Below are 55717 nucleotides of genomic sequence, written 5' to 3'. Positions count from 1 at the left end.
CCTCGCGGCCGTGCAGGCCCAAGGCGCCTCGGTCGGCGTCCAGGAGATCGCCGATCTGGCCGGTGTCCCACGCTCGGTGCTGTATCGCCTGTTCAAAGACCGTCAAGACCTCGATGAGCAGCTGCGCACCCGCATCATCGACGACCTGATGGCGGTACTCGCCCCCACCCTGAACCCCGAGGGCACCGTCACCGAGGCGATCGCGCGTTCTGTCGACGCCTACGTGGGCTGGATCGCGACCAATCCGCGCCTGCACTATTTCCTCGGCGCCGGGTCCGGCGCCAGTAAGGATCACAACTCGCCGATCGTGTCCGGGACGAAGATCGCCATCGCGGGGACCGTGCGCGAGGTGTTCGAGAGCGCGCTGCGGGCACAGTCGGCACCGGTGGCGGTCGCCGAGCCGATGTCGTTCGGCCTGGTGAGCTTCGTCGACGGCAGTGTGAACCGGTGGCTGAGCCGGTCGATGCAGCCGATGGACGCCGCGGAACTGTCGTCCTACCTCCAGATCGCCATCTGGGCGATCATCGACGCCAGTCTGCGCGAGGTTGGCGTCACGCTCGATCCGCGCACGTCGATCGCCGAACTGACGGCGCAAAATTAGATGTAACACGCAGTAGCGTCAACCCTTGTGTGGTACCGCTGGTACCACTAAACTGGGTAGTGGAACCGCACCGAGGAGACACCGATGACGCTGTCCAGCTACCACGAGGTCCTGCAGAGCCTGTCCGAAGGCTCGGTGACCAAACACTTCGATCCCTATGTCGACATCGACTGGGACTCGCCCGAGTTCGCCGTGCACTCCGACGACCCGCGCTGGATCCTGCCCGACGTGGACCCGCTCGGCCGTCACCCCTGGTACAAAGCCCAGCCTGTCGAGAAGCGGATCGCGATGGGATTGTGGCGCCAAGCCTGCATCGCGAAGGTCGGCATCGACTTCGAACAGCTGCTCATCCGTGGGCTCATGCAGTACCTGCCGTCGGTGCCCAACGGTGATCCGGAATTCCGGTACATCACCCACGAGGCTGCCGAAGAGTGCAACCACACGATGATGTTCCAGGAGATGATCAATCGCATCGGCTACCGCGATGTGATCGGCATGGGCTCGGTCGATCGTAAGCTCACGTTGATCATCTGGCCCGCGGTGAAGTTCTTCCCCGGATTCTTCTTCGCCCTGGTGCTCGGTGGCGAGGAGCCGATCGATCACCTGCAGAAGGCGTTGCTGCGCAGCGGTACCGATCCACATCCGATGGTGCACCGGGTGATGGAGATCCACGTGGCCGAGGAGGCCCGGCACATCTCGTTCGCGCACGAATATCTTCGGATCAACGTGCCCACGATGAACTTCGTGTCGAAAACCGTGCTGTCCGTGGCCTTCCCGATCATCATGCGGGTGATGCTGGCGATGATCGCGACACCGCCGAAGGAGTTCGCCGAGAAGTTCGGGATTCCGGGCGAGGTGATACGAGACGCGTACTGGCGCAACGACCACTCGCGCCACATCAAGCGGGATGTGTTCACCGATGTCCGCGCGCTCGCGACCGACATCGGCCTGATGAATCCTGTCGCCAAGCGCGTGTGGCAGCTGCTCGGCATCGACGGACCGGTCTCGCGCTACCGCAGCGAGCCCGCGCGCAGGACCGCATGAGGGCCGAAAGCTGGTCCGCGCCCACGGCGGCCGTGCTCCCGGACAAGGACCCGTTCTTCGCGCCACGGCCCGGGTTCGAGACCCTTGCCGAGGGCACGATCCTGCGTTCGCGGCCGGTCGAGCTCGCCGCGTTCGGTGTGATCGGCATGAAGGTGCGGGCCTGGCAGCTGCTCTATCGCACGACCGATCTCAACGGCATGCCCGAGGCGTCCGTCACCACGGTGGTGACGCCGATGGGCGGTGTCGCGCCCGGTGCCCCACTGCTGTCGTTCCAGTGCGCGATCGACGCCATCTCGCCGCGGTCGTTTCCCTCCTACGCGTTGCAGCGCGGCTCTCGCGCCGTCGGCACCTTCGTGCACGTCGAACAGCTGTGCTTCGCCGACGCGCTGGCCAGAGGGTGGGCGATCTCCATTCCGGATCACGAAGGCATGCTCGGCGCGTGGGGAGCGCCGCGCGAACCGGGCTACCGCGCACTCGACGGCATCCGCGCGGCACTGGCCTTCGAGCCCGGCGGTCTCGACCCGCAGGCGCAGGTCGGGCTGTGGGGGTACTCGGGCGGCGGGCTGGCCACGGCTTGGGCCGCGGAGATGGCGCCGACCTACGCGCCGGAGCTCGACATCGCCGGCGCCGTGCTCGGCTCCCCGGTGGGCGATCTGGTCTCGACATTCCATCGGCTCAACGGCGGGCTGCACGCGGGCTTGCCGACCCTCGTCGTCGCCGCGCTGCGCCGGGTGTATCCGGCGTTCGAGGAACTCGTCGCCACCCATTTCAGCGACGAGGGCCGCGCGGTGCTCGACAAGGCCGCCGAGTCGACCACCGCCGCCGCGGTGCTGCGGTTGGCCCGCTACAACGTCGACCGGCACAGCGGCACCCCCATCGCCGAGTTGCTCGCCATGGAGGCGATGCTGGCCGTCTTCGCCGATCTCACACTGGGGGACCGGGCGCCCGCGGTGCCGCTGCTGGTGCTGCAAGCCGTGCACGACCAGATCATCGCGGTGGACGATATCGACGCGCTGGTGCGGCGCTACCGCGAGCAGGGCGCGCACGTGACCTACCTGCGCGACCGGGCGAGCGAGCACATCTCGCTGCTGCCGCTGTCGACGCCGCTGAGCCTGAACTGGCTCGACGACCGATTCAGGGGTGTCGCGGTGACACCGTCGCAGACCCGGACGGTGCGCAGCGTGCTCGCGCTGCCCGCGGGCCGTCGGGGGTTCGGCGCCCTCGCACGGGTCGTGCTGCGGGTCCTCTTCGGGCGGCCCATCACGGCCTCGTCCGCCGGTCACGGCAGGCAGCGCACGGCGAGCAAGGCTCGTCACGCAGCCTGAAGCTACAACTTACTCACTGGTAAGATAAGAAACTGTGGGTCTGCCGGTAGGCAGTAACTGGTGAGGTAAGGGGTTTACCGATGGGGATCGTTGCCGATCTGCCGCGCGCGGTGCGCAATGTGTGGTCGGTGTCGTTCGGCGGCGGACTCGAGTCCTACCGCCCCGCACCGTCGACGACGGTGTACGACGGCGCACACCGGCACCTGAAGCGCTACGACCGCACCACGCGGGCGACGGGCAATCCGGTGCTGCTGGTGCCGCCGCTCGCGGTGACCACCGCCTGCTTCGACCTGCGGCCGGGGCAGAGTCTGGTGCGCTTCCTGCTCGACCGGGGCAGGCAGCCCTACGTCATCGACTACGGCGAATTCGGGTACGCCGACCGCGATCTCGGCCTCGAGGACTGGACCGACGACATCCTGCCCGAGGCGATCGCGCGGGTCAGCGAGGAACACGACGGCCGTGGCGTCGACATCATCGGCTGGTCGCTGGGTGGTGTGCTCGCGCTGCTGACCGCGGCCGCCCACGCCGACCTGCCGATCGCCTCCATCACCTGCCTGGCCGCACCGATCGACCAGGCCCGCACCGCGTTCCTGATCCCGCTGCGCCTTCTCGCCAAGGTCACCGGTGGTCGCGAGATGGCCGTGGCGACCAAGGTGATGGGCGGCATCCCGCAGGAATTCGTGCGGCTCGGCTTCCGGATCCAGGCTTTCGACCGCGAGCTCGCCAAACCGATGTTCCTGGCCCGCAACGCCTTCGACACCGAAGCTTTGGCCAGGATGGAGGCCACCGACCGGTTCATGGCTACCATGCCCGGCTACCCGGGTCGCTCGTACTGGCAGATCTACCGCAGCCTGGTGCTGCGCAACGAACTCGCCGGCGGGTCGATCCGACTGCGATCGGATCTGGTGATCGAACTGTCGAAGGTCACCTGCCGGGTCTTGCTGGCGGGCAGCCCCAGCGACGTGGTGGTGCCCGCCGCCTCGGTGCGCCGCGGCCTCGATGTCCTGCCCAACGCCGCCGAGGTGGAGTTCGTGGAGGTGAGTGGCGGACACCTCGGACTGGTTTCCGCCGCCGACACCACCTGGCCCGCGATCGAGGAGTTCCTCAGCCGCTGACCCGCACACACCTGTGCCCGCAGAATTTCGGCCGCTCCACCAAACCGCGGGCAGGTGCAGTCCGAACCTCTCTTCATGCCTCACGTCCGCCGTGGGGTGACCCGCACTGATTCGATCAGTGCATCCGGTAGACGAGAGGTTCGCGCTAGTGAGAAGAACACGTCGATCGATCCGTACGGCCGCGGTAAATGCTGCGCTGGTGAGCGCGCTGGCCTCGGCCGCGCTGGTGCTGCCTGCGAGCGTCGCTGTCGCCTTACCCGAGACTGCCGGGGTGGTCTCGACAGTCGATATCGACAGCAGACGCCAGCTGGTGACCGTCTTCTCGCCCGCGATGGACAAGCCGATCCCGGTGCAGGTGATCCGGGCCGCCGATACCGAGAACCCGCGGCCGACGATGTATCTGCTCAACGGTTCCCAAGGCGGCCCGAATCAGAGTGGCTGGGACGCGCAGACCGACGCCGTGGATTTCCTGCGCGACAAGGACGTCAACGTCGTGACCCCGGTAGGCGGCGCCAGCTCCTACTACACCGACTGGGTGCGCGACGACGCGGTGCTCGGCCGCAACAAATGGCAGACGTTCCTCAACGAGGAGTTGCCGTCGGTGATCGAGGGGTTCCTCCGGGCCGACGGCAACCGCACCATAGTCGGTGTGTCGATGAGCGGTACCTCGGTGCTGAACCTGGCGATCGCCAAGCCCGGCTTCTGGAACAGCGTCGCCTCCTACAGTGGTTGCGCGCAGACCTCGGACCCCATCGGCCAGGAATTCGTCCGGATCACGGTCGAGAACTGGGGTGGCGGGCAGAGCATCGAGAACATGTGGGGCCCACGGAACGGCCCCTTGTGGCGAGCCAATGATCCGCTCGTCAACGCGGAAGGGCTGCGCGGCACCGAGGTCTATCTGAGTACCGGTACCGGGATCCCCGGCGCACCCCACGACACACCGGCTGACGCGCGTGTCCAGGACGGCAGGATTCCGCTCCCGGTCCAGATCGCCTTCGGCGGTCCCATCGAAGCAGCGGTGCACTTCTGCACCATCAACCTCGCGAACCGGCTGCGCGAGTTGAACATTGCGGTGACGCTGGACGAGCGGGCTGTCGGCACACACTCCTGGGGATACTGGGAGGACGACCTGCGCTCGTCGTGGCCGTTCCTGGCGCAGTCGGTGGGCAGCCGGACCAACTGAGCCGACGGCCTCACCGAGCCTGGCGAACTGTCCATAGCCCAGCGCGGCGACGGATCCCGGTGCCCATCGAACAGGTCATCGGGATCCGTTGCCGCCCGGGGTATCAGGCCTTCGTGGCCACTACCAGCACATTCTTGCCGAACAGTTTGCCGGTGACGGCCTGCAGGAGCTTGCTGAGCGGGAACACCACGCGGTCGTAGAGCTTCAGCGCTCGTGTGTTGATCGTGCCGTCGTCGCTGCCGGCGAACTTGTAGGCCAGGGTGGCGAAGAAGCCGATCGGGTCGCAGTAGCGCGACTCCACGATCTCCAGACCCGCGTTACGGAGAATGCGGTTGAGCTGAGTTCGGCGATAACGCCGGTAGTGCCCGACTTTGGTGTCCATCGAGGTGAACAGCATCTCGAGCGCGGGCACATAGATCACCAGCGTCCCGCCGGGCCGCAACAGCGAGGTCAGGTGTTCGGACGCTTCCTGGTCGTTCTTGATGTGCTCGAAAACGTTGAAAGAATAGATCAAACCGTACATTTCGGCTTCGGATGGCTCGGCCTCGCAGTCGACGACCTTGTAGCCTTTCGACAGCAGCAACTTCTGCAGCTCGGCGTCGGGTTCCAGACAATCCGGGATGATCTGCCGCTCGGCCAGCATATCGGCGTAGGTGCCCCGACCGGCACCGAAGTCCAGTATGCGCAGGTCCGGCGACGTGACATGTTTATCTACGCAGTCGATCAGAAATTTGTTGTAATTGACCGCTTCGGTCATCGCCTCCAGGTTGTCGCACCCGGTGTACGCGAATTCACTGCTGGTCACGCTTGATCCCCTCAATGCATCGATGGGCGGCAATGGCGGTCAGCGTAGTCCGACTACATTGCGGTGCCACGACATCGGGCAACATCGTCTGCGCGCCTCGGCCGGCGTCAGTGGAGGGTCTGCGGTGCGGCCGTGGCCAGAGAGGTCAGAGGGGGCTGAGAGGTAGCAGGTTCGGCGCACCCGGTGCGATGCTCGCGCCCGATGCGCCGAACCTCTGTCTGCGCCATCATGGTGAAGTCGTCAATCCGGCTGACCGAACCGGCGGCGATCGGTCATCCTGGTCAGCTCGACCGGCCCGGTCCAACCGCAGGGTGACTCGCACATGCCGGTCACCATCGCGGTGGTCGATCCGTCGCTGTAATAGACGGTGTGCGTGCTGGCCCGCGCCGGATAGCCGCACGAAGGGCACTTCCCGAAGTAGTCGAGCACCTCGCGAATTCCGGACGCCGAGACCGGCTTCGGCGTCCACGGCGGTGCTGCTGCGCGTTCGACTGAACTGTCTCGCATTTTCGGTTCTCTCATCGTCGCGATGACGATGGGTCTGTCGTCGCGTCAATCGGAGACAAGAGCCTTTCAGTAGTGCTTGGCTCCCGGCGTGCACGGGCTCGCCGAACCTGTCGATGTCGCCAGATCGCAGATGCCACCGGTGAGCATTTGAAACGGAGTGACGCCGAGCAGGACGATCAATCCGATGATGTCACCTTGCCCGGCCAGTACCGCGGCCGAGTTCGCCGCTGCCGAGCCCGAGTCTGCTGCCGATGAGCCGGTCTCGGCTACCGCCGTGCCCGCTGCGGCTGCGACGAGGCCTGCTACCGCGACCGAGGCTGCGGTGATACGAAGGGTGTTGCGCATTTCATGCTCCTTGCTGGGGAGTGGGAACTCCCGGGAAATGGGTTGGTGCAGAACTTCGCCGGCAGATCAGCGCGGAGGCTTGCTCATATCGCGGTTCATCGTCGGGAGTTCGATGCTGATCGGCAAGCGCAGTTCCGCCAGATAGATCAGCGCGGCTTTGCGCAGGAATTCGTCGAGGAGCCAGTAGGGATCCTGGAGCGGCGGGACCACGGTGAGCGCGCCCTCGCGCACGGCGATGAACGGACCCCACGCGACTTGCAGCAGGGGGTCCCAGACCGGTTCCCGCGGAATCGAGAGCCCGTCGGCGATCTTGTCGCCGAGCAGGAATCGAGTGAACGCGCCGAGTACCGGCTTGCTCAGAATCGACAGATCGATGTTGGCGCCCAGGCTGAGGAGCCGATCGGCCAGCTTGGCGCCTTCCGGCGTCGGCGCGATGATGGGGTCGAGGATCTGCGCCGCTTGGGAATTGGCGTCGGGCCATGACTTGGGGATGTATTCGTCACGTACGCCCAGCAGGTGCCCGGCGACCTGCCAGGAGTGCAGGAAAGCGTCCGATTCGTGTGCCGGGATCGGTACTTTCCAGGAATTGAGGTGCTTCATCACGGTCGTCGGCAGGCTGTGCCAGGTGACCATGATGTCGTTCTGGCTGATCGGCTTGTCCTCCTCCGCGGAGTGCACCCAGTGCGGGGACTGCGGCAACAGGTGACGCACCGCCGCGTGCACCAGCCGGGTTTTGACGCAGGTGACGATCATTTCCCCATCGGGGGCATAGGCATTGGCGCTACCGATGTCATAACCGAGTTTCGCGGTTTTGGTGATGCGATCTTTGAGATCGTGGCCGCCCTTGGAGTAATAGACCGCGCGCGCCTCTTTCGGGATGACGGTGCTCATCATGCCGCTGGCGAACCCGTAGAGGACACCGAGATACAGTCCGCGCTTCTTGTTGAACGCGATCGCGGTATCCAACTTGCCGGTGTCGGTCCACTGCGGCAGTCGGCGGGCGTACTCCATGAAGTCGCGCAACTCCGAGGGTAAGCCGGCAGGCAGCGCCTGACCGTTCTTGGTCCAGGTCCGCAACAGTTCGTTGACCTTGGGGACTTCGCCTCGGTCGACGAGTCCGGCGACGAGTTCGTCGGCTTCGGGATCCCATACCGTCAACGGGTCGACGCCGGAACCGGATCCGGCCACCGATCCTTCCGGCGACCACGTCCACGGATCTGCCCGTGCGATCGCACCCAATCCGATGGTGCCGACAACGCCGAGCACTCCGCCGGCTTTCAGCGCATTACGCCTATTGAGTCTATCCATGACATTACTCCTCATTGAGCACGTTCAGACTCCCAGGCCGCAGCGAGAACACTCGATTCGCTTCGCTGCATCAGCCTAGAATAGTCAGTAACTTAACAGGGAGTGGGCACTGTGTCCACGGAATCCGGATTGACGCCCGGCGTCCTTCGTGGTCGGGGAGCATGAAGCGGAGCCGAAGCATCGATAAGCGCCGTGACCTGCCTACTCTTCCTGGTTGCTTGGCATGCGCCGGTTCGGCAGTGGTCACCTCCTGCTGAGGTCCTCCAAGAGGGGATAGGCAGTAACTTAGGTGGACGGAGCGCTAGCGAGCTGGATCGCCGACTCTGGTCGATGGCTATCGACTCTCGTTTTCGCTGGCCGATTCAGAGGGTTAATATGCTGTATAGGGGCATGTACTGACGTATGACCGTGCCCTGGGGCGCGTCCCCGTGCGGGCGATCTACCGGAGAGCGGCGATCGAACGCGCGGCGCCTGCGACGGAAACTATCAGGAATGTGCATTAACATATCGGCAAAGATTCGACGATGCGCCGCGTATCCCGGATCTTGAGTGGGTCTCCCGTGTATGCGAGAATCATGGCTAACTTATTGGATCTGTCGCCGACCGTCGGCGACAGTGCGTGAGGAGTCAAAGATGTCCGCTGTCGTCGTCGACGTACGTCGACCACCGCCTGGCCGGAGAACGCGCGGCGGGGGACTGTCCTGCGCTGCCCTGCTCGCCGATGTGTTCGGGCAGCAGGCCGATCGTTGCCGCTCGATGATCGTGGCGTCGGCTGACACGGGATCGGCGCAGCGATGACCCATCGGCGTTGTGCCCTGATCACCGGCGGTTCGCGCGGGATCGGCGCGGAGGTCGCACGGCGTCTGGCCGAACTCGGCTACGACCTCACGCTCGCTGCCCGCGATGGAGCGGTGCTGGACAGCACCGCTGAAGAGCTGCGCACCGACCACGGTGTCGACGTAGTGACGGTGATCGCGAACATGAACGATCCCGAACAGCTGCTGCGCCTCGCCGACACGCACGCCGACCGGTTCGGTCGCCTGGACGTTCTGGTGCACTGCGCCGGCACCGGTACCGCCGGTCCGGTAGCGACGATGAGCGCCGCCGGCTACCACCGCATGTTCGACATCAACGTTCGTGGCCCCCTGACCCTTGTGCAGCACTGCCTGCCATTGCTGCGCGAGACGGCGAAGAACAACCCCGGCGCAGGTGCGAAAATCGTTGCGCTGGCCTCGATCACCGGTGTCGCGGGGGAGCCGGGCTTGGCCGCCTATGGGGCGTCGAAAGCCGCTCTGGTGTCGCTCTGCGAAACCATTTCGCTGGAGGAATCCGCGAACGGTGTCAGTGCGACAGCTATCTCACCCGGCTATGTCGATACCGATATGACCGCGTGGAAACGCGACGAACTCGACCGCGCGGCGATGCTGACGACCGGGGACATCGCTGAACTGGTGCTGGCCATCACTCGTCTGTCCGCTAACGCCGTCGTCCCCAATATCGTTGTCTCCCGGTCGGGAAACCGGCTGTGGCGAGCATGATCGACCGCCCATCGCCTGCTGAGCCGGTGGGAACGAGTACGGCTCGATGACCGCGATACGCGGCGAAGTGAGGAACGCGCACATCCTCACCCGCGCGGATCGCGGCGAAGCCCGTGCCCGTCGCCGCGAGGTCGTCATCCGCGCCGCGCGTGACGTCTTCGTCGACCATGGTTTCCACGGCGCCAGTATGGAAGAAATCAGCGTCAGGGCCCAGGTGAGCAAACCGGTGCTCTACAACCACTTCACGGGCAAAGTGGACCTGTATTCCACTGTGCTGCAACGGTATCTGGACCACATGGTCGATGGCCTGCGTGGTGCGCTCCGAACGACCGCCGGGTACGAGAACAAGGTGCGGCGCACGGTGTCGGCCTATTTCGACTTCGTCGACGAAGACGACGGTGCGGGATACACGCTCGTGTTCGACACGCCGGTTCCGAGTGAGCCGAGCGTCGAGGGTCGGGTTCGGATGGCGATGGCCGAATGTGCGGCACTGGTCGGTGCCGAACTCGACGCGGTGGGGATGGATCCCTACCGTGCCCGGGCTTGCGCGTTCGGTCTCGTCGGCGCCAGCCACCTGGCGGCCCGCTACTGGTTCGACGCCGGTCGCCCGATTCCCAAGATCGACGCGGTCGACACCACCGTTGCGCTGTTCTGGACAGGACTGTCCGGAACGGGCTAGTGCGAATACCGGCGGGGTCGACGAAGTCGCCGCGGCGGTGCGGGAAGCGTCCGAGGATCTGGACCCGATGCGACGTGTGTCTCCGCTCAGATCAGATTCTTGCCCTGGGATCTACGCTCACGCATGTCGTCCAGGTAGCGCTCGAAGGGCTGAGCTCGCCACGTGTCCGGCAGCACCTCGAGCAGTCGGCCGAGCGTGCGCATCACGATTTCGAACACTCGCTGCCTGCGCGGGCTCCATGGCAGGCCCAACTCGTCGCGGAACTGCTGTGGCAGAAACCCGGTGGTGAAGAAGCGATTCGCCCGACCGAACGCGACGCGCACGCTTCGACGCCATGCCGCCAATTCGACAACGTAGTTGAGCAAGTAGGTGCGGACTTCGTCGTCGAAGGACAGATCGCCGAGCATGGAGTCCCAGTACCGATCGAAGGCCGCGCGGTCGGCCGGCCACAGTTCGGCCGGCATCTGCAGGGTTGTCCCGAACCTGGCGGCATCGCAATACATCTCGTCGGCATCCTGCTCGTTCATTCCGCCGAAGAGCAGGTTCACCGTGTCCAGGACGCCTCGGTACAAGCAGGCGGCCACCCACAGTTGCAGCTGAGGGTCGAAGGCGTTGTACCGAACAGGGCTGTGCGGTCCCGAGCGCACCTGCCGGTGCGCGGTGCCCACCGCGGCACGGTAGGCCGCCTGATCTTCGTCGGTTCCGATCATCGCCACCGCGAGGTAGGTGAGCGTGGTTCGACCGCGCTTGGCCGGCCGCGTCGCGTAGCTGCCCGATTCGACAACACTTTCCACTACGCCGCGCCCGACCGGCGGCAGGCTCAGCTGCATGATCACGTTCGCCGGGCCGCCCAGCAACGCGCCGACACCGTTGAGGTAGCGGTGCCGGCGCGCGATGTCGTCGGAGACATCCCGCGGACGACCAGCCCTTGCTGAACGGGTCATGGCCGGCCTCCGAATCGAAAGGGTGAGAGATTCACGCGCTCATGTTCTCACCGAGGCCGGTCTTCCACAATGCTTTTCGGCGATTTCAGCGGTATTAAGTTACCAATGATTCCGGCACCGGCTACGATCGCCATCGGCTGTCGGCGCTGGGATTCCGATCGCTTGTCCCGAGTACCCGACCCCTTCGGAGGTGTCCATGCCAGTGATCCCGAGCATGCCTGCGGCCCTGGTCAGAACGATGGCTGACGGCTTGTCCGCCGTCGGGGTTCTGCGCAGAAGCGGCGCGATCGAGCTTCGGCATCCGGTGGAGCTGCTGCGTACTGCCAGGGATGCGACCGTGCTCGGTCCTGTGGCCACCGCGTTCGCGCACGCGGCTCGCCACAACGGCGCCGCGACGGCCATCGTCGACGAGCTGGGGCCGCTGACGTTCGCGGAGCTCGATCGCAGGTCGAACGCGGTGGCCAACGGCCTTGTCGCGCGGGGGATCGCGAGTGGCACGGTGCTGGCCGCGCTCTGCCGGGATCATCGGGGGATGGTCTTGTCGCTGCTCGCCGCGGGCAAACTGGGTGCGCGCATCGTGCTGCTCAACGCGGGAATGGCGGGCCTGCAGTTGGTGTCGGTGACCGAACGCGAAAACGTGGGTGCGATCCTGCTCGACGCCGAGTTCCTTCACCGCTTCGACGACCTTCCCAAGAAGTTACCGATGATTCTGACCATGGACGACGGCTGGGTGGACCACGGGCAGCCCACGCTGGACGATGTCCGAGCGGGCCGGCACACCCGACCGCCGGTGAGCCCCAAGCAGCCCGGCGGGATTGTGGTACTCACCAGCGGCACGACCGGAACACCGAAAGGTGCGCCGCGGGCCAAAGTGTCGCCCTTGCAATCGGCGCAGTTCCTCGACCGGATCCCCTTGCCGAAGGCGAGTACGACCGTGCTCGCGGCGCCGGCGTTCCACGGCACCGGTCTCTCTCAGCTGATTCTCGGTTGGGCGCTGGGAAGCACGATCGTCTTGCAGCAGCGCAAATTCGACCCGCGACGCACGCTGGCCGATATCGAACACCATCGGGCGGGCACGTTGGTGCTGGTACCAACGATGTTGCAGCGCATCGTCGATCTGGGCGAGTCCGTGCTGGCCGAATACGACACCTCCTCACTGAAGGTGATCTTCGCGGCCGGATCCGCCATCTCGCCCGACCTGAGCAGGCGTACGGCGCTGGCGTTCGGTGAGGTGCTCTACAACCTGTATGCCTCGACGGAGGTCGCGGTGGCAGCCGTCGCCACGCCCAGCGATATGCGGGAAGCGCCCGGCACCGTCGGCCGCCCACCCGTGGGCTGCCGGGTCGCGATCTACGATGACGACCGCCGCCGGGTCACCGAACCGGGTGTGGTCGGCACCATTTTCGTGGCCAGCGCACTGAGTTTCAGCGGCTACACCGACGGCACAGGCAAGGAGATCGTCGACGGAATGCAGTCCAGTGGCGATGTCGGCCATTTCGATGCGGCGGGAAGGCTGTTCATCGATGGTCGCGACGACGACATGATCATCTCCGGTGGGGAGAACGTCTTTCCGCTCGAGGTCGAAAACCTGCTCGTGGAACGACCGGACATCCTCGAGGCGGCGGTCGTGGGGGTAGACGATCGCGACTTCGGAAAACGCCTGCGCGCGTTCGTTGTGCCCGCACCCGGTGCTTCGTGCGACGCGCAACAGATAAAGGATCACGTCAAAGCGGCCCTCGCGCGACACAAGGTCCCGCGGGATGTGGTGTTCGTAGACGAGTTGCCACGCAATGCCACCGGCAAACTGCTTCGTCGCAAGCTCGAGAGCGTCGATCCGCGGTGAGGTCGGGGCGCGGCCTCTTCTGCGCGTGCGGTGTCGAGGTCACGCCGGGGTGGGTGGCTCCCGAGACGTGGCGATGTCACCGGCCAGCGGTATGACCGCGCTGATCACGTGGTCTGTCAGCTCTCGGTCGAGCCCGGCTGCGATGAGCGCGTCGGTGAGATGGCCTGCGACCAGGGTGAAGTGGACTGGGGTGATGCCGCGCCCTCGGTGAACGGTTCGCATGGATGCGCCGACGTACGGCACCGGTCCGCCGAGTAGTGCGGCGAAGAATTCGACCTGCCGACCCTTCATTCGGGTGAGGTTCGTGCCGGCGAAGAACGGCGACAACCGGTCATCGGCGAGGACGCGTCGGTAGAGGTCTTCGACGACCGTCTCCACGGCATGGCGGCCGCCGATCCGCTCGTAGGGCGGCAAGCCTTCCTCCGAGGTATCGGCATCGCTTTCGGACGCAGACATGCTGCGTCGATCCGGTTCGTCCATGGTGGGAGTCCTCGTTTTCGCAAACGTCACTGATGGGGTGGTCGGTGACAGTCGCCGGAGGCATCCGGCACGCCGATGAATTGACAGTAACTTATCCGCTTGAGAATCGACCTGTTTCGGGTTTGACGGAGTTCGCTCGGGGGTCTCGAACGACGGTCTTCCTGGTCGCCAATTGAATAATTGCAGTTCAGACGCCAGAACTGAGTTTGATTACCAGCCGTGGGTGCCCAGTAAGCTGTGTCCAGGGGTCTTATCCTCGGCAGATACCTGCTCATCTACGGCGGAATAGGCATTAACATAACCTTGTGTTGATGCCTTCGACGTGGGAGACTGCTTGCCAGCCATCGCTGCCGTGAGGCGACGTTGAACGCAGTGAGGAAGTCGAAGATGACTACCGACTATTCACCCAGAATCGATTCTGAGCGGCCCCGTGTGGCCACGGCGGAGTCCTCCATCAGAGTCCGGGCGCTCGCCGACGAGTTGGTCTCCCGAATGCTCGAGAGCATGGCTACGCGCGCCGGTGACGTCACCGGTGGTGCCCTGGCCGCTGTTGATGTTCTACCGGGCACTGCCCTGGCGACCGTTCCGCCCCGCGGACGCGGCGACACCGTTCGGCACCGCACCTCCGGGTCGCCGCGAGCTCGTGCCGAGGTTCCCAGCGAAGTGATCGATCAGGCGATCGGTCAGGGTTTCACAACGAGTTTGGAGCTGATCGCCTCGAGTGTGGTCGGCTCCGAAGAACAGAAGCTCTCGGTCGTGCGCCAACTGGCGACCGAAATGCTCGACAGCGTGACGGCGGCGATATCACTCGCGTACACCGACCATCTCGCGGCCGAGGTCGTCGAGGATCAACGGGTCAGGAACTCCTTGGCGGTCGCGTTGCTCGCCGGGCAGGATACGTCGACGGTGACGCGTTGCAGCGGTTTCGAGGTCGCCGAGAGCTATTCCGTGTTGGCGGTGCATTTTCCGTCCGGTAGTGACGGAACGTCCGACACATTTGTCACGCAGATGGACGTCCGGCGAATGCTTCGAAATATCCGGGCGGCCCTGGATCGCCACGGGTCGGTGCGCGCGTTGTCACGGCTCGATGTGCGCGGTGGCGTCATCCTCGTTCCGTCGGCTGAAACAAGGGACCTCGACACGTTGTTGACCGTGCTGTCCGCGGCGGCCGGAGTCGACATGACCGCGACCTGCGCGGAGGCGTCGCCGGCGAAGATTCCGGAAACTGTTGATCAGCTGTGCGACCTCTTGGATCTCGTGCAAAGAATTCAGCGCCCGCCCGGTCTGTTCCGTTTCGCTGATCTGGCAGTCGAATATCAGTTGACCAGGCCATCTGCTGTGCGCCGGCATATCGAAGCGATACTGAGCCCACTCGACGACAATCCGATTCTGATGGAAACCTTGTGCACGCACCTCGATAACAATCTGAACCGTCGCCGAACCGCGCGGCAGCTCAGCGTTCATATGAACACCATCGATTACCGGCTGAAAAGTATCCGCAAACTGACGGGCTTCGATCCTTCGTCGGCCGATGGACTCTGGTATCTGCAGTCGGCGCTGATCGTGCGTAAAGCGAGCTGTCAAGAGAAGTAGGTCGGCCGCGATGTCATCGTGCGGCGGATGATTTCGGAGGATCGGCACGGTATCGCCCGCAATGGGGCGGATCCCGGAACAGCGGCCGAGCGTGTGTACGTGGTTCCCGAGAACGAATCCGGCACCAATTGACGAAACGGCGGTGGTCACCTCGGCTCGGCTGCCGAGGAGACCACCGCCGGAACCCGCAACGGAGTCGGGATCTATCTCAGCTGGAGACCGCGGGTGTCAGGCCCGTCGAGCCGTGCAGTTTGCGGAGCTCGTGCTTGACGACCTTGCCGCCCGCATTGCGCGGCAGGGCGTCGACCACCACGAGGTCCTTCGGGTGCTTGTAGCGGGCGAGATGGGTGTTCAGGTGCGGTTCGAGGTCGGCGAGGCTGATCTCGCCGCCGTCCTCCACCGCCACGATCGCGACCGGGACCTCGCCCCATTTGTCGTCGACGCGGCCGATCACCGCTGCCTCTCTGATCAGTGGGTGCGCGAACAGTACGTTCTCCACCTCGGCGCAGTAGATGTTCTCGCCGCCGGAGATGATCATGTCCTTCTTGCGGTCGACGACATAGACGAAGCCTTCCTCGTCGAGGCGCACGAGATCACCGGAGTGGAACCAGCCGCCCGCGAACGCGTCGGCGGTCGCGCGCGGGTTGTTCCAGTACTCGCGCATCAAAGTCGGTCCGCGATAGACGATTTCGCCGATCTCGCCCTGGGCGACATCGTTCATCTCGTCGTCGACGACTCGGGTGGCGATGGTGGGGATCGGCTTGCCGACAGAGCCGAGCTTGCGGATCGCGTCCTCGCCGTCGAGGACACAGGTGATCGGCGACATCTCGGTCTGCCCGAAGACCGCCACGTTGAGCGCGTTCGGGAAGGTCTCCGCCATGGCACGCAGCACGGTGTCCGAGGCCGGGGCCGCACCCCAGCTGATCACCCGCAGCCGCAGATCGCGCTGTGCGACAGTCGGATCGGCGCACACCACCTGCCACTGGGCCGGCACCAGGAACACCGAGGTCGCGCGCTCGCTCTCCCAGGCATCGAGCACCTCGCCCGCGTCGAACGCCTTGAGCGGATGGATCACCGTCAACGCGCCGAGTACGAAACACGATGCAACACTGCCCAATCCGGCGATGTGGAACAGTGGCGACGCGCAGAAGGCGATGTCGTCGGCGCTGTAGCGCATGGCACGGATGCAGGTGAGCGCCTGCGAACTCATGTTCAGGTGGGTCAGGACCGCGCCCTTGGGGTTTCCGGTGGTGCCGGAGGTGTACATGATCAGGGCCGCGGTGTCCTCGGCGACATCGCGCGGCTCGTGCGGTTCGCCGGTCTCGGCGATGAGGTCCTCGTAGCCGAGAACACCGTCGCCGGTCGATGCGCCGACCACGATGTGCGTACTCAGATCCGGTGACTGGGCGCTCACCGCTGCGGCCAGAGGAGCAAGCACCGCGTCGGTGATGATCACCGAGGCGCCGCTGTCGGCGACCAGGAAGGCGATCTCGGGCGGAGTGAGCCGGAAGTTCACCGGCACCGCGATGGCGCCCAGAGTGTTGATCGCGAATACCGATTCGAGGTACTCGGTGTTGTTGAGCATCAGGATCATCACGCGGTCGCCGGGCTCGACGCCGCGCCGATCGAGCGCGTCGGACAACCGTCCCACTCGCCAGTGCAGTTCACCCCAGCTGGTGGTCTTGCCCAGGTACCGCACGGCGGGAGCATCCGGGATGGTGGTGGCATGGATCGCGATCTGGTTCATCCAGTGATTGCGGCGCGAGCGCAGGGGTTCTGTGGACATCGTCGTCTCCTCGAAGGCGCGGAAAGGGTTAGGCCGGTTCGGCGATCGGATGCACGGCGCCGGTGAAGTTCGGCGCGCGACGGGTCAGCATCGCGGTCATTCCCTCGAGGAAGTCCGCGGAGGTCAGCAGCTCGATCTGTCCGTCCTTCTCCCGCGCGAGCGCGGCGTCGAGTTCGGTCAGCGTCGCCGCGTTGATGGCAGCTTTCGTCAGTTGCAGCGCGCGGCGAGGACCCGCGACCAGTTGGGCGGCAACCGCCTCGATCTGATCGTCGAGTTCGGCGGCGGGTACGCACCGGGTGATCAAACCCGCCGCGGCGGCGTCGGCGGCGGGCAATCGGGCGCCGAGCAGCGCCATCTCCGCGGCCCTGGCACGACCCATGGCGGCGGCGACGACCGCGGTTGCTCCACCGTCGGGCATCAGGCCGATGGAGGTGAACGGCAGCAGCAGGTAGGCGCTGTCGGCTGCGTAGACGAGATCAGCGGCCAGCGCGATCGACGCGCCGACACCGGCGGCGGGCCCGTTGACCCGCGCGATCACGGGCAGCGGCGAGGCGATGATCGCGCGGATCAGCGCGTTGGCGGTGTCCATCACGACCTGCGGTGAGGCCTCGTTGCCGCCCGCGGCGGCCGCGGCGGCCAGGTCGGCGCCGGTGCAGAACGCTTTACCCGCGCCGGTCAGCACGATCACCCGAACGGACGGCCGAGTTGCGGCCGAGCTGATGAGATCGCCCAGCTCGGTCATCGCCTCGAGATCGATCGCGTTCAGCCGTGCTTGGCGGTCGATCGTCAGGCGCAGGACGCCGCCAACTTCTGTGACCAGAATGCTCTCGCTCATCGGGCCACCGTTTCGACGATGGACTTGGCCAGGCGTCCTGCGATGAGGGTCTCGGCCTCGCGCACGATCCGCGCCACCAGTTCCGCGCAGGTGGGAATGTCGTGGATCAAGCCCTGACACTGGCCGACACTCCAGATGCCGGCGTCGAGGTCGCCGTCCTCGTAGACCTTGCGGCCACGAGCGCCCGCGACGAGCTCGCGTACATCGTCGAACGTGCCGCCGCCGCGCTCGATCTCGACGACCTGGCGGCTGACGGCGTTATCGGCGACTCGGGCAGTGTTGTTCAAGGTCCGGAAGATCAGCTTGGTGTCGAGCTCGGTGTTGGCGACGATCTGTTCCTTGACCACGTGCGCGATGGGCGACTCGACCGTGCACAGGAACCTGGTGCCCATATTGACGCCGTCCGCACCGAGTGCCATCGCGGCGACCAATCCGCGAGCATCGGCGATGCCGCCGGAAGCGATCATCGGGATCTCGATCTCACGCGCGGCGGCGGGAATCAGGACCAAGCCCGGTGTGTCGTTCTCGCCGGGATGACCGGCGCATTCGAAGCCGTCGATACTCACCGCGTCGACGCCGACCTGCTGGGCCTTGAGCGCGTGCTTGACGCTGGTGCACTTGTGCAGCACCTTGATGCCCGCGTCTTTGAGGTAGGGCAGGTGGGTCGCCGGGTTGCCGCCGGCGATCTCGACGATCGGAACGCCGCCATCGATGATCGCCTGGCGGTACTCCGCGTAGGGCGGCGGAGTGATCGAAGGCAGGATCGTCAGATTCACGCCGAACGGTTTGTCGGTGAGATCCCTGGTCCGAGCGATTTCCTCGCGCAGTGCCTGCGGGGTGGGCTGGGTCAGTCCGGTGATGATGCCGAGACCGCCCGCTTCCGAGACCGCGGCCGCGAGCTCGGCGCGGCCGACCCACATCATCCCGCCCTGCACGATGGGGTGCTCGACACCGAATGCCTCGGTGAATCGGGTGCGCAGCATGGAGCCTCTCTCCGCTCGGGAGTTCTGCGCCGGTGGCAGGAAACCCGCGGGCTCTTTGCATCCGGCTAGAATCGTGATTAACTTATTGAGAATGGGTGTTAACTTAACCGAGCTGGAGCGTTCCTGTCAACGAAATCGGGCCAAGCGCGAAAACCGCTGGGCCCACCCTGGTCGATCCGGTGATCGGGTGCGCTGGACGGGTTGATCCGATTCCTTTCGAAAGAAGTCGTCGATGACTGAATCCCTTGTCGCAGGGGCTGTTGACAAGCAGTTTCTCGGAGACTCGCCCTCCTGTGGCCGGTGCGGTTCTCGGCCGCGGGCCGATCGAAGACGAGGCCGCCGTGCCCGAGCCGTCGCACGAGCTCGTGCAGCCGCGAGCGGCTGGGCGGCACTGGGTGCCAAGGGCGGGCAAGGCCGCACTGCGGCGATGGGCGAAACATCTGATCGTCAACATGGCTCCGTCGCGTCACCACGATGCGTTACCGGCAGCTGATCTTCAATCCACACCACGAAGCAAGGGAGAACCATTACCATGGGCGTCGAATTCAGCCCGGAACAGCAGGATTTCGCGGCAGCGGTCGCCGCGTTCGCCAAGCGTGAGGCGGGCACCCGGGAGAAGCGTGACGCGCTCACCCACCATGATGCCGAGCAACACAACGCGGGTGTCTACGGCAAGATGGCCGAACTGGGCTGGCTCGGCCTGACCGTGCCCGAGGAGTACGGCGGCTCCGACGCCACGATGGTCGACATGTGCATCCTGCTCGAGGAGAGCCTGCGCGGCATGTTGCCGATCGGTGCGATCGGGCCGACCCTCATCACCGGTGGTGCCTACGCCAAGTTCGGTACCGCGGCGCAAAAGGACGTGGTCTTGCGCGGCATCGTTCGTGGTGCGTCGCAGTCGATTTCGATGTCGGAACCGGAAGCGGGCTCCGACGTCGGCAACATCACCGCCAAGGCGGAGAAGACCAACGACGGCTGGCTGATCAACGGTCAGAAGACCTGGTGCTCCAACGCGCACATCTCGGAGAACATCCTGCTGGTCGTGCGCACCGATCGCAGTGGCGGCAAGCACGAGGGACTCACCATGTTCCATGTGCCCGCCAACACGCCGGGGCTCAAGATCAGCCCGATCGAGCTGATGGGCAACCAGAAGGAGACCAACGACCTGTACTTCACCGACTGCCTGCTCCCCGAGGACGCGGTGGTCGGCGAGGTGGGCAACGGCTGGCGTCAGCTGATGACCGGGCTGAACTTCGAACGGCTCATTCTGGCCGCGATGAGCCTCGGCGCTGCCGAGCGTGCCTTCGAGGACACGCTGCAGTTCATCAGTGAGCGCAAGCAGTTCGGCAGGCCGATCGGTTCCTTCCAAGCGCTACGGCACCGCATGGCCGACCTCGCGACCGAGATCGAATGCACCAAACTGCTGGTCTACAGCGTGGCCGCCGCGGTCGACGCCAACCCGACCAAGACCTTCGCGCGCGAAGCATCGATGGCCAAGCTCAAGGCCACTGAGACGTCCAAGCAGGTCGCACTGGCCGGGATGCAGATGATGGGCGGCTACGGCTACGCCCGGGAGTTCGACATGGAAAAGCACGTCCGTGGCGCCCTGGTCTCCACGATCTTCGGCGGGACGAGCGAGATCCAGCGCGACATCATCGGTAAGACGTTCGGTCTCTGACACGGAGGGGAAAGGGGCGTCCGACCGGTCACGGTCGGACGCCCCCTGTCGAGTCGCTCGCTGCCTACCGCGGCAGGGGCTGACCGAGCAGAATGGTCTCCAGTAAACGGATCACCTTCTCCTGCGGACTGATTCCATGGTCGCCGAAGGTGCGTCCGAGGTCGACCACGAGGCTGAAGGCCGCGTGCACGAGGATCCGGGCTTCGCCGATGGACAGGTCCGGCCTCGCTTCCACCACCAACTTCGCCCATTCGGTGATGATCAGCTGCTGTAGATGGCGCAGGGTCACCTGATCGGGTTGGTCTACATGGCTGAACTCGGCGTAGTAGACGAAGGTCAGCGCGCGCTCGGCGAACGAACCGGAGACATAGAGTTCGATCAGGGTGCCGAGTGCTTCGGCGGGAGTGTCCGCGGCGGCTGTCGCGGGCGCGATCGCTCCCGATACCCGGTCGGCGGCGCGCCGGAATGCGGCGACCAACAGGTCGCTCTTGCTGCGGTAGTAGCGGTACACCGCCGAGGCGGCCGACAGATCCGCGGCGGCGGCGATATCTTCCATGCTGACATTGGGATAGCCGCGCTCGTGGAACAGCTCGACGGCTTTGCCCAGCAGCAGATCATGCTTGAACGGCTGCGGTTGCTCGCCCCTCGAACCGGCGGTCTTCGTGCTGTCGAGTCCGCTGAGGTCAGCGTCGATCAACGTCCAGCTGGTCGCATGGAGCAGCCGGGCGAGGGCCTTGACCGGAACGGTGGCGTGGTGGTCGCCGATGCTGCTCACCACGGCAAAGATCGAGACCGCGCGAACCGCCCGGTCTCGACCGTCCAACTCGGGTCGTACCTCGCCGATCAGCTTGCGCAGCGTCGCGATAGCCGCGGCGAATTGATCGGTGAACTCCTGAAGATCGGCCGGCTCGAGATAACGGCGCTCCCAGCGAGCCAGCGCCACGGTCGGCCGATTGGCGATGGTCAACCCGATGATGGCGTCGAGCACATGGTCGACGCGCCGGCGCGGCTCCCAGTCGGCGGCCTCGGCGGGCAGCTCGACCGCGCCGACAGCTATCCCGGACAATCGCAGAAGTTCCTCCCGGAACAGTGCGTACTTGCTCGGAAAGTGCCGATACAGCGCGGTGGAACTGATATCGAGGCGCCGCGCGATGTCGTCCATGCTGACACCGTGGTATCCGTGCGCGCCGAAGGCGGCGGCCGATTCTGCCGCGATCTGGGCACGACGATTCTTCGGCCTGCGCCGGACTTGGCGAGTCGGCGCATCCGCGGGGGATTCGTCTGCCTGGCTGCTCGTCGTCTTACCCTTTGTTCCGCGCGGGGACAGTGAGTTCCCGATGATCTTGCCTGTCATGCTATCGCCTGGTGGCGCGAGGTCGATCCGCCGGACCGCGTCATTGGGCGGGAGGCGAGGTCAACGGGGAGTTCACCTTCTCGACGAGCCAGCGGCCGTCGTCATTGTGCAGGTTGAACACCATCGACAGCTGACTCGGCTTGGGTTTGTGCTCGGTACCCAGGCTCGAGATGGTCGTTCCGATCACCACGATCGCCTCGGCGGAGTTCTCGTCGCCGGAGCGCAGCGCGCACTGGGTATCGGTCACCTTCGAGATGACCTCGCCCTGGGTGAGTGCGTCGCGCAGCTCGGTGCTGGTGGATTCGAACTGCTTCTTCCAGTCACCCGTCGCGCCCGCGAGGACAGCCTTGAAGTAGGTGTCGAGGCTCTTGCTGTCGTATTCGGCCAGGGCGGGCGCGTAGTGGCACGCGGCCTCGCGGGCCTGCTGCTGGGCCTCGAGCAGATCGGTGCTGTTCTTGTTCTCCACGAACAGGAACACCGAGGTCGCCACCGAAGCGCCGAGGACGATCGCGGTGGCACTGCGCAGGCCGAGAGTTTTGCGGTCCATCGCCCACCACTTGGCCTTGGTGGCCGTCTTCGCATCGACCGTGTCCGCGAGCCCTGCCGATGGTGCTGTGCTGGGGGATGTTTCGTCGTTGGTCATCGCTTTTCGTGCTCCTTATCGTGGTGCGGGCACCGAGGGCTGGGACAGTTCGTCACCGGTCACACCGGGCGGCGGTCCCGCACCGTTGTCGGGTCCGGCGGGACGTGGTGCGTTCGCCGACCCACGCACCTGCAGGGCGGGATTGTCGGTGACGCAGTAGTTGTAGAGCCGCACCCTGGTATCGGCGGTGGCCTTGGTGGGCAGGATCGGAACAGTGTCGTAGTCGCAGGTCGGTCGCGGCCACGGATCGACGAGTGTGAAGAAAGCGTTGTCGTGGGCGGGGACCCCGACCGCCTCGGAGAAGCGGCTCAACGTGGGAAACAGCAGCTCGATCGCGGGTTGACGCAATTTGGCTGCCCGGGTGATCGCGACGAAGTTCGTCACCAGGTCCGTGATCGGATCGTGGGTGCGGGAGATGAAGCCCCCGAGGGTCGCCAGCTGGCCCGGCCCCTCTTGGAGCAGATGCCGCAATTCGGCGTCGGCGGCGGAGAACTGCTGGAACAGGGCGCTACCCGCGTGGGTGAGGGTGCCGAGGTCGGGTTGCGCGTGCGCGGTCGTCGAGGCGATGACCTCCAGATTGCGCAGCAGATGCTCGGTCTGCGGAAGCAGATCGGTGAGCCCCGCCATCGCACGACTGATCCCGGAGATCATGTTGCGCAAGCCATCCGGTCCGCCCGCGAGCGCTTTGTCGAGTTCGTTGACGATGACATTGAGGCGGTCGGGGTTCAATCCGCCGACCAGGCCCGTCATGTTCGCCAGCACCGACTGCACCTGCACCGGCACGGCGGTGTCCGCCCGGGCGATAACGGAGCCGTCGCGCAGATACGGTCCGGTGTCGGTGTCGGGGCGGAAATCCAGGTACTGCTCACCCGCGGCCGACAATCGGGCGACGGCGACTGTGCCGCCGACCGGAATCCGGGTGCCCTCCTCGATCTCGGCTACCGCCGCGACCCCGTCGCCTGCGACCCGCACGTCGTCGACCCGGCCGACCCGAACACCACGGAATGTCACGTCGCTGCCCGCGGTGAGTCCACCCGAGATGGCCAGTTCGACGGTGACGACATAGCGCGTACTCGTCGGGTCGATCCGCAGGACCGCACCGCCCAGGTACAGGCTGCCCAGCACCAGGACGACGACCAGACCGGCATTGGCGACCGCGACGCGACGGCGAACCAGCCACTGCCACAACGGTGAATTCATCGGGGCCCCTCGTGGGTCGGCTGCTGCGGTGTGCTGTTGAGGCGGCCGGTCACCTTGGCGATCACGTCGGTGATGCTGCCGATGAACGCCGGCACATCGGTGCCGTCGGGCCAGCGGCTGCCTGCCGGATCGGTGATCGCACCGATGTCGAGGTAGGACAGGATCGCTCCGACGGCCAGGGTCGGTCCCTGCATACTGTCCATGACCGAGGGATAGACCTGATGGAAGCCCTCGAGCGTGCCGGTGAGGTCATCGCCCATCTGCGCGAATCCGGACATCAGATTCTGGATGCTCTGGAACAGGCTGACGAACTGCGGCCCGTTCGTGGTGCTGAAGTCCCCGAGGGCGTCCATGGTCACCGCCACCTTGTTGATCAGGTCGACGATGGCCTGGTTGTTCTCGGCGAACAGCCCGATCAATTGCGGGAAGCTGTCGGCCGCGGCGCCGAGTTCGGTTTTGCGCCGAGCCAATTCGCCGGTCAGTACCGACAACCCGGTGAGTGTCGCGTCGAGGTCGCCGGTCCGTGCGTTGAGCGCGGTGATGACCGAGGTCATCTCCCCGATCAGGTGCTGCAGTTGGGGCGCCTTGCCCGCGAAGATGGAATTGAGCTCGGAGGTGACTTCGGCTGCCTGATTGAGTCCGCCGCCGTTGATCAGCATCGACACCGACATCATCAACTGCTCGACCGAGGCGGCCGACGCGGTGTGCTCGGCGCCGATGGTCGCGCCCTCGCGCAGCGGTGGTCCGGCGGCCTCGGCGCTGGGCAGGGTCATGGCGACGAAGATGTCACCGAGCGGGGTCGCCTGGCGCAGCTCCACGGTGGTGCCCTGCGGCAGCTGGATGTCGGTGCGGATCAGCATCTCGACATCGGCGAGGAACGCGGTCGTCGAAATTCCGGTGACGACACCGATATCGGTGCCGCCGATCTTCACGTGCGCGCGATCGGGCAGATTGAGCGCGTCGCGGAATGTGGCGTGCAAGGTATAGCCGGGCCCGCCGATGCCCGGTTCGGGCATCGGCAGCTCGGCCACGGTCATCGAACAGCCGCTGCTCGATGCGGCCACGGCGGCGGCGCAGAAGGCCGCGGCCAAGGTGGTGCGCAGAGTCATTTCGTCAGTCCCAACAGCGCGGCGGTCAGCCCGAAGTCCGGGCCCATATCGGAGATCTTGCCGGTGCGGCAGCCGTCCAGGCGCATCTGCACGCGCTCGCAGAACAGCGAGACCACTTCGCTGTCGAGCACGATCTTGTCGAGCAGACCGTGCAGGCGCAGCGCCTGGTGTTCTCGGCTGATCGCATTGTCGAAGTTCTGGAACATCAGCGGACCGACGTCGATGATCTCGGTCAGATTGCGGGCATTGGCCCGCATCTGGGCGGCGATCGCGACGAACTTGGTGAGCGCGCCCGCGAGCTGATCCTGGTTCTGGCCGACCACCGAGGAGGTATTGGTGATGAAGTCGTCGAGCTGGGTCAGCACCGCCTGCAGACCGGGGGACTGCTGCCCGAACAACGCGACCAATTCGGTGATGCGACCGCTGAAATCGCGGACGGTCTGATCGTTGTCGGCGACGATCTGGGTGATCTCGCCGAGTTCGATGATGGTGTTGGCGATCTGATCCTTGTTGGCGAAAGTCAGCTCGAAGGCCGCCGACAGTTCGTCGAGCGTTTCGCGCAACCGGTCGCCGTTGCCGTCGAGCAGTGGGAAGAGCACTCGGCTTGCCATGGGCCCGCTCTGGCTGTCGCCCTTGAGCGCCTCGCCCAGCTGATCGAAGTTGGCCAGGATCCGGTCCAGCTCGACCGGTGTCCTGGTGCGCTCCAGCGGAAGATGCGCGCCGTCGGCCAGTTCGGGCCCTGAGCCGGTGTAGGCCGGGGCGAGCTCGACATGGCGGTTGGTGATCAGCTGCGGCGACACCAGCGCCGCGATCGCTTCGGCGGGAATGCGCACGTCGCGGTCGACCGACATCACCACCTCGACGTAGCTGCCGCGCGGCGTCACCGAATCGACGACACCGACCGGCACTCCGAGTACCGAGACCTCGTTGCCCGCATACAGTCCGGCCACGTTCTCGAAGTCGGCGCTGATGCGCTTCTGCTCGCCGAGCACCTGGTTACCCAGTCCGGTCAGGCTGTCGGGCAGCAGGGCGCAGCCCGAGGCGAGTGTCGCGGCCAAGCACAGCGCCGCCAGCTTGCTCCTGCGTTCGGTCCTCATCAGTTGCACCCCTGTACGGCCTGTGCGAAGCACAGCCAGTTGTCCGGAAGGATCCACGGTGCCCAGATCTCGCCGTAGGGACCGTTGCCGAGCAGATTGTTGAACTGGCGCAACGTGACCGGGGCGTACTCGTAGATCCGGTCCAGGTTCTCCTTGTTCTTGGTCAGGCCGTCGGCCATCGTGTTGAGATTCGCGATCAGCGGTCCGAGTTCACCGTTGTTCTCGATGCCCATGTCCTGCAGCAGCCTCGACATATCGGCGACGTTGTCGAGCAGCTGGGTGAGCAGGGTCTGGCGCTTCTGCACCGCGGCCCCGATCGCTTCGCCCCTGGTGAGCAACACCAACACGCTGTTGCGGTTGTCCGAGACCAGTTGGGAGACCTGATCCATGCTCTTGAGCAGGGTGTCGACCTCGTCGCGCCTGCTGTTGATCACCTGGGCGAGCGAGCCGATACTGTCGAGGGCCTGCACCGCCATGGCCGGTGAATCGCCCAGCTGGGCGCTGAACACATCGAGTGCGGTGCGCAGCTTGTTCGGGTCGATCCGTTCGATCCGCTCGAACGAGGAGGTGTACTTCGGGTCCTGGATGACCTTGCTCAGGTTGTACGGCACCTCGGTGTTGTCGAGCCGGATCCGGTTGTCGGGGAGCTCTTTTCCGTCGCCGGGCCGCAGCACGATGTGCAGCCTGCCGAGGATGGTCGACATCTTGATCGCGGCGTGGGCGTTGGCGCCGAGGCGGATGTCCTTGCGGATCCGCAGTGCCACCTCCACCCGATCGTTGACCAGTTTCACTGCCTGGACCTCACCGACCTCGATGCCGGAGACATCGACCGTCGCACCGGGCCGAAGGCCCGCGGCCTGGGCGAACTCGGCGTGAACGGTCTTGTCGCCGAGCCGAACCTGGGTGAGCAGATTCGAACCGCCGAGCAACACCAGCACCGCGAGGGCCGCGATCAGGCCGAGCCGCAGGTGCCGGTTGTGTCGCAGAAATGCTGGAACGCGTGGTTTGATCATCGGCACACTTCCGATTGTGAGGTGCCGCCGACCTGCGAGAACAAGCCCTCGGGCAGGAGAACGCCCCACAGCGAGACGTCGAGGCGGCAGATGTAGGCATTGCCGTAGGTGCCGTATTGGGTGAACCGGGCGACGCCGTTGAGGAAGTCCGGGAATTCGACCGCAGCGCGATCGAGTGCGGCGCCGTTGTAGAGCAGCATCATCACGCCTGTCGTCGCGTTGCGTTGCGCGTCGGCCATACCGGGCTTGACCTGCTCGATGAGCGAGACCAACCCGTTCGTCGCCCCCGCCACCCGTTCGACCGAACTCTTCAACGCTTCGCCCTCGGTGTAGAGCCCTTCCATCAAACTGCGAGTCTGCGTGATCAGGGTTTCCAGCTCGTCGCTGCGGTTGGCCAGCCCGGCCATCACCGAGCTGAGATTGCTCAGCACATCGCCGATGATCTGATCGCGTTCACCGAAGGTGCTGGCCAGCTGGGCGGCCTGAGTGATCAGCGCAGCCAACGACACCTCGTTGCCTTGCAGTGCCTGGATGAGGGTCTCCGACAGCGAATTGATCTGGTCGGGTTGCAGCACGCTGAACAGCGGCTCGAATCCGGACAGCAGCGCCGAGACATCGAACGACGGCTCGGTCCGCTCGAGCGGGATCTGCGAGCCGGCGGGGACGACGGTGCCCTCGCCGGTGCCCGGCGCCAGCGCCAGGTAGCGCTGACCGATCAGATTCTGGTATCGCACCAGGGCTTTGGTGGTGTCGGTCAGGTGCTGGCGCGACTCGATCCGGAAGTCGACCTTGGCGATGTAGTTGTCGGTGAAGTCGATCTTGTCGATCCGGCCGACCCGCACACCCGCCATCCGGACGTCGTCGCCGATGCGCAATCCCAGCACATCGGTGAAGACCGCCGAGTAGCTCGTCGTGTTGCCGGGGACACTGCGTTGCAGGGTCGACCAGATCGTGTAGGTGAGCAACGTCGCCAGGACGGCGAAGAAGCTGAACCCGAGGAGTGCTTTGGTGGATTTCACTGTTGGACACCACCTTCGGTGTCGGGGACGATGGGAATGTTGCCCAGGATCGACCCGAGCAGCAGCAGCTGGCTGAACGTCGGTTTACCGCCGACCAGTGCCGACACCGCGGCGATGCCGCTCAGCCGGGGCTGCGCCGCCGGGATGGCGGCGGGCGCGGGATCGTGGGATGCGGCGGGTGCGGTGATCCCCGGGATGGCGGGCAGTCCCGGGATGGCGGGTAGACCCGGGATCGTCGGCAGGCCGGGAACCGTCGGCACGGTGATGCTCGGCAGCGCCGGCAGACCGGGAATCGGCAGTACCGGTGCCGGTCCGGCGGATTCGAGCCGCTTGGGCAGCATCTGTGCCGGATACTCCTGTGGCGGTGCGACTTCGGGCACGGACGGTCCGCCGCATCGGGGCCCGGCCATCTCGCCGTAGTGCGGGCAGTCCTTGGCGGTGTACTGCTGGAACGGTGTGAACGTCACGTCCATGCGCCAGGTCATCTGTTTGCGTGGGCCGAAGTTGAACACCTGCTGCAACCTGCGGAACGACGTGTTGAGGTTGGCCGCCGTCGACTGCAGCGCGCCGGGATCTCTGGCGATGCCACCGAGCACCTGGTCCAGGCCCGAGACCAATTCCTTACCCGAGTCGGGATTCGCGGCGAACAGGGCGTTGACCGATTCGATGGTGGAATTGCCCTGGGTGAGCAGCTCCACCAATTGGGTGCGGTGCTCGTTGAGCGTGCGCGCAGAGGTCACCGAATCAGCCAGCACCCCGACCAGCTCCGGTGCCGACTGGCTCAGTGCCGTTGCCGCTTGACCGAAATTGCCGAGCAGGTGGCCGATTTCGGGGATCTGGTGGACCGTGGTGAGCCAGGTATCCAGGCGCTCCACCGTGGAACCCGGCACCCGGCTGCTCGGGTCGAGTGCGGCGGACAGGGTGGCCAGCACCCGGCCGAGCTTCTCGGGCTGGATGGTGGTGAGCACATCGCGCAGGGTGTTGAGGGTGGACTGCAGCTGAATCGTGGCGGCGCTGGTGTCCTCGCGGATGGTCGCGCCCTCGCGCAGCCCCTCGGCGGTCCCCCCGTTGTCCACGAGCTGGAGCGAGGAGACGCCGAAGATGTTGTCGGGTACGACGCGCACGGTGACCGTGTTCGGAATCGTCTGCGCGAGGCCTGGTTTCAGCTCCAGTGTGGCGTGCTGGCGTTCACCCTTGGCGACCATCTCCACCGAGCCGACCGAGCCGACCAACATGCCGCGGTACTTCACGTCGGCACGCTGGGGTAGCCCGTCGCCGGTGCTGGTGAGGTCGGCACCGACCACCACCGTGTCCTCGAACTCGCCGTTGTAGCGCAGTGCGAGCAGATACAGAGCGACCGTGAACGCGGTGATCACCGCCAGTCCCGCGAGCGTGAGCTGCAGGGGTTTGGGGCCGCGGCCGCTGAGATCGAGAATCATTCGATCGACCTATCCCGAGATCCGGAATCCGGGGTCGATGCCCCAGATCGCAAGGGTGAGAAACAGATTGGTGAAGACCATGACGACGATGACCATCTTGATGGCCCGGCCCGCCGCGACCCCGACACCTTCGGGGCCCCCGGAGGCGACGAAGCCGTAGTAGCACTGGATGAACGCCGCGATGAGGACGAACACCACTACTTTGAAAATCGAATAGAACACGTCCCCGCCCAGCAGGAACTGGAAGAAGTAGTGGTCATAGGTGCCCGCGGTCGTACCGCCGAGGAACAGCACCGACAGCTTGGTCGCTATGTAGGCGACCGCGAGGCCGAGGGTGTAGAGGGGAATGATGGTGATCGTCGCCGCGATCATCCGGGTGGTCACCAGATAGGGCAGTGGCCGGATCGCGATGGATTCCAGGGCGTCGATCTCTTCGGAGATCCGCATCGAGCCGAGCTGCGCGGTGAATCGGCAGCCGGACTGGATAGCGAAGGCCAGCGTGCCCAGGATCGGCGCGATCTCACGGGTGGTGGCGAAGCCGGAGATGGCCCCGGTCAGCGGTCCCATGGTGAGCAGGTTCAACGCGGTGTAGGACTCGACTCCGACGGTGATACCGCCGAACGCGCACAGCACGATGACCACGCCCACTGTGCCACCGCCGACGATGAGCGAGCCGTTGCCCCAGCCGACATCGGCGACCAGGCGGGCGACTTCCTTGCGGTAGTGACGCAGCGTGAACGGGATGGCGATCAGGGCCTGGAAGAACACGATGGCCTGGTGGCCGAGGCGCTGATTGGCTTCGACAGGGATCTTGGCTGTCGCGCTGATCGCGCGGACCGGCCGCAGTGCGGGCGGGACGTACTCGGCGGCCATCTCACACCACCTTCGCGGGGAAGAAGCTGTTGTACAGCTGGGTGACGATGATGTTGGTGGCGAACAGCATCAGGGCGGAGGTGACCACCGCCGAGTTCACCGAATTCGCGACACCGCCGGGACCGCCCTTGGTGTGTAGTCCGATGTCGCAGGCGATGATCGCGGTGAGCGCACCGAAGATCGCCGCCTTGAACAGCGCGACCATCAGGTCGTTCGCGACCGCGAACGAGGCGAACGAGCTGATGAACGATCCCGGCGTGCCCTGCTGGGCGTAGACGTTGAACAGGTAGGCGGTGGCGAAGCCGACGAACACGATGAACCCGCACAGCAGCATGCTCACCAGTACCGCGGCGGCCAGTCGCGGGGCGACCAGCCGGCGCACCGGGTCGACGCCCATCACCTTCATCGCGTCGATCTCCTCCCTGATCGTGCGGGAGCCCAGATCGGCGCAGATGGCCGAGCCGACCGCGCCCGCGATCATCAGGGAGGTGACCAGTGGTGCGCCCTGGCGGATGATGCCGAGCCCGGCGACCGCGCCGATGAAGGTGGTGGCGCCGACTTGGTTGACCAGCGCGCCGACCTGGATCGAGACAACCACCGCGACCGGAATCGCGACGAACACGGTCGGCAAGGCCGAGACGTTGGCCATGAAGGCGCACTGTTTGATGAACTCCTGGAACGGAAAGCGCCGTTGCACAAGAGATAGGAACAACTGCGCGATCGTTGCCCGACCGAGGAGGACCTGCCTGCCGAGGGTCTCGAGCGACTGCTGGGGATGCCGTCGCCAGAGCCCGGTGGCACTGTCGACGAGCCGTCCGATCTCGGACGGTTCGGTGGCCGGTTGCGGCGTCACGCTGCACCGATCCTTTCTTGCTGCGGGGGAATGTGTTCCCGGCTGCTCAGAGCGAGCTCAGCCAGTGTTCGAGGAGGACGACGAGCGCGCCGACGGCCGCCAGGCACAAGGCGATGACGCAGAGCAGCGCGATCCACATACCCACTCGGAGAACAGGATTGACCTGTGTCCGCCCGCCGAGGATCTTGACGATGATCACGATGATGTCGATGACCCAGACCAGCGCCATCATCAGGTCATCGTCACATTCGCGAAGACGAGCACGGGCCAGCACACGATCGATCCGAGGAACGAGATGATCAGGTCGGCCCCGTGGAGGTCACGCAGATGGCTGGTGTGGGTGAGTGTCCAGATGACCCCGACCAGTCCGTACGGGATGCCGATGATGATGAGCGTGCCGAGAAATTCGGACACCTTCATCTCATAGCTGAGAAACCTGTCCAGCCGTCGCAACATGGTGGTACCGGTGTCCTTCCTCGGGACCTTGGACGACGTCGGGCCTGCCGACCGCCGTCGTTGGCGGTGCGATGTTGTTGTCGAGCGTTCTTCTAGGGGCGGACCCGAAGAGTGATCGCCATTTCCCCTGAGTCATGCGAGAAGCACTGAGACTTCTCCAGCTCGGGAGGGTCGACCTCGAAGAGCAAGTTACTACGCATTCTCGTCGTTGTGATGAGAATTACCGGTAACATATCTCATAGATTCGGGATTGCCTATAGGGCCCCGGATCGAGTGCCGTCGCAGTTTGCGCCCGTGCGCCCTTCTCGTCCGGCCGCCGGTCGGTGGGTCGGCGTGAACCGGTGCGAGTGCGGGTCATCGCATCGGCACCGGACGCCGCTGAGGGGTGCGTGCCGGTGCCGATGCGGCCCGCGCATCATGCCCCCAACGCGTGATGCTGCGGAATGAACAGTAACATAAATTGGAATTTTGAGGGCTGGATAACAGGCGGATCGGCTAGCATCTGGCGGCGAGTGATAAGAATGCTAGTTAACTTACTCGATGGATGTCGCCGTGTGGTCGGCGACCGTGCAGGAGGTTCATGATGTCAGCTGTCATCGTCGATGTGGTTCGTACGCCGTCGGGTCGAGGCAAGTCCGGCGGCGGACTGTCGTCGGTGCATCCGGCCACCCTGCTGGCCGGTGTGCTCGCAGAGCTGGTCGCGCGCACCGGGATCGACCCGGCCCTCGTCGACGACGTGATCGGCGGCTGTGTCACCCAGAGCGGTGAACAGGCCAACAACATCACCAGGACGGCGGTGCTGGCGGCGGGCTTCCCGGAGTCGGTGCCTGCCACCACGGTTGATCGACAGTGCGGTTCGAGTCAGCAAGCCGTGCATTTCGCCGCCCAGGGTGTGCTCGCCGGCGCGTATGACGTGGCGATCGCCTGTGGCGTCGAGTCGATGAGCCGCGCGCCGATGTTCTCCAACACTCAGGGCAAGGACTCGCTGCGTGGCCCGCTCGCCGCTCGCTATCCGGCCGGCCTGATCGGGCAGGGGATCGCGGCCGAGATCATCGCGGCCCGTTGGAAACTGGACCGTGCGGTCCTCGACGAGTTCGCGGCCCGCTCACATCGACTGGCCGCCGCCACCGCGGCATCCGGCGGGTTCGATGCCGAGCTCGTTGCCGCGGGAGAACTCGTCGCCGACGAGACGATACGCACCGCAACCACTGTCGAAGGTTTGGCCGGCCTGCGCCCTGCCTTCACCGATCCCGCTCTCCTCGACCGGTTTCCGGAGATCAACTGGTCGGTGACCGCGGGCAACTCCTCGCCGCTCACCGACGGTGCGTCGGCCGCACTCATCATGAGCGAGGCGATGGCGGCGAAGCTGGGGTTGACCCCCCGCGCCCGCTTCCACTCCTTCGCTGTGGTCGGCGACGATCCGACGCTCATGCTCACTGCCGTGGTGCCCGCGACGCGCAAGGCGCTCGAACGGGTCTCGCTCACCGTGGACGACATCGATACCTTCGAGGTGAACGAGGCGTTCGCGCCGGTCCCGCTCGTGTGGCAGCACGAGCTCGGCGCCGACCCGGCCAGGGTCAATCCGCGTGGCGGCGCTATCGCGCTCGGGCACCCGCTCGGAGGTTCCGGAACCCGGTTGCTCGCGACGATGGTCAACCATCTCGAACAGACCGGCGGTCGCTTCGGTCTCCAAACCATGTGCGAGGCAGGTGGTTTGGCCAACGCCACGATCATCGAACGCCTCTGAGACGAGCTGATGGACGCCCCCCGCCGGACGCGATGTGCGGTCGGCGGGGGTGTCGAACTGCATCGCCGCGGTGGCCAGGCTGAGTTCGCGAGGTGTCGCGACTCGATGCCGGGTGAGCAGCCGGTCGCCGAGGTCGCGTGAAGGGTGGGGGCGCAAGACTCGCGGCAGTGGGGGCAAAGGGCCTGGACGTCCCACGCCGCGAGCCTTGCGCTCCGGGAGTGAACTCCCGGAATGCCACCTATCGGCGGCAGTCGTGTCCACCTGGCGCCGCAGTGCATGCCCGCTCCGAAGCTATTGGTGAATGGACATCAACTTAGTGATCGAGAAGGGCGATGTCAATCGGTTGTAAGCGCTGAGTCGAATCCGAACTTCCCCTCCTCGATGCGTGGAATTGTCGGTAACATAATGAGTGTGCCGGGGTACCCTTGGCGCCGAACCGCGTTCGCGAGGTGCGTCGGGCTGCTGTGCATCGCCTCGACTGCTCGGTCGCGCGGTACATCTCTGGAAAAGGATGACGATGAGCACGGCAATCAGACCTGGCGAACCCAATTACGTCGACCCACATAGTGATTCCTACGTCGACGAAGGTGCCGGACCCGCGTGGCGCCGGTCGGCCACCCCAGCGGTGGAACCCGCCGCGACGGAGCGTGTGCTGACTCTCGATCGGGTTCGCCTCCATATTCCCGACACGCACCGGTCCCCACGCAAACGGCCCGCCCAGCTGGCCGATGCCTTGGACTTCTGGATGTTCGCGGGCGCGGCCGCGAACGTGGCGATGCAGTTCGCGCACCAGGGGGTCGCGGCGGGTGTGATGGAGAGTCCGGTCGAATCCGGTGCGCTCATGGTGCATCCGTGGAAGCGGCTGCGGACCACTTCTGCCTACCTCGCGGTGGCCGTTCTCGGGACCGACGAGGACAAGTCGGCCATGCGGGCGGCCGTCAATGTCGCGCACCGCCAGGTCAGATCGCGGCCGGATTCGAAGGTGAAATACAACGCCTTCGACCGGAACCTGCAGATGTATGTGGCCGCGGCGATCTACATCGGTTTCGAGGACACGCACCAACTGCTGTGCGGCAAGATGTCCGACGACGAACTCGAGGCGTTCTACCAGGGCTCCGACACCTTCGGCACCACGCTCCAGGTACACCCCGACATGTGGCCCAAGACGCGCGCCGAGTTCGACGACTACTGGCTCGAGGCCTGCAAGCAGGTGGTGTGCGACGACGAATTCCGCTCCTACATCGACGATCTGCTGCACCTGCGGATGATCCACTGGTCCATCCGGGTGATGTTCGGCAGCCTCCTGCGGTTCCTGACCGCCGGCTTTCTGCCCCCGCATTTCCGCGAGCAGATGGCGATCGAATGGAGCACCGCGGATCAACGCCGATTCGAGCACCTTTTCCAGTTTGTCGGCTTCGTCAACCGATTCATCCCGAAGTTCATCAGGTTCGCCGGTACCAACGCGATGATGCGCGATGTGCGCGGCCGCATCGCACGGCAGAAGTCGCTCATCTGATTCGGGAGCCGGTGGTGCCCAGGGCGGCGGCGGTGAGGCAGGCGAGGGCGGCGGTGATCCAGAGGGGAGTGTAGGAGCCGTTCAGGTCGCGGATCAGGCCACCGGTGAGGGCCATCGCGCCCGCGCCGAGTTGGTGGAAGACGCTGATCCAGCCGAACGTCAGGGCGCTGTCGGCGCCGAAATAATGCCGGCACAGGGTCAGTGTCGGTGGCACCGTCGCGACGTCGAGGATGCCGAACACCACGGCGAAGACGACGAGGTCGGGGGACCACCCGCTGGTGAACAGGATCGGGAGGAGGGCGAGGGACACACCGCGGCCGAGGAAGAACACGGCGAGGAGCAGTCGCGGTTCGATCCGGTCGGTGAGCCAGCCCGCGGACACGGTGCCGAGGATGTTGGCGACGCCGATGATCGCCAGCAGGCCCGACGCGGCGGTGGCGGCCATGCCGTGATCGTGCGCGGCGGGGGTGAAGTGACTCCACATCAGGCCGTTCGTGGTCGCCCCGCACAGTGCGAACATCGAGGCCAGCACCCAGAACCGGCGGTCGCGCAGGGCGCGGAGCAGGGCGGTGATCGTGCGGGAGAAGGGGTTGACTCGGCGATCGGTCCCGACGGGTTCGGTGTCGGGATTCGCGCCGTAGCGGACCGCACCGATCGCGGCGGGACTCTCGCGCAGGAAGAGCAGTACGCCGAGCAAGGCCGCCGTCGCGAGAGCTCCGCAGGCGAGAACAGGCGCGCGCCAGTCGGCTCGCTCGAGCAACACAGATAGCAAGGGCAGCATCGCGAACTGACCGAAAACGCTTGCCGCGGTCAGCAATCCAGTAGCAAGACCGATCTTGCGGTAGAACCAGCGGTTCGCCACCGTCGCGGCGAACACCGTCGTGATCGACCCGGTCCCGACCCCGATGGCGAAGCCGAACCACAGCACGAACCAGAAGACCGACGGAGTCCAGATCGCGGTGAGGACCGAACTCGCGATCAGCGCGAGCAGTGCGTACGACGTCACCCGGCGGATGCCGTAGCGGTCCATCATGGCCGCGGCGAACGGCCCGACCACCCCGTAGAGCACCATGTTCACCGCCACCGCGGCGCCGATGCCGGTGCGGCTCCACCCCTTCGTCTCGACCAGCGGTTCGGTGATCAGCCCCGCGATGGTGGCGAAACTCCCCGCCGCGACGAGCGCGAGGGCCGCCACGGCCACGATTGTCCACGCGGGATGAAAACGGGGCGCCCGCCCGATCGCGCGCTGCTCGATCTCGACTGCGGAAATGCCCACCGGAATCCTTCGCGTTGCTCGACGTCCTTACCCTCGTTTCTAGCAATCAACGATCAGGATCGACAGTATGCACAATCTCGTCCATATGGACGGAATGGATACTATCGAGCGTATGGCAACCATGGATGAAGTCCGGGCGCCGATCGTACGAGCGATGCGGAGCTGCCCCGTCGAGGTGAGCATCGCCGTCCTCGGCGGCGCCTGGAAGATGACCATCGTCAAATACCTCCTCGACGAGCCCCTGCGCTACGGCGAACTACGCCGCAAGGTCGGCGAGGTAACCCCCCGCGTCCTCACCCGTCAACTCCGCGAACTGGAACAAGACGGCATCGTCAACAGACACTCCTTCGCCGAAGTCCCGCCACGCGTGGAGTATTCGCTCACCCCGACCGGGCAGGCACTGCGCGGTTTCGTGTCCGAGCTGAACCGATGGGGCGCGGAATACGTCGAGAGTATTGCCCGTCCCGACCGGTGAGCTCTGACGGGATGGCGCTAGGTTGCAGACAAGAGCAGCAGTGGGAGGTCTCTGTTTCTGAGATCCTCAGCAACGCTTCACAACTGGTCCGCGACCGCGTTGTCAGAGCTGAACCGGAAGGAGGACGGATGAGCGTTTCCTGGAAGGACGTCCAGGCGTTCCGTGGTCGAGGTGAAGTCGCGAACGCGCTCGCCAGTCGTGCGCAGGACGTCGATCGCTGGGCGGAATCCGAAGGTTACGAGGTGCGCGATGATGGCTCCATCCGTGACGTGTGGCGCGCGACCGGCCGGGACATCGAGCTGACCGGAGCGGAGTCGGTTCGCCGATACAAGGTGGTGTTCGACCTGCGATCCGCCATCGATGCGGTCCTCGCGGATGCGCAGCCTCACGAGTAGCGACGTCAGTACAGGCGAGGTCATGCAGATTTTCGGCGGTCGCGGCGTCGTCTGCGCGTGTCCGAGTACGTAGATCTTGCGTGCGGCGGCCGGCACACGGGCTGGTCGCCACAGGTGGTGGGCGCAGCGGGCTGCTGACTGATAGCGGGTCGTGAGGCAGAATGTGGACGTGAGCGTTATCAGTGGGACGAAGTTCGGGGCGGGTGTCGCGGCGCCTGTCTGCGGTTAGTTCGATGTCGGATCAGGAGACAGGGCCAGGGTTCGCGCGCGGACCCGGCAACAGTCGATTCGATGCGGTGGAGCGGCTGCGTCAGAAGTTGGCAGAGACGAGGGCTGCCGAGACGGGTCCGCGCCAGGGTGAAGACTCGCCGTCGAACGTCGTGCGCCTGCCGAAGCCGCCGCGGCGACGTCAAGAGGATATCGGTGCAGCTCCGCGCTGGTCTCCGGTTCCCGATGGCGCCTACGATCCGGCGGCAACCCGCCCGGTGACCCGAGCGGAGTTGGAGCGCGAGTCGGGATCGTTGCCGGTCGACGATGTGACGCAGGCCGGCGCCGCATCGGGCGGGACCGCCGAGCGCGATGCGAATCTCATCGATTTCGACGCGTCGCGCCGTAAACGTGCCGGCGGGGAAAACCGTCCCGGCGGCGGTCGGCGGATGGTGAGGCCGCGCAGGGTCGGCCCTCCCCGGAGCGATGGCGGTGACGCCGGTTCGTCGCGCCCGGACGAACCTGGCCGCTGAGTCGTTCAGGCGCGACCTGCTTCATTCGTTCATCGCGCCCCGGCATCATGGTGTGATGCGAATCAGCGTCACCGGGCACACGAACATCTCGGCCGAAACGGTCCCGCTCGTTCGTGCGGCCATCGCCCACCTGATCGCCGACACACCGGGTCTGGTCGGTATTTCGTGCCTTGCCCGCGGCGCGGACAGCGTATTCGCGGAAGTGGTTCTCGACGCGGGCGGGCAGCTCGAGGCGGTGGTGCCGTCGCGCGACTACCGGGAGTCGAAAGTGAAGCCGGACCACCTGGTGCAATTCGACGGGCTCATCGAGCGGGCCACGACGGTTCGGGTCATGGACTTCGACCGTGCGGGCCGCGACGCGTATGAAGCCGCCAACGAGGTCCTGGTCAGTGAGGCCGACCGGTTGATCGCGGTATGGGACGGGAAGGTCGGCGAGCGTGCCGGTACCGGGACCGTGGTCGCACTGGCGCGTGCGCGGGGCATTCCTGTCGATGTGGTGTGGCCGAACGGTGCTGTACGGGATCAGCCCGGTCCGCAGCAGTAGATGGCTCCACTGTCGTGGATGGCGCGGACGTCATCGAGGCGCGTCTGTGGGCGTGCCGAACCAGTGGGAGAGCTGGGTGTTCAGGACCTGCTGGTGCTCTCCGATCCAGGCGACGTGCCCGTCGGGGCGTAGCAGCAGCGCTGGAACATACAGTGCCGCAGTGGGATCCGCGATGATGTCGACCCGGTCGGACCAGCCGTCGACGCTCAGGCGTTCGGTGCGGTCCACGACCAGACCGCGGCCCTGACGAAGTCGGTCGTAGAGGTGGCCCTGCTTCAGGTCGAGGTCGGGCAGGCGGCGGCCGAGTAGATCGGGGCCTGGGCCGAAGTCGTAGCGGATGGCGGTCGCGGTGATCTTCTCGATCAGGTAGCGGTTCACCTCGTCGAAGCCCATCAGTTCGGTGAGCAGCCTGCGGACGGCCTGTGGGCCCGGCTCGGTGGATGCCAGTTCGACCTGGGCGCGAGTGTTGTCCAGCACGTCGGCGGCGACCGGATGACGTTCGGACTGGTAGGTGTCCAGCAGTGTTTCGGGCGCCCAGCCGTGAATCTGCCCGGCCAATTTCCAGCCGAGGTTGACGGCATCCTGAACGCCCAGATTCAGCCCCTGACCACCGGCGGGTGGGTGGATGTGCGCCGCATCGCCTGCCAGCAGCACCCGACCGACCCGATAGCGCTCGACCAACCGGGTGGCATCGCCGAAACGAGACAGCCAACGAGGGGAGTGCACGCCGAAATCGGTTCCGGCGATCGCGCGCAACTGCCGTTGGAAGTCCTCGAGCGTAGGCGGTTCCGTGCGATCCTCACGCACCCCCGCAGCGGGAACAACGACGCTGTAGATGCCCTCACCGAAGGGCCTGAGACTGAATACCGCATGGGTCGCGCGGATTTCGGTCACCTTGGCGACGATCTCTTCCTGCGAGGCACCCACTTCCATCTCGCCCATCAACGTCTCGGTCCGCGCGGGCTCACCGGGGAAACCGACACCGAGCAGCTTGCGCACTGTACTGCGCGCACCGTCACAGCCCACGAGATACCGCGACCGCACCCGCTCACCGTCGGCCAGCTCGACGGTCACGCCCTCGTCGTCCTGCTCGAAACCGACCACCGCGCAACCACTGCGGACCTGCGCACCCAGCTCGATCGCATGTTCTTCGAGCACATGATCGATGATCGGCTGCGGGATGCCCAGCTGATAGGCGTACGCGGAATCCAGCCCTGCGGGCGTAGGTGTGGCGATGGCGGCGAATACCCCGCCGACCGGACGCTGCCGTCCGCGTTCGAGAAGGCGATCCAGCAGCCCGCGCATGGCCATCAGCTCGAGACTGCGCACATGCAGACTGACCACCCGGACGAACGACGACACGGACTCGGGTTCCTTCTCCAGCACGAGAACCCGCACATCGTGCAACCGCAGTTCAGCGGCCAGCATCGCACCGGTCGGCCCACAGCCCGCAATGATCACATCGAACATGAACCACCCATTCGCCCGAATTCTCGCCTACCCCGTCGCCACATCCCCGGCACCGCGCACGCACGCATCACGCTGATTTCGGATTTCCGCAGGTCCAGGCCTCGGCCGCCAATTGTGCGGTACCCCCAGCGCTTGCCGCAAGCGATATATGCCAGAGCGCGAGGGTGTCCTGCCCGACCGATCTTTCGAAGGTGCCCGCTGGGAAGCTATTCGGCGTGTGCGTCATAGACGGCGCCGGCGCGGTCGATCTCGGCCATATGATCCTCGGCCCAGGTGCGCAGCGCCGCCAAGGGGATCTCCAGGGACAAGCCCAGTTCGGTGAGCCGATAGTGCACGCGTGGTGGCACCGTCGGCTCCACCCGGCGGGTGATGAGACCGTCCCGGGCCAGGTTGTGCAGGGTCACCGACAGCATCTTCTGGGATACACCGGGCATTCGCCGCCGCAGCTCGGCGAACCGCACCTCACCCGGGGCGGCCTGTGCGAGGACCTTGACCGCCATCGACGTCCATTTCGTGCCGATGCGGTCGAGCAACTGACGTGTCGGACATTGCGCATCGAACAGATCGCCGCGATCCGGTGTCTTCGCCTGCGCTGATCGAGTAGTCACCTGGACCTCACCACCTGTAGTCAACGTGCCGTCTTGGCAGCATACCTTAGGTTACCTATCGTTCCCTAGTAACCAATAGTTACTAATGGGAGGTTCCATGTCCCGCACGCCGCCGCTCCATGTCGCGCCTATCGAGCTGCGCCAGATCGAGACCAACGGCATCCGTGCCAATGTCGCCATCGCAGGCTCCGGACCCGCGGTCGTTCTGCTGCACGGCTTTCCGCACACCTGGCGATTGTGGAGCGAGATCATCGGCCCGTTGTCCGCGCGGTACCGGGTGGTAGCCCCGGACCTACGCGGGTTCGGCGCCTCCAGTCGTGCGCCGGACGGCTACGACGCAGGCACACTGGCCGCCGATGTCACCGGGATCCTCGATGCCCTCGGCGAACCCACCGCGGCCGTGGTCGCGATCGATGCCGGCACCCCGGTCGCGGTCCTGCTCGCCCTGCGCCACCCCGACCGGGTGCGGCGGCTGGTGGTCATGGAAGCGCTGCTGGGCAGGCTCCCCGGCGCCGAGGACTTCCTCGTCGCGGGTCCGCCGTGGTGGTTCGGATTCCATGCCGTCCCCGGTCTCGCCGAAACGGTCCTGCTCGGCCACGAGGCGCGGTACATCGAGTGGTTCCTCACCACCGGCACCAGAGGCCGGGGCGTGCGGAAAGATATCCACGACGCGTTCGTCGATGCCTACACCGGAGATGACGCCCTACGCTGCGCCTTCTCCTACTACCGCGCACTGCCGACCAGCGCCCATCAGATCGATCACGCCGTGGCGACCGACCGGCTCACCACCTCCACCCTGGCGATCGGTGCCCACCCGGTCGGCGACGCGCTGGAGCGCCAGCTACGCCCCATCGCCGCCGACCTCACCGGACACGTCATTCCGGATTGCGGTCACATCATCCCGTTGGACCGGCCGCAGGAACTGCTCAGCCTCATGATGCCCTTCCTCGCCGCCGAGCAACCCGCCTGAAGGCCAACGCCAGATGTCGTGCCGCTGTTCAGGTAGGTGGATGGTCGGATATTTGTCGTGCGACACCCCCGTCGACTTCCCGGCCACCGGATCACCGGTTCGGGTGTCGGGTCCTCTCGAATACATTACGCTCGCGGGAACGCAAAACTAGAACAGGTTCTCGGGGGTGGGGTGTTCGATGCGGGCAGTGCGGATCGCGGCATTGCGGGCGACGGTGAGCGGTGCGGTCTTCGCACTGGTGGCGGCGTGCGCGGGTGGGGCTACGGCAGTGCCGCTGCCGGAACAGGATTCGTTCTACGCCCAGCCCGAGGGGCTCGCCGACCTGGCCGACGGGACAGTGCTCTCGTCGCGGGTGATCGAGACGGAGTCGTTCCGGCAGCCGCTGCCGGCGGATGCGTGGCAGGTGCAGTACAAGACGATCGACAATCACGGGGCGCCCCGTACCTATGTCGCGACAGTGCTTGTACCGCATCGGGAATGGACCGGCGACGGCCCGCGTCCGCTGCTGTCGTACCAGGTCGCCGAAGACGGCGTCGGCTCGAAATGCGCACCCTCGTACGCGCTGCGTGGTGGGATCGACGGCGTCCCCAGCGGCGCATACGCCGAGACCGGCATGATTCGGTTTGCACTGCAACAAGGTTGGGCCCTGGTCGTACCGGACTATCAGGGGCCTGACTCCGATTTGTTCGGTGCCGACGGGTATGTCCACGGCGTGCTGGACGGTATCCGCGCGGCCAGAGCGTTCGCGCCCGCGGCTGTCGACCCCGCGGCGCCGATCGGCATGTGGGGATACTCCGGCGGTGCCCAGGCCACCGCTATTGCCGCGCAAGCGCACGCCACCTACGCCCCGGAACTGCGTTTGTCCGGTGTGGTGCTGGGTGGGATCGTCGCGGATCTGGAAGCCACCATGTCCGGCTTCAGCGGTGGAATCGCCGGTGGGGCGGTTGTGGTCGGCCTGGCGGGCTTGGACCGGTCGTATCCCGAAGCTGATGTGGCTCAGTACCTCAACGAATCCGGCCGCGGGATGCTGGCCGCAAGCCGGGCCGATTGCGTGCCCGACGCCGCTCTGGCGTATCCGTTTCTCGATGCGGCGGCGCTGGAAGCTTGGCCCGGGTCGATCACGAACAACGCCGAACTGAGCACGGTGGTGCGCAAAGCCAGCCCCTTGTTCCGCCCGGGCGTACCTGCCGTGCCGGTACTGCTCCATCACGCTGTCGCTGACGAGTTCGCGCCTATCGGTGCCGCCCGGGCGCTGGCCGGAAAATACTGCGCCGCGGGGATTCCGGTGCAGCTGGTGGAGAATTCCGTCGGCGAGCACGGTACCGAAGCCATGCTGGGAATGCCGGCGGCCCTGAACTATCTGGCCGACCGATTCGCCGCGAAGCCGGCGGCAAGCACCTGCTGAGCGGCATCAGCCCTCGACGGCCCAGGGGATGGGCGAACAGGCCCAGGCCCGGCCTCCGGCCAATTGATCATCGCAACGCGTATCCTGACCGTCGTGCCGACTGGGGGTAGCAAACAGGTCCGCGCCGCACGTAAGCGCAAGAAGCGGATGGCGGCCGTCGCCCACGACCTCACGGACGCGCAGTGGGACGCGCTCAAAACGTCCTGGGGTGGGTGCGCCTACTGCAAATCTCCTGTCACCTCGCTGCAGAAGGACTGCGTGCAGGCCCTCTCGCGCGGTGGCCGCTACACGCTCGGCAACGTCGTGCCCGCGTGTGGGTCGTGCAACGCCAGCAAGTGCAACGCCGAGGTGACCGGCTGGCTGCGCCGCAAGAAGCTCGACGAACGCTCGTTCCTCGTGCGCCACTACGAGATCGCGACCGAGCTCACCACGAGGTTCGCCTAGCCACCCACATCACTGGTCATCGCAGGATGTCCGGAGCAGCAAGCGATCTCACCGACGTTCGGTGACCGATGGAACGAGCACGATTCTGCCGAACACCTCGCCGGCGTCCATTCTCCGGTGCGCCAGCACAGCGTGTTCCAGGGAAAGTATCTCGTGCACAACTGCTTTCAGCTCGCCGCGGACCGCGGCCGCGAATAGATCGGCGGTTGCTGCTCGCCGGTCGGATAGAGGCACGGTATCGGCACTGAAGGTCGCGAACGACGTCGACCTCCGGAACGCCTTGATCATCTCCACGCCGAAGTCCGCAGGCGGCATGCCTGCCATCACACCGACGACCACCATCCGGCCGTTGGGCTCGAGCTTGGTGAGGAACGACGGTAGATCCGCACCTGCGGCGATGTCGATGATGACGTCGTAGCCCGCGGGAGCGTTCTCCGCACCCCGGCCGGTGCGGTCCAGCACATGTGTCGCGCCGAGATCGCGCAGGCGATCGCCACGCGCAGGCGAGGAAGTCGTGACCGCGACAGCACCCGCACCGCCACGAGCCGCGAGCTGGACTGCCACCACGCCGATTCCGCCCGCCGCGCCACGCACCAGCACTGACTCTGCGCGCGTGAAATGCGCATGGCGCAAAGCGAAGTGGGCCACCACGGCCGAGCTGCCGAGTGTCACCGCGTCGACAGACGACAGGGCCGCCGGGACGGGAACGAGCGTCTCGGCGGAGGCGATCGCGCGCTCGGAATAGCCGCCGCCCTCACCGGTGAACGCCCACACCCGCTGACCGATCCACCCTGTGTCGACGCCCTCGCCGACCTCGGTCACAGTGCCCACGACCTCTTGGCCCAGAATGTGACCCGGCGTGATCCCGAAGGCGGCCAGCGCGCCACGTCGGACAAGGGCGTCGACACCGCCGACGCCGATCGCCTCGGTCGCGATCAACACCTGGCCGGCGGTCGGATTCCGGTGGGGGAGTTCGACCACCGCGAGGACCTCTGGACCTCCGAATGCCTGGACCACTACTGCCTTCATCGGCGTCTCCGTGTTCTGTTCTGGGGAAACTGACCAGTGGGACCGTAACGGACACCCCCGTCCGTTTAGCTAAAGTGAGAGCGGTGACCACTCGTTTGCCTCACACCCTGCGTTCGGATGCCAGGGACAACCGCGAACGCATTCTCGATGCGGCCCGCGCGGTGTTCGTCGTCGACGGCCTGGATGTGCCGATGCGGGAGGTCGCCCGGCGCGCCGAGGTCGGCCCCGCCACCCTCTATCGCCATTTCCCGACCAAGGAGATGCTGGTCGCCGAGGCCTTCACCGATCAGATGCTCGCCTGCCTGACCCTCGTGGACGAAGGACTCGCCGACCCTGATCCCTGGCACGGCTTCTGTCGCACCGTCGAGAAGCTCTGCGAGCTGCAAGCCCGCGACCATGGATTCGCCGCAGCCTTCATGTCCGCCTACCCGCACGCGCTGGACTTCGCCGCGATCCGCAACTCCTCACTCACCGGTGCCGCCGAACTGATCCGCCGCGCCAAGAACACCGGCCACCTGCGCACCGACATCGTGGCGGACGACCTCATTCTCATGATCATGGCCAACAACGGCATCCATGCCGTCACATCGGCAGCACGAATCGCGGCCTCCCGCCGATTCGCCGCCCTCATGATCCAGGCGTTCCGGGTCTCACCGGAATCTGTACCGCTACCGCCTGTGCCACGATTGATGCCCGCGATGCCCCGACGCAAGTCGCGCAGCGCGAACACGGGATGACCGGAGGCAAGGCCGAGCTGACCAACGCGAACCGGTAGCGGGCGGCCGAACCGCTTTGCGCGGTGAGCGACCGTGGTTCCACGAACCGCGCCCGCTCGGGCTCGGGTGAGGGTGCGGCGGTGGCGGTCAGTAGTTGAAGTCGGGCGCGTCGATGGGAACGACTGGGGGCCAAGGGTTGTGGTGCAAGTCGCGCTCGGGGACGGGGACGCCGTGGAACCAACCGTGGGTGGGGTCGGCCGGAGAGGTTTCGCTGGAGTCGATGTAATCCAGATGCAACCAGGACCATTGTTCGTGAGCCGGGCAGGGGCCGGTTCGCGCGCCGGGATCGCTGACGACGTCGGATTGGACCAGAACGTCGAGGTGGTAGGCGGCAGAGAACCAGCGTGCGGTGTCGCGTGCGGAAGGATCCGGGTCGCGGTGCCAGGTGGTGCTCAGCGCGCGCTCGTCACCGAGACCGCCCGCGCCTATCGAGCGTGCGGCCAAACGTCGCACCATGGGCGCAGATTCGGCCAGATCCGCGCATATACCTCGAGTGACAAGGGAATTGGCGTAGTGGCCCGGTCCGTTCACCGAGATCATCACCCCACCGGGGATTCGGCGGTCGTGGTGGCGCCGCAGATGAGCGCCGGTATGGAACAGCTGCACACTGCCTTTGAACAGGCGCAGCACCCCGTCGCGACCGCGGAGCGGGATGGCCTCGGTATAGATCACGTCGGGCCGGACGGGGGCCAGTTCGGTGAGGTACAGCGACGCCAGTTCTGTGCACAGACGGGCGAATTCGGGACCTGGGCGGGCGTGAGCCAGACACCGGCTGTTGAAGATCACGAGAAAGGCGCTGCTCATTCCGCGCGCGGCCCGTTCCTTCCAGGTGCGGCGGTCTGCGGCGATGCGGGTTGAGATCGCGTGCGGCCCGGCCGCGATCGTCTGTTCGTCGACCCAGCACAGATCCATCGCCAATCCCCGCGCCGGTGTGCCGGACTTGGTGGCCATCCGTCCGAAAACACACGGCTGGTGCCGGGCCGCCCAGTCCAGAAACGCCGCGCGTTTAGTCTGCTCATCGGCAGCGGACAGCAGAATCTCGTTGGCGGCGTCGATATCGTGGCCGAACGATGTTCCTGCCGGATATCGGGGAAGTTCGGAGAGTGTGTCGAGCGAGATTCCAGCCGGAATCGGTGTCATCGTTGCCTCGGTGTCGGGGGCGATGAAGCTTCTGGACCGGCCAAGTCTGCCCTGCGGTCATCCCGATCGCACGCCGCCACTCCGTGTGGCTGAACGCGGTGCCGAAGGACGCACGAATGGATCGATGCCGGCAAGTGCCGCACTCGCGGTCCACGTTCGCCAAGGTCATCGCTATCGTGAAGACAAGGTCCGTCCAGTCGTACCCAGGCCGACCCGGCCGAGGCGACTGTTCGATCGGAGAGAGTGGCGTCGGATCATGGCAGAGGACCTGACCGTGGCTCGGGGGCTGGTGATACCCGCGTCCGAGTTGCGCGAGCGGTTCTCACGGTCGTCCGGCCCGGGAGGACAACACGTCAACACCACCGACAGCCGGGTAGAGCTGTCGTTCGACCTCGCCAACTCACCCTCGGTGCCGGAGTGGCTGCGCACCCGGATGCTCGACCGCCTGGCCACCCGCCTGGTCAACGGTGTGCTCACGATCGCCGCATCGGAGCAGCGCGCACAACTGCAGAACCGCGCGGCCGCCCGCGAACGCCTGGCCTCGCTCCTGCGCGACGCCGCTGCCGCCCCGCCGCCCGTTCGCCGCGCCACCAAGCCCTCGCGTGGAGCGAAGGAACGACGCATCTCCGCGAAGAAGCGGCGCGGTGTCACCAAACGCAACCGCCGCGCGTCCCCCGACGACTAGCCGACGGCCACCCGCGGGTCGGGGTATCGGCGGCACGACAGCGGTACGCGGCACGAGCGGATGCTTCCCGCCGTTGATGAGGGCTGCGTGCGAAAGCCCCGGGGCGTACGATCACAATGATCTTGGTTTTCATTCTTGCCTGCTGTGTTGAGTGCGTGATTTCACTCCCATGACCTGGACAGGAAGGCCAATGATGACCGTTTCAGCGAGCACACAGGACCGAGCGAATCTCTTCGACGAACTCGATGACGCGATCAGCGAAATCACCGCAGGCCGACCAGTGATCGTGGTCGACGACGAGCACCGTGAGAACGAGGGCGACTTGATCATGGCCGCCGAACTGGCCACGCCCGAAACGCTCGGGTTCTTCATTCGCTACACCGGAGGAGTGGTGTGCGCGCCGATGTCGGTCGAGCGGGCCGAGCTACTCGGGTTGCCGCTGATGACCGCGGTGAACCAGGACTGCAAGCAGACCGCGTTCACCGTGACCGTCGATGCGAGAGCGGGCGTGGTGTCCGGCATCTGCGCGGCCGACCGAGCTACTACCCTGCGCGCACTGGCGGACCCGGCTACCCGGGCAGAAGACCTGCAACGGCCGGGCCACGTATTCCCACTGCGAGCGCACCCCGACGGGCTCGCGGCGCGGCAAGGCCACACCGAAGCGGGGGTGGAGTTGATGCGTCTGGCCGGCTTGTCACCGGTGGCGGCGATCAGCGAGGTCTGTCACGACGACGGGACGGTGATGCGTTTGCCCGCACTGCGTGCCTTCGCCGATTCCCATGAGCTGAAGCTGATTTCGATCGATCAGCTCATCGCCGCCACCGGAACCACGCCGCCCGTTCCCGCATGAGCAACTACGTCGAGGCCGTCCTGTTCGATCTGGACGGGACTCTCGCGGCGACCATGGAGCCCTGGGACCGCTGCTGGGCGCAATACGCCGCCGGTCACGGCCATCTCTGGACCGATGCCGACCGGCACCGTACCCACGGGCACGGTGACTGGGCCCAGCACCTGGCCCGGGTGTGCGGTATCGATGCCGTCGATCAGGTCATCGCCGAGTGCGTGGAGGCGATGATCGACCAGGTCGAAGCCGGTCACATCGAGTTGCTCCCGGGGGTGGACGCGTTGTTGGCGGCGGTCACGAACCGCGCAGCGACCGGTGTGGTGTCGGCTTCTCCGCGCCGGTTCGTCGCAGCCACCCTCGATCATCTCGGGCTGCGCCGATCCCTGCAGGTCGTGGTCGCTCGTGAGGACCAGGCGCAAACCAAGCCCCACCCACAGCCCTGGTTGCATGCGGCCGCCCTGCTGACAGTCGACCCGAATGCATGTGTGGCAGTAGAGGATTCGGTAGCGGGTATTCGGTCAGCGCATGCGGCAGGGATGCGGGTGCTGGCGATTCCGAGCTGGGCGCCCACGCTGTCTCCGAGCGAAGCGAAACTAGCCGAATATCTGGCACCTGACCACGACCACGCCCAGCGGTGGCTGACCAGCATCCTCACCGAATCGGCCAGCACGATCACCCGCTGATCCGAATCAGGTTTGCTCCTACTGCTGATGCACGACCGGACACGTGGGCGGCGGTAGGTGGTCGGTTGGGCCGAGGGTGTCCAGTCGTACGTCGAAGACGAACGGCACATCGTCGGGGCCGCCGGATAACCACCGTGTGCTGACGGTAGCTATGTCGTCGTCGATGTCCTCGATCGTGCACTGGATAGTGGTGGGGCATGGATAGGCCGATGTGGGAAGGAGTTCCCCGCCGAAGTAGGCGGTCTTAGCGACCAATTGGTGAGGTCGGTCGTGTACATCGACCAACTCGACCAGCACGATGCCCGGTTGCGGATCGTCGCTGAGCCAATAGACAGCGATGGCAGGCAGTTCACAGCCATCACCGCTTCCCAGCATCTCCTTCACTGCAACAGCGTATCGGTCCGCAGTTGGACTGTTAGAGGCTTGTCGCTGTGCGGACGAGGTCGGCGACGGCTTTTGATCGGCTGTGGGGTGGCCAGGCGATGACGGTTGTGACGGCCGGTGCGTCCAGTACCGCCACGATGGCGTGCTCGTGGCGTAGCTGGGCTCGGAGCGATTCGGGCATGACCGCGCAGGCCCGACCGAGTGTGATCAGCTGGGTCAACTGGGTATGGTCACGAACTTGTGGGCCGGGGCCGTCCGGATAGCTTCCATCGGGTCGGGGCCATCGCGGCAGGGGCAGGTCCGTCAGGGCGTTGACCTCGGCCATCGACAGGTGAGTGCGGTCGGCGAGGGCGTGCCCCGCGGGCAGGACCATGATCTGCTGTTCGGTGTGCAGGTCCTCGGTATCGAATCCGGCTGTCGTGTCGTATGGCCGGTGGAGCAGAGCGACGTCGGCACTCCCGTTGCGTAGCAGGCTTTCCGGTTCGCCGGGCCCGCACAGCACCACCTCGACCGTGACGGCGCAGGGGTCGGCGGCGTAGGCGTTCAGCAGCTTCGACAACAGTTCGCTGGACGCTCCTGCCTTGGTCGCCAGCACCACACCGGGCCGATCGGCAGCGGCGCGACGGGTGCGGCGCTCGGCGGCTTCGACCGCTTCGATCGCGAGCCGGGCCTCCCGCAGCAGCACCGCTCCGGCCGGGGTCAGCGTGATCGCGCGGGTAGTGCGGTGCAGCAGAACGACTCCGAGCCGCCGTTCCAGTTGCTGGATCGCCCTCGACAGCGGTGGTTGCGCCATCGCGAGCCGTTGTGCCGCCCGCCCGAAGTGCAACTCCTCGGCGACGGCGACGAAGTATCGCAACTCCCGCGTCTCCACCGGGCCATCGTATCCGGCGCTCACCACGACCAATACCCGCGCGGTATTGACGCGCACTCGATCGGTCTTGGACGCCCCACCCGTGTCCGCAGCATTGTCGACGGCATGAGTGAACGGACAATCGCGCTGGTGACCGGCGCGAACAAAGGAATCGGATTCGAGATAGCGGCGGGCCTGGGCGCCCTCGACTGGCGAATCGGTGTGGGCGCGAGAGATCGACACCGCCGCGACACCGCGGTGGAGAAGCTGCGCGCGGCCGGAATCGATGCGTTCGGAGTCCCGCTCGACGTGGACGACGACGCGAGTGTCGTCGCCGCGGCCGAGCTGATCGCCGACCATGCCGGAGGACTCGACGTCCTGGTCAACAATGCCGCGATCACCGGCAGCGTGCCACAGACACCCACCACGGTCGATCCCGCTACCGTGCGAGCTGTCGTGGAAACCAACGTGATCGGCGTCATCCGGGTCACCAACGCGATGCTGCCCATGCTGCGCCGCTCGGCAGCACCGCGAATCGTCAACATGTCCAGCAGCGTGGGCTCGCTCGCCCTGCAGACCACCCCCGGCATCGACATGGGTCCGATTCCCACTGCCTACTCGGCGTCGAAGACCTTCCTCAACGCCGTCACCATCCAATACGTCAAGGAACTGAGCGAGACCAACATCCTGATCAACTCCGGCTGCCCAGGTTTCACCGCCACCGATCTCAACGGTTTGCGAGGCGTCCGCACACCAGCACAGGGCGCGGCGATCGCGATTCACCTCGCGACTCTGCCCGACGACGGACCGACCGGCGGATTCTTCGACGATGCCGGAACAGTGCCTTGGTGACAGGCCCACGGCGCGTCCGGGCCCTTCCAGCGATCACTGTTTACCGCACGGTCGTGACAGGCGCGGCCCCGGAGGAGGAGGGCAGGATCATCCGCTGCGGGTACCGGATCGAGCGGTCACGCGCTCGCGCAGCAGCGGCACCCCGGGCCCGGCAAGGTCATCGCAGTACGCAGCTCTGTCGGCCATCGCCATAGTCAGCGCGATGGTGGTCCCGCTGACCACAGGGCCGGCCCCGGCAGCAAATGATCCGTCGGTCGCCTCCAATCGCAGGCCCTCGGCATTGCTGCGGCCGGCAACCGTGAAGTCACGTCCGGCGTAGAAACGCGCGACTTCGGTAGCGGCTTCCGTCGACGGTGTGCGCGGCAGTCCGAGGGGACGCCGGATGTCTTGTGCGTGGACGACGACTTCACCGAGCCAGGCTGCCGTGGGTCCTGGAGCCGCAGTGGTGCTGGTGACGACTGCCCGGAACCGTTCGAGGGTTTCGGCGGGAGTACTCCCACGGTGCTCGGCGAGACGCCGGTTGTTGTGCTTGTCGAAGTCGAAGCGGGCACCCAGGACGCTGGACAGCCAGCGCAGCCGTCCGGTGCTCGCCGCTGCGGTGAGGTGCGCGACGACCTCCTCGACCACCCAGTCCCCACACAGCGATGGCCGTCCCCACTGCTGGTCGTCCAAGCCGGCGAGATCGTCGGCCAGGGCGGCGCGTTCGGCGTGGGCCATCGCCCAGAGGGCGTCACGGCCTAGGGCGTCCGACACGAGGTACCTCCAACACTCAGTCGCCTACGGGTGCGATGCACTGCGCACCTCACAGTGTGCGGCGAACCGGCCGCGCTGAGCCGCTTCGTCTTCTGTAGTGCAGACGCCGGCACCTGCGCAGACTCATCGGTGCATGCGTTGTGAATGTCATGTGGCCATGCCGAGGTTTTCGAGTTGGTTGGTCACGCCGGGTTCTGTGATGAATGAAGCAGGCCTGGCAGGACATCGGAGCCCTTCGGCCCGGAACACACCGGCGTAGCCTCTCAGGATGCGGATCGGCGAGCTGTCCAAGCGCACGGGCGTGAGTCCGCGCTCACTGCGGTACTACGAAGCGCAGGGCCTGCTGACCAGCTCACGCTCCGACACCGGGCAGCGTCACTATTCCGATGCCGAGGTCCAGCGTGTGTCGCTCATCCGGCAGCTGTTCGACGCGGGTATGTCCAGCCGGGTGATCGCGACCGTGCTGCCATGTGTGGACGTCCCCGGTGACCTGGGTATCGCCGAGGAGACGTTCGCGACGATGACGCGCGAGCGCGACCGGATCGACGCCGATATCGCGCACCTGACCGAGACCCGAGATGCGCTCGATGCGCTGATCAGGGCCAACAGCCGGCACCGGGCGGAGCTGTCCACGGCCGCCGAACCGGTGGCGCGGTCGGCCTGACGCTGTGACCTGCACCTCAATCGGTTGCCTCTTACATCGGTGTGAGGGGTGAGGATGGCAACAGAGCCCGGAATCACCTGGGCCGGTATGTCGAGAGGCGGCAGACAATGGGGCAGGCGTGGGGTTTCGGCAGGCATGGCGGGCCCGAGGTGCAGGAGTTCTTCGATCGTCTCGATCCCGTTCCCGGTCGCGGCGAGGTGCTGATCCGGGTCGACGTCGCCGGCGTGAATCCCCTTGACCACCTTGTGCGCTCGGGTCTGGTCCCCGGGCTCGACGGCGGGCGTCCGTTTCCCCGCGTGCTGGGCATGGAGGCTGCCGGAATCGTTCTCGCCCGGGGCGCGGACGTCGAAGGGCTCGAGGTGGGTGATGCGGTCTTCGGCTTCGCACTCACCGGTGGCGGCACCTACGCCGAGACGACGGTGCTGTCCGCGCCGAACACCGCGCGCATCCCGGCGGGCCTGTCCGCGACCGTGGCGGCAACGCTGCCGGTGGCCGGGACGACCGCGGTGGATGCGCTCGACCAGCTCGACCTCCCGGCCGGTACCACGGTCCTGGTCAACGGGGTCGGGGGTGGAGTCGGCCTCGCCGTCGCCCGGCTGGCCATCGGGCGCGAGCTGCGTGTGATCGGCACCGGCAGCACTGCCAAGCGCGAGCACGCTGAAGCCATCGGGGTGCGGTTCATCGACTACGCCGCCGAGAACGTCGTCGCCGCGGCGCGCGAGCTGGTTCCGGACGGCTTCGACGGGATCGTCGATCTGGTCGGAGGCACCTCGCTCCGGACGGTCGCGCCACTGGCCCGCGATCCCCGCAACATCATCGCGGTGGGTGATATGTCTGTGCCCGATCTCGGTGGGCGTTTCATCGAGCGCCGCCTTGACCGCGAGAACCTGGAGCGCTCCGCCCGGCTGGCCCTCGACGGAGTCCTCGCACCCGTGATCACCGCGGTCCATCCGCTCTCCGACGCCCCGGCAGCCCTCGCCACCGTCGAGAACGGTCACACCTCGGGCAAGGTCGTCATCAAGGTGACATGAGAAGTGCCCGGCCGAGCTGAGTGAACGTTCTGCTCAGAGTTTCGGCAGGTTGAGATCGCGATAGGCTGACTGTTGATTGCGAGTGCGGCTGGGGGAGGGGCGAACGTGGTGATACGTGGCCGAGAGTCCCGCGATGCTGCGGCACCCCTTGACATGTCGCGCACGGAGCGCCTGCGCGTCCACGGCGCCGTCTCTACTGCCTTGGCACTGCACAGCGATCATGCGTTGGGCGAGCTCGTGGATGCGGCCGTGCCGATCGGTTCCGGTATCGGCGGAAAGTCGGCGCTGCTGGAGATCGCCGGAACTCCGGTTTTCGTGAAGCGAGTGCCGCTCACCGATCTGGAACGGCAGCCGGAGCACGTCCGGTCCACGGCGAATCTGTTCGATGTGCCGTTGTTCCACCACTACGGCGTCGGCCTCATCGGTGGGACGGGCTTCGGGGCTTGGCGTGAGCTCGCCGTGCACACCATGACGACGAACTGGGCGCTCGCTGCCGAACGCGAGGGGTTCCCGCTGATGTACCACTGGCGGGTGCTGCCGGACACGACGCCGCTGTCGGCCGAGCTCGCCGACATCGATCGCGCCGTCGCCTACTGGGATGGCCGACCTCAGATACGTCACCGGATCGAGGCCATCCGGGACTCTTCGGCGAGCATCGCGCTGTTCCTGGAGTACATTCCGCAGACCCTGCACGAGTGGCTGAATGCCCAGATCGAGGCGGGCGATCAGGCCACCGACCGGGCCTGCGCCATGGTGGAACGGGAGTTGGCCGCCGCCACCGCATTCATGAACAGTCGTGGGCTCCTGCACCTCGACGCGCACTTCCAGAACATCCTGACCGACGGTCGACGCCTCTACTTCGCAGATTACGGCCTCGCGCTCTCCTCCGGGTTCGACCTCTCGCCGCAGGAAGCCGCGTTCTTCGACCGGAACCAGAGCTATGACTGCGGCTTCACCGCCACCTATCTGGTGAACTGGCTGCTCACCGCTCTGTACGGGCTCCGGCGGGACGACCGGGCTGAACGCGCCGAGATGGTGCGCGCCATCGCGGCGGGTGCGCCGCCGGAGGGCATCCCCGAGGGCGCCGCCGCGGTTCTCACCCGGCAGGCGCCGGTCGCTGCGGCGATGTCCGCGTTCATGCTTGCGTTCCAGCAGACGAGCCGGAGCACCCCGTACCCGGACGATGAGATCCGCCGCCTGCTGGACGACCGGACTTCGGCGCTCGTTCAGCCGCTCCCGTCGTCAGATCAGCTCGGGCGGAAGTGCTAACGACGGGACGAGTGTGGCGAGGTCGACCAACTCGATGTGTCGGCCGTGCACGCGAGTGAAATCCGCGATGGTGAAATCGGTTGCGGGTCCGAAGCGTTGCTCGAACCGGGCTCTGGTGTGGGGAGACGATCGAGCGAGTGCCCACGCGATCGTCGACTTGGATGTTGTCAGGAACCTGATGGGCAGCGCACCGACAACGAAAAGCTGAGCACGCCTGCCGCTTTCATCGAGCGCCAAGTGAACCAGGTCGGCGACGACACCGCGCTTGCGCATCGTGTCGGCACCTTTCCACTGTGCGACCTTGAATTCGGCTATTCGACGGTCTGTCTCCAGATCGAATGGTCGCGACGGGTCATTTCCCGCTCCCAGAGAGGGCCGCTGGACGACTACCTCTCCGTCTTCCAAGAGGGCGGTTAGCACGCGCGCGATGACGGTCGCGTGAATGACGTCGTTGAGGCGCCCGACGTGTGCGCGTACAGCCAGCGCGGCATCGAGAAGGTCGTCGCTGAATCCGTATCTGGTGGTCACCTCATGACTCGTTGTGGATCCAGCGCCCTGGAAATCAGCCTCCGCGGCGGCGAGGTGCGCTGTCAGATTGTGGTCGGTGAGGAACCGCGACAGCATCGCGAATGATTCGGCCGACTCATCGATGTCGGAGGCTTCCGCCTGGGCGGCCGGCGCCCGAGAGGTTTCATCACCACGGGCGGGCAGGGCAACCGCTGGCACCGAATTACGTCCCGAGCGGAGTGAATGACCTCATCGGTACGCTCGTGGGCATGGGTGGGGACTTGGTACTGCTGATCGCCACCGTCGGTCCGTTGGCACTGTTGGGATGGGCGGCTGTTCGGGCGAAGCACCGCGGCCTGGGAGGGTCCTTCGTCGGGCCATTTCAGGAGATGTTCGATCCCGGTGCGGCGCGAGCACAGATCGTCATCGAGGAGATCGCGGAACTGCCTGATCCCGCGGACTCCGGCGACCCGGACAACGACGACGATTCGCCGAACACGGTGGTGTACAAGGGTGTTCGGCTCTACATCGACCCTGACAGGGCTCGGCGGCGCGGAGATGGTGGGGCTGCCAGGCAAGCTGGATGAGCACCACCTGGCAAACCGACCATCACACTCTCCGAATTCACCGTCTGATGGTTGCGAGGCTTGACGGTCCCAGCACTCGGATCACTCGCTCAGCAGTTGAGTGCGTTTGCCCCAGTCGACGTTTCGAGAATCCTCCCGCGATTGCTCATTCCGAGGTCGAGACGTTGGAACAGGGGCGGCGATCGCGGCGTCGAGGCCCTGGACGGCTTTGTCGTACTGATTGCGGTCGAACAGAAATGGGCCGAATGCGGCGCAGTCACGAGTGGTGCGATACGGCTGTTCGAAGTGATCCCAGACGACAAGGTCACCGGTCGAGGTTATGCGCGTCAGTAGCTGCCAGCAGCCCAATTCCCCGCAACTGCAAGCAAGTACGGGAGTCTTCTGTCCCATGGTGAGGGGAGAGGAACCGTGAAAATGTTCCATCG

The 55717-nt window shown here is 65.8% G+C and carries 59 protein-coding genes (2 of these 59 running past the window's edge); 29 read left to right on the top strand and 30 right to left on the bottom strand.

The genetic code is table 11. From position 1 onward, the window contains the following. The 5 genes from ACWF99_RS05080 to ACWF99_RS05060 form a co-directional block, all read left to right on the top strand. A protein-coding gene (locus tag ACWF99_RS05080) for a TetR/AcrR family transcriptional regulator (protein ID WP_378630881.1) crosses the window boundary here: on the top strand, positions 1 to 601 show its 3' portion. Its footprint begins 83 nt before the window's first position; the window shows 601 of its 684 coding nt (coding positions 84-684); the start codon falls outside the window, past its left edge; its stop codon occupies positions 599 to 601. Between the two features lie 84 nt (positions 602 to 685). Then, a complete protein-coding gene (locus ACWF99_RS05075; RefSeq protein ID WP_378630883.1) occupies positions 686 to 1645 on the top strand; it encodes an AurF N-oxygenase family protein in 960 nt (319 codons plus the stop codon). Beyond that, positions 1642 to 2970 (top strand): lipase family protein, encoded by a 1329-nt coding sequence (locus ACWF99_RS05070; RefSeq protein WP_452534767.1) that lies wholly within the window; start codon positions 1642 to 1644, stop codon positions 2968 to 2970. Before ACWF99_RS05075 ends, ACWF99_RS05070 begins: the two co-directional genes overlap by 4 nt. Positions 2971 to 3050: 80 nt before the next feature. After that, positions 3051 to 4085 (top strand): alpha/beta fold hydrolase, encoded by a 1035-nt coding sequence (locus tag ACWF99_RS05065; RefSeq protein ID WP_378630886.1) that lies wholly within the window; start codon positions 3051 to 3053, stop codon positions 4083 to 4085. A 199-nt stretch (positions 4086 to 4284) separates the two neighbouring features. Next, the gene (locus ACWF99_RS05060) at positions 4285 to 5268 is read left to right on the top strand and encodes an alpha/beta hydrolase (protein ID WP_452534766.1); all 984 of its coding nucleotides are present in this window, start codon (positions 4285 to 4287) and stop codon (positions 5266 to 5268) included. 103 nt (positions 5269 to 5371) lie between these two features. Here ACWF99_RS05060 and ACWF99_RS05055 read toward each other — a convergent pair whose 3' ends face one another. The 4 genes from ACWF99_RS05055 to ACWF99_RS05040 all read right to left on the bottom strand — a co-directional run bounded on the left by ACWF99_RS05055 (position 5372) and on the right by ACWF99_RS05040 (position 8233). Beyond that, positions 5372 to 6025 carry a class I SAM-dependent methyltransferase gene (locus tag ACWF99_RS05055; protein ID WP_378630888.1) on the bottom strand — a complete coding sequence of 218 codons (654 nt, stop codon included), beginning with the start codon at positions 6023 to 6025 and terminating at the stop codon, positions 5372 to 5374. Between the two features lie 288 nt (positions 6026 to 6313). Beyond that, positions 6314 to 6580 (bottom strand): hypothetical protein, encoded by a 267-nt coding sequence (locus ACWF99_RS05050; RefSeq protein ID WP_378630889.1) that lies wholly within the window; start codon positions 6578 to 6580, stop codon positions 6314 to 6316. 66 nt (positions 6581 to 6646) lie between these two features. Next, positions 6647 to 6925, bottom strand: a complete 279-nt coding sequence (locus tag ACWF99_RS05045; RefSeq protein WP_452534765.1) for a hypothetical protein — start codon at positions 6923 to 6925, stop codon at positions 6647 to 6649. A gap of 66 nt (positions 6926 to 6991) precedes the next feature. After that, positions 6992 to 8233: an oxygenase MpaB family protein gene (locus ACWF99_RS05040; RefSeq protein WP_378630891.1), complete on the bottom strand. Its 1242-nt coding sequence runs from the start codon at positions 8231 to 8233 to the stop codon at positions 6992 to 6994. A 794-nt stretch (positions 8234 to 9027) separates the two neighbouring features. On the opposite strand from ACWF99_RS05040, the gene ACWF99_RS05035 reads away from it, so the two are divergent. Then, positions 9028 to 9771, top strand: coding sequence for an SDR family NAD(P)-dependent oxidoreductase (locus tag ACWF99_RS05035; protein WP_452534763.1), 744 nt, complete (start codon positions 9028 to 9030; stop codon positions 9769 to 9771). A 46-nt stretch (positions 9772 to 9817) separates the two neighbouring features. Continuing rightward, positions 9818 to 10450 carry a TetR/AcrR family transcriptional regulator gene (locus ACWF99_RS05030; RefSeq protein WP_378630894.1) on the top strand — a complete coding sequence of 211 codons (633 nt, stop codon included), beginning with the start codon at positions 9818 to 9820 and terminating at the stop codon, positions 10448 to 10450. Positions 10451 to 10536: 86 nt separating this feature from the next. Here the strand turns inward: ACWF99_RS05030 and ACWF99_RS05025 are convergent, their stop codons facing one another. Continuing rightward, positions 10537 to 11394, bottom strand: a complete 858-nt coding sequence (locus ACWF99_RS05025; protein ID WP_452534761.1) for an oxygenase MpaB family protein — start codon at positions 11392 to 11394, stop codon at positions 10537 to 10539. Positions 11395 to 11590: 196 nt separating this feature from the next. Here ACWF99_RS05025 and ACWF99_RS05020 point away from each other — a divergent pair, with 196 nt between their 5' ends. Then, a complete protein-coding gene (locus ACWF99_RS05020) occupies positions 11591 to 13237 on the top strand; it encodes an acyl-CoA synthetase (protein WP_452534759.1) in 1647 nt (548 codons plus the stop codon). 39 nt (positions 13238 to 13276) lie between these two features. On the opposite strand, the gene ACWF99_RS05015 is transcribed toward ACWF99_RS05020, so the two are convergent. Continuing rightward, positions 13277 to 13693 carry a group I truncated hemoglobin gene (locus tag ACWF99_RS05015; RefSeq protein WP_452534757.1) on the bottom strand — a complete coding sequence of 139 codons (417 nt, stop codon included), beginning with the start codon at positions 13691 to 13693 and terminating at the stop codon, positions 13277 to 13279. 411 nt (positions 13694 to 14104) lie between these two features. Between ACWF99_RS05015 and ACWF99_RS05010 the strand changes: the two genes are divergently transcribed. Beyond that, complete coding sequence (locus ACWF99_RS05010; protein ID WP_452534755.1) at positions 14105 to 15310, top strand: PucR family transcriptional regulator; 1206 nt, start codon at positions 14105 to 14107, stop codon at positions 15308 to 15310. Between the two features lie 208 nt (positions 15311 to 15518). Here ACWF99_RS05010 and fadD5 read toward each other — a convergent pair whose 3' ends face one another. From fadD5 to ACWF99_RS04995, 3 genes are read right to left on the bottom strand one after another with little or no spacing between them, the layout of a single operon-like run. Then, positions 15519 to 17096 carry a fatty-acid--CoA ligase FadD5 gene (gene fadD5 / locus ACWF99_RS05005; protein ID WP_378630900.1) on the bottom strand — a complete coding sequence of 526 codons (1578 nt, stop codon included), beginning with the start codon at positions 17094 to 17096 and terminating at the stop codon, positions 15519 to 15521. A gap of 28 nt (positions 17097 to 17124) precedes the next feature. Continuing rightward, on the bottom strand, positions 17125 to 17931 hold the full coding sequence (locus ACWF99_RS05000) for an enoyl-CoA hydratase-related protein (RefSeq protein WP_378630902.1): 807 nt from the start codon (positions 17929 to 17931) through the stop codon (positions 17125 to 17127). Next, entirely contained in the window at positions 17928 to 18914 is a 987-nt protein-coding gene (locus ACWF99_RS04995) for an NAD(P)H-dependent flavin oxidoreductase (protein WP_378630903.1), read from the bottom strand. The genes ACWF99_RS05000 and ACWF99_RS04995 overlap by 4 nt, the downstream gene beginning before the upstream one ends. Positions 18915 to 19446: 532 nt before the next feature. On the opposite strand from ACWF99_RS04995, the gene ACWF99_RS04990 reads away from it, so the two are divergent. Continuing rightward, a complete protein-coding gene (locus ACWF99_RS04990; RefSeq protein WP_378630905.1) occupies positions 19447 to 20592 on the top strand; it encodes an acyl-CoA dehydrogenase family protein in 1146 nt (381 codons plus the stop codon). 64 nt (positions 20593 to 20656) lie between these two features. Here the strand turns inward: ACWF99_RS04990 and ACWF99_RS04985 are convergent, their stop codons facing one another. The 12 genes from ACWF99_RS04985 to ACWF99_RS04930 are packed head-to-tail and all read right to left on the bottom strand — an operon-like array spanning position 20657 to position 31648. Continuing rightward, the gene (locus ACWF99_RS04985) at positions 20657 to 21946 is read right to left on the bottom strand and encodes a TetR/AcrR family transcriptional regulator (protein WP_378662058.1); all 1290 of its coding nucleotides are present in this window, start codon (positions 21944 to 21946) and stop codon (positions 20657 to 20659) included. Positions 21947 to 21986: 40 nt separating this feature from the next. Next, positions 21987 to 22589: a hypothetical protein gene (locus tag ACWF99_RS04980; RefSeq protein ID WP_378630908.1), complete on the bottom strand. Its 603-nt coding sequence runs from the start codon at positions 22587 to 22589 to the stop codon at positions 21987 to 21989. A 15-nt stretch (positions 22590 to 22604) separates the two neighbouring features. Further along, complete coding sequence (locus tag ACWF99_RS04975; protein WP_452534752.1) at positions 22605 to 23789, bottom strand: MCE family protein; 1185 nt, start codon at positions 23787 to 23789, stop codon at positions 22605 to 22607. After that, on the bottom strand, positions 23786 to 24898 hold the full coding sequence (locus ACWF99_RS04970; protein WP_452534751.1) for an MCE family protein: 1113 nt from the start codon (positions 24896 to 24898) through the stop codon (positions 23786 to 23788). Before ACWF99_RS04970 ends, ACWF99_RS04975 begins: the two co-directional genes overlap by 4 nt. Continuing rightward, positions 24895 to 25995, bottom strand: a complete 1101-nt coding sequence (locus tag ACWF99_RS04965; RefSeq protein ID WP_378630912.1) for an MCE family protein — start codon at positions 25993 to 25995, stop codon at positions 24895 to 24897. Before ACWF99_RS04965 ends, ACWF99_RS04970 begins: the two co-directional genes overlap by 4 nt. After that, entirely contained in the window at positions 25995 to 27008 is a 1014-nt protein-coding gene (locus ACWF99_RS04960; RefSeq protein WP_378630914.1) for an MlaD family protein, read from the bottom strand. The genes ACWF99_RS04965 and ACWF99_RS04960 overlap by 1 nt, the downstream gene beginning before the upstream one ends. Next, complete coding sequence (locus ACWF99_RS04955; RefSeq protein WP_378630916.1) at positions 27005 to 28027, bottom strand: MCE family protein; 1023 nt, start codon at positions 28025 to 28027, stop codon at positions 27005 to 27007. The genes ACWF99_RS04960 and ACWF99_RS04955 overlap by 4 nt, the downstream gene beginning before the upstream one ends. Next, positions 28024 to 29466: an MCE family protein gene (locus tag ACWF99_RS04950; protein WP_452534749.1), complete on the bottom strand. Its 1443-nt coding sequence runs from the start codon at positions 29464 to 29466 to the stop codon at positions 28024 to 28026. Before ACWF99_RS04950 ends, ACWF99_RS04955 begins: the two co-directional genes overlap by 4 nt. Before the next feature lie 9 nt (positions 29467 to 29475). Beyond that, positions 29476 to 30339, bottom strand: coding sequence for an ABC transporter permease (locus tag ACWF99_RS04945; protein WP_378630920.1), 864 nt, complete (start codon positions 30337 to 30339; stop codon positions 29476 to 29478). Position 30340: 1 nt separating this feature from the next. After that, a complete protein-coding gene (locus ACWF99_RS04940; RefSeq protein ID WP_378630922.1) occupies positions 30341 to 31192 on the bottom strand; it encodes an MlaE family ABC transporter permease in 852 nt (283 codons plus the stop codon). Between the two features lie 46 nt (positions 31193 to 31238). Next, entirely contained in the window at positions 31239 to 31424 is a 186-nt protein-coding gene (locus ACWF99_RS04935; protein WP_378630924.1) for a hypothetical protein, read from the bottom strand. Further along, the gene (locus ACWF99_RS04930) at positions 31424 to 31648 is read right to left on the bottom strand and encodes a hypothetical protein (RefSeq protein WP_378630926.1); all 225 of its coding nucleotides are present in this window, start codon (positions 31646 to 31648) and stop codon (positions 31424 to 31426) included. The genes ACWF99_RS04935 and ACWF99_RS04930 overlap by 1 nt, the downstream gene beginning before the upstream one ends. A gap of 580 nt (positions 31649 to 32228) precedes the next feature. On the opposite strand from ACWF99_RS04930, the gene ACWF99_RS04925 reads away from it, so the two are divergent. Next, positions 32229 to 33395: a thiolase family protein gene (locus ACWF99_RS04925; RefSeq protein WP_378630928.1), complete on the top strand. Its 1167-nt coding sequence runs from the start codon at positions 32229 to 32231 to the stop codon at positions 33393 to 33395. Between the two features lie 517 nt (positions 33396 to 33912). Beyond that, positions 33913 to 34911, top strand: coding sequence for an oxygenase MpaB family protein (locus ACWF99_RS04920; protein WP_378630929.1), 999 nt, complete (start codon positions 33913 to 33915; stop codon positions 34909 to 34911). Here ACWF99_RS04920 and ACWF99_RS04915 read toward each other — a convergent pair. Beyond that, positions 34904 to 36187, bottom strand: coding sequence for an MFS transporter (locus tag ACWF99_RS04915; RefSeq protein WP_452534746.1), 1284 nt, complete (start codon positions 36185 to 36187; stop codon positions 34904 to 34906). The genes ACWF99_RS04920 and ACWF99_RS04915 overlap by 8 nt on opposite strands. Positions 36188 to 36299: 112 nt before the next feature. Here ACWF99_RS04915 and ACWF99_RS04910 point away from each other — a divergent pair, with 112 nt between their 5' ends. The 4 genes from ACWF99_RS04910 (at position 36300) to ACWF99_RS04895 (ending at position 38341) form a co-directional block, all read left to right on the top strand. Next, positions 36300 to 36662 (top strand): winged helix-turn-helix transcriptional regulator, encoded by a 363-nt coding sequence (locus ACWF99_RS04910; RefSeq protein WP_452534745.1) that lies wholly within the window; start codon positions 36300 to 36302, stop codon positions 36660 to 36662. Between the two features lie 128 nt (positions 36663 to 36790). Next, positions 36791 to 37057, top strand: a complete 267-nt coding sequence (locus tag ACWF99_RS04905; RefSeq protein ID WP_378630934.1) for a hypothetical protein — start codon at positions 36791 to 36793, stop codon at positions 37055 to 37057. 233 nt (positions 37058 to 37290) lie between these two features. After that, a complete protein-coding gene (locus ACWF99_RS04900; RefSeq protein WP_452534743.1) occupies positions 37291 to 37797 on the top strand; it encodes a hypothetical protein in 507 nt (168 codons plus the stop codon). Positions 37798 to 37852: 55 nt separating this feature from the next. Further along, the gene (locus ACWF99_RS04895; RefSeq protein WP_378630937.1) at positions 37853 to 38341 is read left to right on the top strand and encodes a hypothetical protein; all 489 of its coding nucleotides are present in this window, start codon (positions 37853 to 37855) and stop codon (positions 38339 to 38341) included. Between the two features lie 30 nt (positions 38342 to 38371). On the opposite strand, the gene rox is transcribed toward ACWF99_RS04895, so the two are convergent. Together rox and ACWF99_RS04885 are read right to left on the bottom strand one after the other, a co-directional pair. Beyond that, the gene (gene rox, locus ACWF99_RS04890; protein ID WP_452534741.1) at positions 38372 to 39811 is read right to left on the bottom strand and encodes a rifampin monooxygenase; all 1440 of its coding nucleotides are present in this window, start codon (positions 39809 to 39811) and stop codon (positions 38372 to 38374) included. 206 nt (positions 39812 to 40017) lie between these two features. Continuing rightward, complete coding sequence (locus ACWF99_RS04885; RefSeq protein ID WP_452534740.1) at positions 40018 to 40419, bottom strand: winged helix-turn-helix transcriptional regulator; 402 nt, start codon at positions 40417 to 40419, stop codon at positions 40018 to 40020. 97 nt (positions 40420 to 40516) lie between these two features. Between ACWF99_RS04885 and ACWF99_RS04880 the strand changes: the two genes are divergently transcribed. The 3 genes from ACWF99_RS04880 (at position 40517) to ACWF99_RS04870 (ending at position 43238) form a co-directional block, all read left to right on the top strand. Next, the gene (locus ACWF99_RS04880; protein WP_378630941.1) at positions 40517 to 41389 is read left to right on the top strand and encodes an alpha/beta fold hydrolase; all 873 of its coding nucleotides are present in this window, start codon (positions 40517 to 40519) and stop codon (positions 41387 to 41389) included. A gap of 178 nt (positions 41390 to 41567) precedes the next feature. After that, the gene (locus ACWF99_RS04875; protein ID WP_452534739.1) at positions 41568 to 42794 is read left to right on the top strand and encodes a lipase family protein; all 1227 of its coding nucleotides are present in this window, start codon (positions 41568 to 41570) and stop codon (positions 42792 to 42794) included. A 93-nt stretch (positions 42795 to 42887) separates the two neighbouring features. Continuing rightward, the gene (locus ACWF99_RS04870; RefSeq protein ID WP_378630944.1) at positions 42888 to 43238 is read left to right on the top strand and encodes an HNH endonuclease; all 351 of its coding nucleotides are present in this window, start codon (positions 42888 to 42890) and stop codon (positions 43236 to 43238) included. A gap of 48 nt (positions 43239 to 43286) precedes the next feature. On the opposite strand, the gene ACWF99_RS04865 is transcribed toward ACWF99_RS04870, so the two are convergent. Beyond that, positions 43287 to 44267, bottom strand: a complete 981-nt coding sequence (locus ACWF99_RS04865; protein ID WP_452534737.1) for a zinc-binding dehydrogenase — start codon at positions 44265 to 44267, stop codon at positions 43287 to 43289. Between the two features lie 83 nt (positions 44268 to 44350). On the opposite strand from ACWF99_RS04865, the gene ACWF99_RS04860 reads away from it, so the two are divergent. Continuing rightward, positions 44351 to 45004: a TetR/AcrR family transcriptional regulator gene (locus ACWF99_RS04860; RefSeq protein ID WP_452534736.1), complete on the top strand. Its 654-nt coding sequence runs from the start codon at positions 44351 to 44353 to the stop codon at positions 45002 to 45004. Positions 45005 to 45130: 126 nt separating this feature from the next. Here the strand turns inward: ACWF99_RS04860 and ACWF99_RS04855 are convergent, their stop codons facing one another. After that, complete coding sequence (locus tag ACWF99_RS04855; protein WP_452534734.1) at positions 45131 to 46183, bottom strand: hypothetical protein; 1053 nt, start codon at positions 46181 to 46183, stop codon at positions 45131 to 45133. A 256-nt stretch (positions 46184 to 46439) separates the two neighbouring features. Here ACWF99_RS04855 and arfB point away from each other — a divergent pair, with 256 nt between their 5' ends. From arfB to ACWF99_RS04840, 3 genes are all read left to right on the top strand, one after another. Continuing rightward, positions 46440 to 46868 carry an alternative ribosome rescue aminoacyl-tRNA hydrolase ArfB gene (gene arfB, locus ACWF99_RS04850; protein WP_378630951.1) on the top strand — a complete coding sequence of 143 codons (429 nt, stop codon included), beginning with the start codon at positions 46440 to 46442 and terminating at the stop codon, positions 46866 to 46868. A 190-nt stretch (positions 46869 to 47058) separates the two neighbouring features. Next, positions 47059 to 47718, top strand: a complete 660-nt coding sequence (gene ribB, locus ACWF99_RS04845; protein ID WP_452534732.1) for a 3,4-dihydroxy-2-butanone-4-phosphate synthase — start codon at positions 47059 to 47061, stop codon at positions 47716 to 47718. After that, the gene (locus ACWF99_RS04840) at positions 47715 to 48395 is read left to right on the top strand and encodes an HAD family hydrolase (RefSeq protein ID WP_452534731.1); all 681 of its coding nucleotides are present in this window, start codon (positions 47715 to 47717) and stop codon (positions 48393 to 48395) included. The genes ribB and ACWF99_RS04840 overlap by 4 nt, the downstream gene beginning before the upstream one ends. A gap of 18 nt (positions 48396 to 48413) precedes the next feature. Here the strand turns inward: ACWF99_RS04840 and ACWF99_RS04835 are convergent, their stop codons facing one another. Together ACWF99_RS04835 and ACWF99_RS04830 are read right to left on the bottom strand one after the other, a co-directional pair. Then, entirely contained in the window at positions 48414 to 48779 is a 366-nt protein-coding gene (locus ACWF99_RS04835; RefSeq protein WP_452534729.1) for a hypothetical protein, read from the bottom strand. A gap of 31 nt (positions 48780 to 48810) precedes the next feature. Then, on the bottom strand, positions 48811 to 49650 hold the full coding sequence (locus tag ACWF99_RS04830; protein ID WP_452534727.1) for a LysR family transcriptional regulator: 840 nt from the start codon (positions 49648 to 49650) through the stop codon (positions 48811 to 48813). A gap of 105 nt (positions 49651 to 49755) precedes the next feature. On the opposite strand from ACWF99_RS04830, the gene ACWF99_RS04825 reads away from it, so the two are divergent. Continuing rightward, the gene (locus ACWF99_RS04825) at positions 49756 to 50481 is read left to right on the top strand and encodes an SDR family oxidoreductase (RefSeq protein WP_378630959.1); all 726 of its coding nucleotides are present in this window, start codon (positions 49756 to 49758) and stop codon (positions 50479 to 50481) included. A gap of 87 nt (positions 50482 to 50568) precedes the next feature. Here ACWF99_RS04825 and ACWF99_RS04820 read toward each other — a convergent pair whose 3' ends face one another. Continuing rightward, positions 50569 to 51234, bottom strand: a complete 666-nt coding sequence (locus ACWF99_RS04820) for a maleylpyruvate isomerase family mycothiol-dependent enzyme (protein WP_452534725.1) — start codon at positions 51232 to 51234, stop codon at positions 50569 to 50571. Between the two features lie 268 nt (positions 51235 to 51502). Here ACWF99_RS04820 and ACWF99_RS04815 point away from each other — a divergent pair, with 268 nt between their 5' ends. From ACWF99_RS04815 to ACWF99_RS04795, 5 genes are all read left to right on the top strand, one after another. Further along, positions 51503 to 51898, top strand: coding sequence for a MerR family transcriptional regulator (locus tag ACWF99_RS04815; RefSeq protein ID WP_378662122.1), 396 nt, complete (start codon positions 51503 to 51505; stop codon positions 51896 to 51898). 107 nt (positions 51899 to 52005) lie between these two features. Beyond that, complete coding sequence (locus ACWF99_RS04810) at positions 52006 to 52929, top strand: quinone oxidoreductase family protein (protein ID WP_452534723.1); 924 nt, start codon at positions 52006 to 52008, stop codon at positions 52927 to 52929. Between the two features lie 153 nt (positions 52930 to 53082). Next, positions 53083 to 54198 (top strand): protein kinase family protein, encoded by a 1116-nt coding sequence (locus ACWF99_RS04805; protein WP_452534721.1) that lies wholly within the window; start codon positions 53083 to 53085, stop codon positions 54196 to 54198. 36 nt (positions 54199 to 54234) lie between these two features. Further along, positions 54235 to 54615, top strand: coding sequence for a hypothetical protein (locus ACWF99_RS04800; RefSeq protein WP_452534720.1), 381 nt, complete (start codon positions 54235 to 54237; stop codon positions 54613 to 54615). Between the two features lie 359 nt (positions 54616 to 54974). Continuing rightward, positions 54975 to 55292: a hypothetical protein gene (locus tag ACWF99_RS04795; protein ID WP_452534719.1), complete on the top strand. Its 318-nt coding sequence runs from the start codon at positions 54975 to 54977 to the stop codon at positions 55290 to 55292. An 81-nt stretch (positions 55293 to 55373) separates the two neighbouring features. Here ACWF99_RS04795 and ACWF99_RS04790 read toward each other — a convergent pair whose 3' ends face one another. Beyond that, positions 55374 to 55717, bottom strand: the 3' portion of a protein-coding gene (locus tag ACWF99_RS04790) for a hypothetical protein (RefSeq protein ID WP_452534718.1). It continues 124 nt past the right edge of the window; the window shows 344 of its 468 coding nt (coding positions 125-468); its start codon lies beyond the right edge, outside the window; it ends in the stop codon at positions 55374 to 55376.

Source organism: Nocardia sp. NPDC055002 (genome assembly GCF_053608825.1).
Note: the sequence above shows the minus strand (reverse complement) of the source record. Positions and strands in the feature narration are given on the sequence as shown.

Coding starts and splice junctions, on each gene's coding strand:
- ACWF99_RS05075 (WP_378630883.1), top strand. CDS start 686: ATGACGCTGTCCAGCTACCACGAGGTCCTGCAGAGCCTGTCCGAAGGC.
- ACWF99_RS05070 (WP_452534767.1), top strand. CDS start 1,642: ATGAGGGCCGAAAGCTGGTCCGCGCCCACGGCGGCCGTGCTCCCGGAC.
- ACWF99_RS05065 (WP_378630886.1), top strand. CDS start 3,051: ATGGGGATCGTTGCCGATCTGCCGCGCGCGGTGCGCAATGTGTGGTCG.
- ACWF99_RS05055 (WP_378630888.1), bottom strand. CDS start 6,025: ATGACCGAAGCGGTCAATTACAACAAATTTCTGATCGACTGCGTAGAT.
- ACWF99_RS05050 (WP_378630889.1), bottom strand. CDS start 6,580: ATGCGAGACAGTTCAGTCGAACGCGCAGCAGCACCGCCGTGGACGCCG.
- ACWF99_RS05045 (WP_452534765.1), bottom strand. CDS start 6,925: ATGCGCAACACCCTTCGTATCACCGCAGCCTCGGTCGCGGTAGCAGGC.
- ACWF99_RS05040 (WP_378630891.1), bottom strand. CDS start 8,233: ATGGATAGACTCAATAGGCGTAATGCGCTGAAAGCCGGCGGAGTGCTC.
- ACWF99_RS05035 (WP_452534763.1), top strand. CDS start 9,028: ATGACCCATCGGCGTTGTGCCCTGATCACCGGCGGTTCGCGCGGGATC.
- ACWF99_RS05030 (WP_378630894.1), top strand. CDS start 9,818: ATGACCGCGATACGCGGCGAAGTGAGGAACGCGCACATCCTCACCCGC.
- ACWF99_RS05025 (WP_452534761.1), bottom strand. CDS start 11,394: ATGACCCGTTCAGCAAGGGCTGGTCGTCCGCGGGATGTCTCCGACGAC.
- ACWF99_RS05020 (WP_452534759.1), top strand. CDS start 11,591: ATGCCAGTGATCCCGAGCATGCCTGCGGCCCTGGTCAGAACGATGGCT.
- ACWF99_RS05015 (WP_452534757.1), bottom strand. CDS start 13,693: ATGTCTGCGTCCGAAAGCGATGCCGATACCTCGGAGGAAGGCTTGCCG.
- ACWF99_RS05010 (WP_452534755.1), top strand. CDS start 14,105: ATGACTACCGACTATTCACCCAGAATCGATTCTGAGCGGCCCCGTGTG.
- fadD5 (WP_378630900.1), bottom strand. CDS start 17,096: ATGTCCACAGAACCCCTGCGCTCGCGCCGCAATCACTGGATGAACCAG.
- ACWF99_RS05000 (WP_378630902.1), bottom strand. CDS start 17,931: ATGAGCGAGAGCATTCTGGTCACAGAAGTTGGCGGCGTCCTGCGCCTG.
- ACWF99_RS04995 (WP_378630903.1), bottom strand. CDS start 18,914: ATGCTGCGCACCCGATTCACCGAGGCATTCGGTGTCGAGCACCCCATC.
- ACWF99_RS04990 (WP_378630905.1), top strand. CDS start 19,447: ATGGGCGTCGAATTCAGCCCGGAACAGCAGGATTTCGCGGCAGCGGTC.
- ACWF99_RS04985 (WP_378662058.1), bottom strand. CDS start 21,946: ATGACAGGCAAGATCATCGGGAACTCACTGTCCCCGCGCGGAACAAAG.
- ACWF99_RS04980 (WP_378630908.1), bottom strand. CDS start 22,589: ATGACCAACGACGAAACATCCCCCAGCACAGCACCATCGGCAGGGCTC.
- ACWF99_RS04975 (WP_452534752.1), bottom strand. CDS start 23,789: ATGAATTCACCGTTGTGGCAGTGGCTGGTTCGCCGTCGCGTCGCGGTC.
- ACWF99_RS04970 (WP_452534751.1), bottom strand. CDS start 24,898: ATGACTCTGCGCACCACCTTGGCCGCGGCCTTCTGCGCCGCCGCCGTG.
- ACWF99_RS04965 (WP_378630912.1), bottom strand. CDS start 25,995: ATGAGGACCGAACGCAGGAGCAAGCTGGCGGCGCTGTGCTTGGCCGCG.
- ACWF99_RS04960 (WP_378630914.1), bottom strand. CDS start 27,008: ATGATCAAACCACGCGTTCCAGCATTTCTGCGACACAACCGGCACCTG.
- ACWF99_RS04950 (WP_452534749.1), bottom strand. CDS start 29,466: ATGATTCTCGATCTCAGCGGCCGCGGCCCCAAACCCCTGCAGCTCACG.
- ACWF99_RS04945 (WP_378630920.1), bottom strand. CDS start 30,339: ATGGCCGCCGAGTACGTCCCGCCCGCACTGCGGCCGGTCCGCGCGATC.
- ACWF99_RS04935 (WP_378630924.1), bottom strand. CDS start 31,424: ATGATGGCGCTGGTCTGGGTCATCGACATCATCGTGATCATCGTCAAG.
- ACWF99_RS04930 (WP_378630926.1), bottom strand. CDS start 31,648: ATGTTGCGACGGCTGGACAGGTTTCTCAGCTATGAGATGAAGGTGTCC.
- ACWF99_RS04925 (WP_378630928.1), top strand. CDS start 32,229: ATGATGTCAGCTGTCATCGTCGATGTGGTTCGTACGCCGTCGGGTCGA.
- ACWF99_RS04920 (WP_378630929.1), top strand. CDS start 33,913: ATGAGCACGGCAATCAGACCTGGCGAACCCAATTACGTCGACCCACAT.
- ACWF99_RS04910 (WP_452534745.1), top strand. CDS start 36,300: ATGGCAACCATGGATGAAGTCCGGGCGCCGATCGTACGAGCGATGCGG.
- ACWF99_RS04905 (WP_378630934.1), top strand. CDS start 36,791: ATGAGCGTTTCCTGGAAGGACGTCCAGGCGTTCCGTGGTCGAGGTGAA.
- ACWF99_RS04900 (WP_452534743.1), top strand. CDS start 37,291: ATGTCGGATCAGGAGACAGGGCCAGGGTTCGCGCGCGGACCCGGCAAC.
- ACWF99_RS04895 (WP_378630937.1), top strand. CDS start 37,853: ATGCGAATCAGCGTCACCGGGCACACGAACATCTCGGCCGAAACGGTC.
- rox (WP_452534741.1), bottom strand. CDS start 39,811: ATGTTCGATGTGATCATTGCGGGCTGTGGGCCGACCGGTGCGATGCTG.
- ACWF99_RS04880 (WP_378630941.1), top strand. CDS start 40,517: ATGTCCCGCACGCCGCCGCTCCATGTCGCGCCTATCGAGCTGCGCCAG.
- ACWF99_RS04875 (WP_452534739.1), top strand. CDS start 41,568: ATGCGGGCAGTGCGGATCGCGGCATTGCGGGCGACGGTGAGCGGTGCG.
- ACWF99_RS04865 (WP_452534737.1), bottom strand. CDS start 44,267: ATGAAGGCAGTAGTGGTCCAGGCATTCGGAGGTCCAGAGGTCCTCGCG.
- ACWF99_RS04855 (WP_452534734.1), bottom strand. CDS start 46,183: ATGACACCGATTCCGGCTGGAATCTCGCTCGACACACTCTCCGAACTT.
- arfB (WP_378630951.1), top strand. CDS start 46,440: ATGGCAGAGGACCTGACCGTGGCTCGGGGGCTGGTGATACCCGCGTCC.
- ribB (WP_452534732.1), top strand. CDS start 47,059: ATGATGACCGTTTCAGCGAGCACACAGGACCGAGCGAATCTCTTCGAC.
- ACWF99_RS04840 (WP_452534731.1), top strand. CDS start 47,715: ATGAGCAACTACGTCGAGGCCGTCCTGTTCGATCTGGACGGGACTCTC.
- ACWF99_RS04825 (WP_378630959.1), top strand. CDS start 49,756: ATGAGTGAACGGACAATCGCGCTGGTGACCGGCGCGAACAAAGGAATC.
- ACWF99_RS04815 (WP_378662122.1), top strand. CDS start 51,503: ATGCGGATCGGCGAGCTGTCCAAGCGCACGGGCGTGAGTCCGCGCTCA.
- ACWF99_RS04810 (WP_452534723.1), top strand. CDS start 52,006: ATGGGGCAGGCGTGGGGTTTCGGCAGGCATGGCGGGCCCGAGGTGCAG.
- ACWF99_RS04805 (WP_452534721.1), top strand. CDS start 53,083: ATGTCGCGCACGGAGCGCCTGCGCGTCCACGGCGCCGTCTCTACTGCC.
- ACWF99_RS04795 (WP_452534719.1), top strand. CDS start 54,975: ATGGGTGGGGACTTGGTACTGCTGATCGCCACCGTCGGTCCGTTGGCA.